Annotated in this window: 54 protein-coding genes and 1 riboswitch (1 of these 55 running past the window's edge); of the genes, 38 read left to right on the top strand and 16 right to left on the bottom strand. The window is 72.9% G+C overall.

Annotation, left to right across the window (positions count from 1 at the left end):
- Positions 1-518: the 5' portion of a hypothetical protein gene (locus AC156L_RS42370; RefSeq protein ID WP_330879058.1), read on the bottom strand. Its footprint begins 490 nt before the window's first position; only the first 518 of its 1008 coding nucleotides appear in the window; it begins with the start codon at positions 516-518; the stop codon falls past the left edge of the window.
- A 181-nt stretch (positions 519-699) separates the two neighbouring features.
- Between AC156L_RS42370 and AC156L_RS42365 the strand changes: the two genes are divergently transcribed.
- Entirely contained in the window at positions 700-1776 is a 1077-nt protein-coding gene (locus tag AC156L_RS42365; protein WP_330879057.1) for an ATP-dependent DNA ligase, read from the top strand.
- A 791-nt stretch (positions 1777-2567) separates the two neighbouring features.
- Here AC156L_RS42365 and AC156L_RS42360 read toward each other — a convergent pair.
- The 3 genes from AC156L_RS42360 to AC156L_RS42350 all read right to left on the bottom strand — a co-directional run bounded on the left by AC156L_RS42360 (position 2568) and on the right by AC156L_RS42350 (position 4089).
- Positions 2568-2873 carry a hypothetical protein gene (locus AC156L_RS42360; RefSeq protein ID WP_330879056.1) on the bottom strand — a complete coding sequence of 102 codons (306 nt, stop codon included), beginning with the start codon at positions 2871-2873 and terminating at the stop codon, positions 2568-2570.
- The gene (locus tag AC156L_RS42355; RefSeq protein WP_330879064.1) at positions 2857-3072 is read right to left on the bottom strand and encodes a DUF397 domain-containing protein; all 216 of its coding nucleotides are present in this window, start codon (positions 3070-3072) and stop codon (positions 2857-2859) included. The genes AC156L_RS42360 and AC156L_RS42355 overlap by 17 nt, the downstream gene beginning before the upstream one ends.
- 144 nt (positions 3073-3216) lie before the next feature.
- A complete protein-coding gene (locus AC156L_RS42350) occupies positions 3217-4089 on the bottom strand; it encodes a helix-turn-helix domain-containing protein (protein WP_330879055.1) in 873 nt (290 codons plus the stop codon).
- A gap of 231 nt (positions 4090-4320) precedes the next feature.
- Between AC156L_RS42350 and AC156L_RS42345 the strand changes: the two genes are divergently transcribed.
- From AC156L_RS42345 to AC156L_RS42335, 3 genes are all read left to right on the top strand, one after another.
- Positions 4321-5157, top strand: coding sequence for an SAM-dependent methyltransferase (locus AC156L_RS42345; protein WP_330879054.1), 837 nt, complete (start codon positions 4321-4323; stop codon positions 5155-5157).
- A gap of 153 nt (positions 5158-5310) precedes the next feature.
- A complete protein-coding gene (locus AC156L_RS42340; protein WP_330879053.1) occupies positions 5311-5874 on the top strand; it encodes a TetR/AcrR family transcriptional regulator in 564 nt (187 codons plus the stop codon).
- A 380-nt stretch (positions 5875-6254) separates the two neighbouring features.
- On the top strand, positions 6255-6689 hold the full coding sequence (locus AC156L_RS42335) for a zinc-binding dehydrogenase (protein WP_330879052.1): 435 nt from the start codon (positions 6255-6257) through the stop codon (positions 6687-6689).
- A 226-nt stretch (positions 6690-6915) separates the two neighbouring features.
- Here AC156L_RS42335 and AC156L_RS42330 read toward each other — a convergent pair whose 3' ends face one another.
- Positions 6916-7377 carry a MarR family winged helix-turn-helix transcriptional regulator gene (locus AC156L_RS42330; protein WP_330879051.1) on the bottom strand — a complete coding sequence of 154 codons (462 nt, stop codon included), beginning with the start codon at positions 7375-7377 and terminating at the stop codon, positions 6916-6918.
- A 66-nt stretch (positions 7378-7443) separates the two neighbouring features.
- Here AC156L_RS42330 and AC156L_RS42325 point away from each other — a divergent pair, with 66 nt between their 5' ends.
- Positions 7444-7953, top strand: a complete 510-nt coding sequence (locus tag AC156L_RS42325) for a carboxymuconolactone decarboxylase family protein (protein ID WP_484407846.1) — start codon at positions 7444-7446, stop codon at positions 7951-7953.
- On the opposite strand, the gene AC156L_RS42320 is transcribed toward AC156L_RS42325, so the two are convergent.
- Entirely contained in the window at positions 7950-8537 is a 588-nt protein-coding gene (locus AC156L_RS42320; protein WP_330879049.1) for an SRPBCC family protein, read from the bottom strand. The genes AC156L_RS42325 and AC156L_RS42320 overlap by 4 nt on opposite strands.
- Before the next feature lie 72 nt (positions 8538-8609).
- Here AC156L_RS42320 and AC156L_RS42315 point away from each other — a divergent pair, with 72 nt between their 5' ends.
- The 9 genes from AC156L_RS42315 to AC156L_RS42275 all read left to right on the top strand — a co-directional run bounded on the left by AC156L_RS42315 (position 8610) and on the right by AC156L_RS42275 (position 18915).
- Positions 8610-9785 carry a BtrH N-terminal domain-containing protein gene (locus AC156L_RS42315; RefSeq protein WP_330879048.1) on the top strand — a complete coding sequence of 392 codons (1176 nt, stop codon included), beginning with the start codon at positions 8610-8612 and terminating at the stop codon, positions 9783-9785.
- A gap of 9 nt (positions 9786-9794) precedes the next feature.
- On the top strand, positions 9795-10460 hold the full coding sequence (locus tag AC156L_RS42310) for a TetR/AcrR family transcriptional regulator (RefSeq protein WP_330879047.1): 666 nt from the start codon (positions 9795-9797) through the stop codon (positions 10458-10460).
- Positions 10461-10562: 102 nt separating this feature from the next.
- The gene (locus tag AC156L_RS42305; protein ID WP_330879046.1) at positions 10563-11525 is read left to right on the top strand and encodes a LysR family transcriptional regulator; all 963 of its coding nucleotides are present in this window, start codon (positions 10563-10565) and stop codon (positions 11523-11525) included.
- A 90-nt stretch (positions 11526-11615) separates the two neighbouring features.
- A complete protein-coding gene (locus tag AC156L_RS42300; protein WP_330879045.1) occupies positions 11616-12122 on the top strand; it encodes a (2Fe-2S)-binding protein in 507 nt (168 codons plus the stop codon).
- Positions 12119-13114 carry an FAD binding domain-containing protein gene (locus tag AC156L_RS42295; protein ID WP_330879044.1) on the top strand — a complete coding sequence of 332 codons (996 nt, stop codon included), beginning with the start codon at positions 12119-12121 and terminating at the stop codon, positions 13112-13114. The genes AC156L_RS42300 and AC156L_RS42295 overlap by 4 nt, the downstream gene beginning before the upstream one ends.
- A complete protein-coding gene (locus AC156L_RS42290; RefSeq protein ID WP_330879043.1) occupies positions 13111-15408 on the top strand; it encodes a xanthine dehydrogenase family protein molybdopterin-binding subunit in 2298 nt (765 codons plus the stop codon). Before AC156L_RS42295 ends, AC156L_RS42290 begins: the two co-directional genes overlap by 4 nt.
- Positions 15409-15613: 205 nt before the next feature.
- A complete protein-coding gene (locus AC156L_RS42285; protein WP_414720035.1) occupies positions 15614-17023 on the top strand; it encodes an MFS transporter in 1410 nt (469 codons plus the stop codon).
- Between the two features lie 31 nt (positions 17024-17054).
- The gene (locus AC156L_RS42280; protein WP_330879042.1) at positions 17055-17861 is read left to right on the top strand and encodes a dienelactone hydrolase family protein; all 807 of its coding nucleotides are present in this window, start codon (positions 17055-17057) and stop codon (positions 17859-17861) included.
- 76 nt (positions 17862-17937) lie between these two features.
- Positions 17938-18915 (top strand): hypothetical protein, encoded by a 978-nt coding sequence (locus AC156L_RS42275; RefSeq protein ID WP_330879041.1) that lies wholly within the window; start codon positions 17938-17940, stop codon positions 18913-18915.
- Here AC156L_RS42275 and AC156L_RS42270 read toward each other — a convergent pair.
- Entirely contained in the window at positions 18901-19350 is a 450-nt protein-coding gene (locus tag AC156L_RS42270) for a MarR family winged helix-turn-helix transcriptional regulator (protein WP_330879040.1), read from the bottom strand. The two genes, AC156L_RS42275 and AC156L_RS42270, sit on opposite strands and share 15 nt — an antisense overlap.
- A 59-nt stretch (positions 19351-19409) precedes the next feature.
- Between AC156L_RS42270 and AC156L_RS42265 the strand changes: the two genes are divergently transcribed.
- Together AC156L_RS42265 and AC156L_RS42260 are read left to right on the top strand one after the other, a co-directional pair.
- On the top strand, positions 19410-21185 hold the full coding sequence (locus AC156L_RS42265; protein ID WP_330879039.1) for an ABC transporter ATP-binding protein: 1776 nt from the start codon (positions 19410-19412) through the stop codon (positions 21183-21185).
- Between the two features lie 48 nt (positions 21186-21233).
- Positions 21234-21995, top strand: a complete 762-nt coding sequence (locus AC156L_RS42260; RefSeq protein ID WP_330879038.1) for an SDR family NAD(P)-dependent oxidoreductase — start codon at positions 21234-21236, stop codon at positions 21993-21995.
- Here AC156L_RS42260 and AC156L_RS42255 read toward each other — a convergent pair.
- Entirely contained in the window at positions 21985-22620 is a 636-nt protein-coding gene (locus tag AC156L_RS42255; protein WP_330879037.1) for a GntR family transcriptional regulator, read from the bottom strand. The genes AC156L_RS42260 and AC156L_RS42255 overlap by 11 nt on opposite strands.
- Positions 22621-22694: 74 nt before the next feature.
- Between AC156L_RS42255 and AC156L_RS42250 the strand changes: the two genes are divergently transcribed.
- From AC156L_RS42250 to AC156L_RS42235, 4 genes are read left to right on the top strand one after another with little or no spacing between them, the layout of a single operon-like run.
- A complete protein-coding gene (locus tag AC156L_RS42250; RefSeq protein ID WP_330879036.1) occupies positions 22695-23642 on the top strand; it encodes a DMT family transporter in 948 nt (315 codons plus the stop codon).
- On the top strand, positions 23639-25093 hold the full coding sequence (locus AC156L_RS42245; RefSeq protein WP_330879035.1) for a S8 family serine peptidase: 1455 nt from the start codon (positions 23639-23641) through the stop codon (positions 25091-25093). The genes AC156L_RS42250 and AC156L_RS42245 overlap by 4 nt, the downstream gene beginning before the upstream one ends.
- Positions 25090-25392 (top strand): hypothetical protein, encoded by a 303-nt coding sequence (locus tag AC156L_RS42240; RefSeq protein ID WP_330879034.1) that lies wholly within the window; start codon positions 25090-25092, stop codon positions 25390-25392. Before AC156L_RS42245 ends, AC156L_RS42240 begins: the two co-directional genes overlap by 4 nt.
- A gap of 2 nt (positions 25393-25394) precedes the next feature.
- Complete coding sequence (locus AC156L_RS42235; RefSeq protein ID WP_330879033.1) at positions 25395-26474, top strand: M14 family metallopeptidase; 1080 nt, start codon at positions 25395-25397, stop codon at positions 26472-26474.
- Here AC156L_RS42235 and helR read toward each other — a convergent pair.
- Positions 26471-28660: an RNA polymerase recycling motor ATPase HelR gene (gene helR, locus AC156L_RS42230; protein ID WP_330879032.1), complete on the bottom strand. Its 2190-nt coding sequence runs from the start codon at positions 28658-28660 to the stop codon at positions 26471-26473. The two genes, AC156L_RS42235 and helR, sit on opposite strands and share 4 nt — an antisense overlap.
- Before the next feature lie 488 nt (positions 28661-29148).
- Between helR and AC156L_RS42225 the strand changes: the two genes are divergently transcribed.
- Positions 29149-30069, top strand: coding sequence for an ABC transporter substrate-binding protein (locus AC156L_RS42225; protein WP_330879031.1), 921 nt, complete (start codon positions 29149-29151; stop codon positions 30067-30069).
- Here the strand turns inward: AC156L_RS42225 and AC156L_RS42220 are convergent.
- The gene (locus tag AC156L_RS42220; RefSeq protein ID WP_330879030.1) at positions 30020-30556 is read right to left on the bottom strand and encodes a hypothetical protein; all 537 of its coding nucleotides are present in this window, start codon (positions 30554-30556) and stop codon (positions 30020-30022) included. The genes AC156L_RS42225 and AC156L_RS42220 overlap by 50 nt on opposite strands.
- Before the next feature lie 119 nt (positions 30557-30675).
- Between AC156L_RS42220 and AC156L_RS42215 the strand changes: the two genes are divergently transcribed.
- From AC156L_RS42215 to AC156L_RS42195, 5 genes are all read left to right on the top strand, one after another.
- Positions 30676-31443, top strand: a complete 768-nt coding sequence (locus AC156L_RS42215) for a dioxygenase family protein (protein WP_330879029.1) — start codon at positions 30676-30678, stop codon at positions 31441-31443.
- Positions 31444-31484: 41 nt separating this feature from the next.
- A complete protein-coding gene (locus AC156L_RS42210) occupies positions 31485-31946 on the top strand; it encodes a MarR family winged helix-turn-helix transcriptional regulator (RefSeq protein ID WP_330879028.1) in 462 nt (153 codons plus the stop codon).
- 401 nt (positions 31947-32347) lie between these two features.
- Positions 32348-33691, top strand: a complete 1344-nt coding sequence (locus tag AC156L_RS42205; protein WP_330879027.1) for an aminotransferase class V-fold PLP-dependent enzyme — start codon at positions 32348-32350, stop codon at positions 33689-33691.
- Positions 33692-33908: 217 nt separating this feature from the next.
- The gene (locus AC156L_RS42200) at positions 33909-34577 is read left to right on the top strand and encodes a DUF4097 family beta strand repeat-containing protein (RefSeq protein ID WP_330879026.1); all 669 of its coding nucleotides are present in this window, start codon (positions 33909-33911) and stop codon (positions 34575-34577) included.
- A gap of 23 nt (positions 34578-34600) precedes the next feature.
- Positions 34601-36877 carry a S9 family peptidase gene (locus AC156L_RS42195; protein WP_330879025.1) on the top strand — a complete coding sequence of 759 codons (2277 nt, stop codon included), beginning with the start codon at positions 34601-34603 and terminating at the stop codon, positions 36875-36877.
- A gap of 9 nt (positions 36878-36886) precedes the next feature.
- On the opposite strand, the gene AC156L_RS42190 is transcribed toward AC156L_RS42195, so the two are convergent.
- Positions 36887-37543: a response regulator transcription factor gene (locus AC156L_RS42190; protein ID WP_330879024.1), complete on the bottom strand. Its 657-nt coding sequence runs from the start codon at positions 37541-37543 to the stop codon at positions 36887-36889.
- The gene (locus AC156L_RS42185; RefSeq protein ID WP_330879023.1) at positions 37537-38718 is read right to left on the bottom strand and encodes a sensor histidine kinase; all 1182 of its coding nucleotides are present in this window, start codon (positions 38716-38718) and stop codon (positions 37537-37539) included. Before AC156L_RS42185 ends, AC156L_RS42190 begins: the two co-directional genes overlap by 7 nt.
- A gap of 172 nt (positions 38719-38890) precedes the next feature.
- Between AC156L_RS42185 and AC156L_RS42180 the strand changes: the two genes are divergently transcribed.
- The 7 genes from AC156L_RS42180 to AC156L_RS42150 all read left to right on the top strand — a co-directional run bounded on the left by AC156L_RS42180 (position 38891) and on the right by AC156L_RS42150 (position 45475).
- Positions 38891-40240 carry a hypothetical protein gene (locus tag AC156L_RS42180; protein ID WP_414720034.1) on the top strand — a complete coding sequence of 450 codons (1350 nt, stop codon included), beginning with the start codon at positions 38891-38893 and terminating at the stop codon, positions 40238-40240.
- Positions 40237-40647: a FixH family protein gene (locus tag AC156L_RS42175; protein ID WP_330879021.1), complete on the top strand. Its 411-nt coding sequence runs from the start codon at positions 40237-40239 to the stop codon at positions 40645-40647. The genes AC156L_RS42180 and AC156L_RS42175 overlap by 4 nt, the downstream gene beginning before the upstream one ends.
- 12 nt (positions 40648-40659) lie before the next feature.
- Positions 40660-41787, top strand: a complete 1128-nt coding sequence (locus AC156L_RS42170; RefSeq protein ID WP_330879020.1) for a hypothetical protein — start codon at positions 40660-40662, stop codon at positions 41785-41787.
- Positions 41788-41791: 4 nt separating this feature from the next.
- A complete protein-coding gene (locus AC156L_RS42165) occupies positions 41792-42316 on the top strand; it encodes a hypothetical protein (RefSeq protein WP_330879019.1) in 525 nt (174 codons plus the stop codon).
- Between the two features lie 122 nt (positions 42317-42438).
- Entirely contained in the window at positions 42439-43539 is a 1101-nt protein-coding gene (locus tag AC156L_RS42160; RefSeq protein ID WP_414720036.1) for a glycoside hydrolase family 3 N-terminal domain-containing protein, read from the top strand.
- Entirely contained in the window at positions 43533-44507 is a 975-nt protein-coding gene (locus AC156L_RS42155; protein ID WP_330879017.1) for an aminoglycoside phosphotransferase family protein, read from the top strand. Before AC156L_RS42160 ends, AC156L_RS42155 begins: the two co-directional genes overlap by 7 nt.
- Positions 44508-44524: 17 nt before the next feature.
- Positions 44525-45475 (top strand): DNA polymerase domain-containing protein, encoded by a 951-nt coding sequence (locus AC156L_RS42150; RefSeq protein ID WP_330879016.1) that lies wholly within the window; start codon positions 44525-44527, stop codon positions 45473-45475.
- 4 nt (positions 45476-45479) lie between these two features.
- Here the strand turns inward: AC156L_RS42150 and AC156L_RS42145 are convergent, their stop codons facing one another.
- Together AC156L_RS42145 and AC156L_RS42140 are read right to left on the bottom strand one after the other, a co-directional pair.
- The gene (locus AC156L_RS42145) at positions 45480-46493 is read right to left on the bottom strand and encodes a DUF4037 domain-containing protein (protein ID WP_330879014.1); all 1014 of its coding nucleotides are present in this window, start codon (positions 46491-46493) and stop codon (positions 45480-45482) included.
- 261 nt (positions 46494-46754) lie between these two features.
- The gene (locus AC156L_RS42140; RefSeq protein WP_330879013.1) at positions 46755-47210 is read right to left on the bottom strand and encodes a carboxymuconolactone decarboxylase family protein; all 456 of its coding nucleotides are present in this window, start codon (positions 47208-47210) and stop codon (positions 46755-46757) included.
- A 46-nt stretch (positions 47211-47256) separates the two neighbouring features.
- On the opposite strand from AC156L_RS42140, the gene pdxR reads away from it, so the two are divergent.
- From pdxR to AC156L_RS42125, 3 genes are all read left to right on the top strand, one after another.
- Positions 47257-48621: a MocR-like pyridoxine biosynthesis transcription factor PdxR gene (pdxR, locus tag AC156L_RS42135; protein ID WP_330879012.1), complete on the top strand. Its 1365-nt coding sequence runs from the start codon at positions 47257-47259 to the stop codon at positions 48619-48621.
- Positions 48622-48642: 21 nt separating this feature from the next.
- A complete protein-coding gene (ligD, locus tag AC156L_RS42130; RefSeq protein WP_330879011.1) occupies positions 48643-49611 on the top strand; it encodes a non-homologous end-joining DNA ligase in 969 nt (322 codons plus the stop codon).
- A 109-nt stretch (positions 49612-49720) separates the two neighbouring features.
- Positions 49721-51091, top strand: a complete 1371-nt coding sequence (locus AC156L_RS42125; RefSeq protein ID WP_330879010.1) for a DUF6351 family protein — start codon at positions 49721-49723, stop codon at positions 51089-51091.
- Position 51092: 1 nt separating this feature from the next.
- Here the strand turns inward: AC156L_RS42125 and AC156L_RS42120 are convergent, their stop codons facing one another.
- Together AC156L_RS42120 and metH are read right to left on the bottom strand one after the other, a co-directional pair.
- Positions 51093-51653: an antibiotic biosynthesis monooxygenase gene (locus AC156L_RS42120; protein ID WP_330879009.1), complete on the bottom strand. Its 561-nt coding sequence runs from the start codon at positions 51651-51653 to the stop codon at positions 51093-51095.
- 124 nt (positions 51654-51777) lie between these two features.
- A complete protein-coding gene (gene metH, locus AC156L_RS42115; protein ID WP_414720033.1) occupies positions 51778-55374 on the bottom strand; it encodes a methionine synthase in 3597 nt (1198 codons plus the stop codon).
- Between the two features lie 16 nt (positions 55375-55390).
- A riboswitch (S-adenosyl-L-homocysteine riboswitch) is annotated at positions 55391-55469 on the bottom strand.
- A gap of 37 nt (positions 55470-55506) precedes the next feature.
- Here metH and rnhA point away from each other — a divergent pair.
- A complete protein-coding gene (gene rnhA / locus AC156L_RS42110; protein ID WP_330879008.1) occupies positions 55507-55992 on the top strand; it encodes a ribonuclease HI in 486 nt (161 codons plus the stop codon).
- A 42-nt stretch (positions 55993-56034) separates the two neighbouring features.
- The gene (locus AC156L_RS42105; RefSeq protein WP_330879007.1) at positions 56035-56880 is read left to right on the top strand and encodes an alpha/beta fold hydrolase; all 846 of its coding nucleotides are present in this window, start codon (positions 56035-56037) and stop codon (positions 56878-56880) included.
- The last annotated feature ends 245 nt before the right edge of the window (positions 56881-57125 follow it).

Below are 57125 nucleotides of genomic sequence, written 5' to 3'. Positions count from 1 at the left end.
AACGGGCCCGTGGGCCGCGCGGGCAGCGGGGCCACCGGCGCTCCGACGGGCGCGTAGGCGGTCGGGTCGGGCGCGGGCGGCGTGAAGACGGTCGGGGCGGGCGGTGCGGGCGGAACGAAGGCGGTCGGGGCCTGTGCGGGCAGCGGGAGGACGCCGTCGCCGTGGCGGGGCAGGCTCAGCACGACCTCCAGGCCCCTCGCGCCGCGCTGGACGGTGGCCGTGCAGCCGGGACGGCCGCCCTGGGCGATCACCTGCGTGACGAGCGGGGCGTAGCGCCGGGACATCAGGTGGGTCAGCTCCCCGACGCGCTTCCCGTCCAGCCGGACCTCGATGCCGCGTTCGCCGCGGTACTTGCCGGAGCTGATGGTGCACCACGCGAGTTCGACGGCGACGTGCCGCTGTTGACCGTCGGTCACGGTGTAGCGGGCCAGCGCGAGCTGGTGGTGCTCCTCACGGGTGACCGTGACGGACACCTCGGCGTCCAACTTCACCAGTCCCGTCGCCGAATTCTCGATCACCGTGCACTCCAGACGCTCAACGGACGTTCGTATGCCTGACCATCGGCGGCGCGCGCAGGTCGTTACCGTCCGCTACGAACGGGTCACGGTTCCCCTGACCGGGTAACGGACGGGCGGGGCAGCCCGATCGGCGCGTCGCTTCCAGGCGGTGCGGTCGCGGGTGTCGACCTACTCTCCACTCGTGGACCTGCCCGTGATGCCGCCGGTGAAGCCGATGCTCGCGCGATCCGTTCCCGAGGTGCCCGAGGCACCGGGGATGTCGTACGAGCCGAAGTGGGACGGGTTCCGCTGCGTGGTGTTCCGCGACGGCGACGAGGTCGAACTCGGCTCGCGCAACGACCGGCCGTTGACCCGCTACTTCCCCGAACTGGTCGACCTGCTGTCGACGGTGCTGCCGCGGCGGTGCGTGGTGGACGGCGAGATCGTCGTGGTGACGGGCGCCGGGCTCGACTTCGACTCGCTCCAGCTCCGCCTGCACCCCGCCGCGTCCCGCGTGCGCAAGCTCGCCGAGGAGACACCCGCGAGCTTCGTCGCGTTCGACCTGCTCGCATTGGGGGACCGGGACCTGACCGGGTTGCCGTTCTCGGAGCGGCGGGCCCTGCTGGCGGACGTCGTGGACGGGGACCTGGCGCGGGTGCACCTGACGCCGCTGACGACCGATCCGGTGGTGGCGCGGGACTGGTTCACGCGGTTCGAGGGGGCCGGGTTCGACGGGGTCGTGGCGAAGCCCGACGCGCCCTACGAGCAGGACAGGCGGGTGATGTGGAAGGTCAAGCACGAGCGGACCGCGGACTGCGTGCTGGCCGGGTTCCGGTGGCACAAGGACGGGGTGGGGGTCGGCTCGCTGCTGCTGGGGTTGTTCGACGAGGACGGGGTGCTGCACCACGTGGGGGTGGCCAGCAGTTTCACGGCTGCTCGGCGGAGGGAACTGGTGGAGGAGTTGGAGCCGTTGCGGAGGGACGCCCTGGAGGGGCATCCGTGGCGCGGGTGGGCTGAGGCAGGCGCGTCCGGGGCGGCGTCCGGGCGGGTTCCCGGTGGGCAGAGCCGGTGGAGTGCGGGGAAGGACCTGTCCTGGGAGCCGTTGCGGCCCGAGTGGGTCGCCGAGGTTCGGTACGAGAACGTGGCCGGGGGGCGGTTCCGGCACATGAGCCGGTTGGTGCGGTTCCGGTGGGACCGGGAGCCCGCGTCCTGTACCTACGGGCAGTTGGAGGTTGTGGCCCCGGCTGAGTTGGGGAGGTTGTTCGGGGGGTCTGGGTGAGGGGTGTTGTGGCCCCTGTTGCGAATTCCGGCTTTGAGGGCGGCTTCCGGCGTGGGAGCGGTGGTGGCTGCGGCTTCCAGCGTGCTGTGGCCGATTTGACTTGGGGGCCCCTCATCCGACCCTTGATCGGGCTTGGGGGCAGGTGGTGAAGCCCTGCCCGATCACTAGTTCAAGGGTCAAATCCCCAAGTAAAATCGGCCACGTCCCGTGGCCGGTCGGCCCGAGTTCGCAGTGGGTCAAGCCCGTGTTCGCAGCAGGTCAACCCGTGTTGGTGGCCGGTCAGCCCGAGTTCGCGGTGGGTCGGCCCGTTGTGTCGATCCTGGGGCGATCGGCCAATTGTTCCCGCTGCGTCGTGCCCCTGTCTTCGCCTTGTTCCCTGTCTCGCCTTGTTCCCTGTTTCACCGGTGGCTCTGCCCTGGTGTGCTCTGCTCTGGCGTGCTCTGCGTTGGTGGGAGATGTGCGGCGCCGGCGGGCGTTGTGCCCACCAACCCACCGGCGCCGCGGGGAGCAGGTCTTGTGCGGCCTCGGGTCGAGCGAACCCCTCAGTCGCTCGACCTGCGGCCTTCTCTCGCGGCGTGAGTCGCGAGTGCTCCTACGGCCGGGCTGTTGCCGCTGGTCTGCCCCAGGCTGCTGGGCGGACCGCTGAGGGGCGGGTTCGGCCGTGGTGTTCTGGTCTGGTCAAGCAGACCGTGGCTCGTGCTTGGCGTAGTTCGGCGGCGTTGACCACGCAGGTCTCGACCGCTCTTCCGTTCCTCACACCGTCCGACACGGGTGCTATCCCAGCAGATCGGTCAGGCGATCCTGTCGTCCGGGAGCTCCAACAGCTCGTCCAGGACAGAACACGCAGGTCCGCGCCGTCGCCAGGAGAACCTGGCCGGGGCGAGGACGTTCTGCTCGTCCGCGGGCATCCGGGTCGCGACGGCGTCGTCCTCGGTGTGCAGGCGGACCACGTCGATCACGTTGTCGTGCGCCCGGACGCCGACCACGGCGGCCAGCTCGCCGCGCGCGTCGGTCGGGTGCAGGAACTGGAAGCCGCGCGCGATGAGTTCGCGCAGGCGGACCTCAGCCCGCTCGGTGGTGTCAACTGGTGAAGTCATCGAATTCGCCGTCCTTGGCGCCTGCCAGGAATGCCGTGATCTCGGCACGGGTGTAGACCAGCGCTGGTCCGTCGGGGAAGCGCGAGTTGCGCATGGCGATGTCGCCGCCGGCCAGTGCCGCCACCTCGACGCAGTTCCCGACGGCGCCGCTGTAGCTGCTCTTCGTCCACGTCGTACCGGCGAGCTGCGCCGCCGGCATGCCGTTGCGGATCTCGTTCTCCACGACACCACCCTCAGAAGCCTCAGAGGTGCATCTGCACGTGCATCTGGCTGAGCAGAGAACGTAGCACCCAGTTTCGCACGGGTAAATGCACGTGCAGATGCGAGGGGTAGCCCGATCGGGTTAAATTTCCGCGCGCACCTTTGCCAGCATCTGGCGGGTGCGGTCGGGGGTCAGAGCGTCTACGGTCAGCCGGTCGAACACGCGGCTGTAGAGCTCCACCTCGTCACGTTTGTCCAGGTAGAGGGCACCGGCGAGGTGTTCGATGTAGACCAGGTCCGGCAGCTCCGGCTCACCGAACCGGAGCATGGTGAACGGCCCCTCCGCTGCGTAACCGCTGAGCTGGTAGGGCACCACCTGAAGAGTGATCTGCGCCTGTTTGGTGAGGTCCAGCAGATGGTCCAGTTGGGCGAGCATGATGTCGCGTCCGCCGATGGGGCGGTGCAGCACGGACTCGTCGACGACCGCCCACAGCCGCGGCGCACCGGGCCTGTTGAGGATCCTCTGGCGGTTCATCCTGAGGCGGACGCGGCGCTCGACGTCCTGCCCCGCGGAGTCCGGTCTGCCGTGGCTCGCGATGGCGCGCGCGTAGTCCTCGGTCTGCATCAGGCCGGGGACGAACTGGAGCTCGTAGGTGAGGATGCGGGTGGCCGCCTCCTCCAGTCCGACGTAGTCCTGGAACCAGTCCGGCATGAGGTCGTTGAACCGGTGCCACCAGCCCGGTTGGTTGGACCGCTTGACCATCTCCAGGAACGTCTCGCGGTCGGCCTGGTCCGTGACGCCGTACATCGTGAGGAGGTCGGCGACGTCGCGCTCCTTGAGACCGACCCGGCCGAGCTCCAATCTGCTGATCTTCGATTCGGAACCCCGAATCGAATATCCGGCGTCCGCGCGGGAGATCTCGGCGGCCTCGCGCAGCCGCCGCAACTGGGCCCCGAGGACGATCCGCAGAGCGGTAGGTCCACCGGACGAGGCAGCGGGATCAACCGTGGTCATAACCGTCCTCCTGCGATTCCCGGCACCTGCGTCCACCCGTGACAGCCGGTCCACCCGAACAGCGGTTGCGCTCAGCGAAGGCCTCGAAGCCCGGTAACCGAACGTACACCGCCTGTCCCCAAGGTCAACTTCGTGCCTGATGCTCGCACTTCGAGCCCATATGCTTACGCTAGGTGCACTGTGATCCGGTGCACACACTCCCCCGGAAAACAACGCTCTGTGAGGCCCCAGATGCCTGGTAGCCCGTCCCCGTCGGACGTTGCCGCACCCGTCTACATCGACACGACCAAGGCGAGCATCGCCAGGGTCTACGACGCCTTCCTCTACGGGAAGGACAACTACGAGATCGACCGCGAGGTCCTCCGGCGCGTGCAGCGGGTGGCACCGGAGGCGGCGACGCTGGCGTGGGACAACAGGGCGTTCCTGATCAGGGCGAGCCGGTTCATCGCGAGCCAGACGGGCATCACGCAGTTCCTCGACCTCGGCTCCGGGCTGCCGACGGCGGAGAACACCCACCAGGTCGTGCAGCGGCTCCAGCCCGACGCGACGGTCGTCTACGTCGACAACGACCCGGTGGTGCTGGCGCACGGGCGGGCGCTGCTGGAGGAGAACGACCAGACGCACTTCACCGCGGAGGACATCTTCGAGCCGGAGAAGATCCTGGAGAACGAGGTCGTGCGCAAGCACATCGACTTCGACAAGCCGGTCGCCCTCTTCCAGATGGGCACGCTGCACCACTACGACGGCGAGCGCTCCCCCGCCGACATCATGAAGGCCTACGTCGACGCGCTGCCGTCGGGTTCCTACGTCGGGCTGTCGCACTTCTACGACCCGCAGACCGAGGAGCACAGCGAGCTGGCCCGGCGCATGGAGGAGACCTTCCTGCACAGCCCGATGGGCACCGGCGTGTTCCGCAAGCGGGACGAGATCCTGGCGATGTTCCCCGGCCTCGACCTGATCGACCCCGGTCTGACGCTGTGCGCCGAGTGGTGGCCGGACGGCCCGCAGATCAAGCCGCTCGACCAGGTGTCGTACTGCATCGTCGGCGCGGTCGGCCGCAAGCCCTAAGCACAGCGCCACCGCGCGTGGGCCACACGATCGGGTGACATTTGCCGCCGTTCGGCCTCACGTGGGTGTCCTTGGACGGGTGGGGGCACCCGCGTGACCGGCCACTTCCCCGGTGACTTGACCGGCAACGGTTGTAAGTGTGCACTCACATACATGTCGCTCACCGAGACACCCCGCTCCACCGCCGACGCCCGTCGCACGACGGTCGTCGCCAAGGCGGTGGCGGTCTTCGGCCGCGGCGGCTACCACGCCACGCCGGTCACGGACGTCGCGAACGCCGCCGGGATCTCCCAGGCGTACGTGCTCCGGCTGTTCGGCGGCAAGCTCGGCCTGTTCACCGCCGCGCTCGACCGCTGCTACCTGCTGATCCGCGAGGCCCTCACCGCGGGCGCGGAGCAGGTGCCGGACGGCACGCCCGCCGAGGTGCTGGAGGCGATGGGCGACGCGTACGCGGGGCTCATCGCCGACCGCGACCTGCTGATGCTCCAGATCCACGCGCAGAGCGCGTCGGACGTCCCGGAGATCCGCGACGCGGTGCGGCGCGGCTACGCGTCCGTGGTCGAGCACGCCAAGGAGCTGTCCGGCGGCGGCGACGCCGAGGTGCAGCGGTTCATCGCCCTGGGCCAGCTCTGCCACCTGATCGTCGCCGCCGACCTGGGCGCGGTCGACGCGAACTGGGCCAGGGTCCTGACGGCCGGGATGCGCCACCCCTCCTGACCCCCGACACCGTGCCCCACCCGCGTTCCTGCACGCCCGCAGAAGTATGTGACCACTCACAAACATGAGCAGCACGCCATGGCGCGAACCATCGAGACCGTCCTCCCCGGCGTCGTGGAGCCGACCGGTCACCGCCGTCGGCGCGGGCGTGTCGCCCTCACTGGTGGGCGGGCGCCTCGCCGCGCTGACCAAGACCGAGCCCTGGCGAGCCACGTGGTGCTGGACGCCGCCGACCTGGTGCCGGTCCCCGACGGCGTCGGCTCCACGCTCGTCCAACTCGCCCGGCACGCCGGTATCCGGGTGATCGGCACCGCGTCGCCACGCCACCACGACACCGTGACGGCTGGGCGCACCACCGGACCCCCGACCTCCCGGCACGGGTGCGGGCGCTCGCACCGAACGGGGTCGACGCGGTGTTCGACCACGTCGGCGGTCCCGGCGTGGTCGACTCGTTCCGACTCCTGGCGAAGGGCGGGACGCTCGTGTCCTACGGCAGCGCCTCCCCCCGCGACGACGGCGGGTCGAAGCGGCTCCCCGTGCTCAAGCTGATCGGCAGGCTGCCGTGGTGGAACCACCTCCCCAACGGCCGCAACGCCACTTCTACAACATCTGGGCGGGCGTACGCCGCACGGCGGCGTTCCGCTCCAGGCCGGCCCGAGGACCTGGGCCGCGTGTTCGACCTGCTCGCAGCCGGCACGGTGACCGCACAGGTCGCCGCGACGTTCCCGCTGACCGAGGCCGCGGCGGCGCTCACGCTCGCCGAGTCCGGCACGGTGGCCGGGAAGGTCGTGCTCGTCCCCGCCACCGACGCCTGACGCCGTGCCCGCGGAATCCACAGTGGACCCACCCAGCCGTGACCGGTTCCGCTCGGGGGACGCGCCCCGCGCCCTCTCCGATCGGGCAGGTGGTCACCCCCTGCCCTTCACCCCGGTCGAAGGGCCGGATCCAGGGGCCCCGAGCACAACCGGCCACACCCACGACGCGAACGACCGGACCGCCTTCCACGTACCAACCGCGCGGTGGCCGACCGCACCAGCTCGATCACCCGCCGAACCACCCGGCGACGTCCAACCGGAACCCGTCCGCGGGCACCACCGCGCGCAACCCGCCTTCCAGGTCCCGCAACCGCCGCTCCCCCAGCACCTCCGCCCACTCCCCCCGCAACCGGTCGAAGATCTCCGCCGACCGCTCCAGCGCGTCGATCCCGTGCGGCGTCAGGCGGACCAGCTTCCGCCGGGCGTCCACGGGGTCGTCGACGCGTTCGGCGTACCCCAGGACCTCCAGCCGGTCCACCGTCTTCCCGGCCGCCTGCTTGGAGATCCCGAGCCGTCGCCCCACGTCGCTGGCGGTGGCGCCACCGACGCCGATGGCCTGCATGGCGAAGCCGTGGGCGGGCCGGACGTCCGGGTGCCCCACCAGCGCCAACTCGGCGTGCAGGCGGTCGATGAGCGAGCGGAAGCCCGCGAACAGCAGCAGCGGCAGCTCGAACCCCGGCTCAGCCATTGCAAAACTCGACAACCAGGTTTACGGTTTGGTCAACCACGTTGTCGATTCTAGGGGAAGTGCGCCATGTTCACCGACCACACCACCGACACCGCGCCACCGGCCGCGCGCAAGACCATGACCGCGATCGAGACCAGGGTCGGGCGACTGCCCCCCGCGGTGGCCAGGATGGCCGAGTCACCGGAGCTGCTCGACGGTTTCCTCAGGAGCAGCGGACTGTTCGACGCGTCCACACTGGACCCGGTCGCGCGCGAGGTCGTCGTCATGACGATGGCGACCCGCAACCCCTGCCACGTCTGCGTCGCGGTGCACACGGCGAAGCTGCGCGCGCTGGACGCCGACGAGGACCTGGTGGTGGCGCTGACCGGGGGCGGACCGCTGCCGGACGAGAGGCTCGACGCGCTCCGGACGTTCACGCTGGAGGTCCTGCGCACCGGGGGCGAGGTGGACGACGACACGCTCACCGCGTTCCTGCGCAACGGTCACACGCGCCGCAACGCGCTGGAGGTGGTGCTGGGCATCGGCGCCTACACGATGTCCACGCTGGCGAACAGGATGACCCGCGCCCCGCTCTAGCGCGCCGCCCACAGCGCCGTCCAGCGGGCCTCCAGCTCGGCGAACGCCTCGTCGTCCAGACCGTAGGTGCTCAGCACGGCCATGGCCGACGGCGCGTCCACCAGGACGAGCAGGCCCTCGCCCCAGGCGTCGACGGTGACGCCGACCTGGTTGGCGGACCGGAACCACGGTTCCCCGTCGAGGTCGACGGTCTCCAGCAGCGTCGTCGCCGGGCCGTCGCCGGAGAAGTACAGGGTCCGCCGCTCCGCACCGGGCTGCCGCTCCACGGCGAACCGCAACTGCTGGAGGAACGTCGTCCACCCCTCGGTGACGAGGTCGTGGAAGGCGTCCGCGTCGTCCCCGCGCGGCGCGCGGTCCAGCACGACCGCGGTGCCCTCGCCCGACGGGGTCAGCCGGAAGCGGTCGCCGCCGCTCAGCGCGAGGACGTGACCGTCCTCGACGACGTCGGTGAAGTAGATCTGCTCGACCTCGGCGTCGAGGCCGTCGTAGTCCCACCCGTGCCACCGGCGGACCACCTCCTCGTCCCGCAACGCCTTCCACACGGTGTCGAGCGGCGCGGCGACGGTGACTTCGAGTCCGGACACGGCTGACCTCCACGGAGACGGCTAATCAGGTCCACAATGCCAGTTCCACGGCTACCGGAGGAGCGGAACGGGATGACGGGCTGGACGTTGCGCGGTGGGACCGACCCGGACTCGGCGAACCTGGCCGCACTGCTGGCGCACCGGGGGTTCGAGGGGCTGTCCGAGGCCCTGCTGTTCGGGATCGGCGGCGGGATCGGGGCCGGGTACATCCTGTTCCAGTTCTCCCACGACGGCGGCCGCGTCGTGGGGGTGGGCTTCGACAACACGTGGCAGTACCTCGGCAGGCGGGTCGACCGGACCGTGGAGCGGCTGGGGATCGCCGTCGACCGGCACCGGACCGCGGGCGGCGCCGGGGCGGCCAAGCGGCTGACCGCGGAGCTGGAGCGGGGCAGGCCGTGCCTGGTGTGGCCGGACCGGTACCACGTGGGCTACTGGCACCTGCCCGAGGCTCTGGACGGGTTCGGCGGTCACTCGATCGTGGTCTACGGCGAGAGCGGCGGCCGGGTGCTGGTGGACGACCGGAACCTGGCGCCGCTCACCGTCGACCGCGCCGACCTCGACCGGGCGCGGGCGCGGGTGGGCACGTTCCGCAACGCGCTGCTGGTCGTCGACGACGAACCGCGCGAGGTGGACGTCCGGAACGCCGTCCGGGCCGGGCTGGCCGACGTCGTGGAGCACCTCGGCAGGCCGTCGGACTCCTTCGGGCTGCCCGCGTGGCGCAAGTGGGGCCGGATGATGACCGACGAGCGCGCCGCGAAGGCGTGGCCGAGGGTGTTCGCCGACGGGGTGGGGCTGACGGGCGCGCTGCTGAGCGTGTGGGAGGGCGTCGAACCGGCCGGGATGACCGGCGGGAACCTGCGACCGCTGTTCGCGGACTTCCTGGACGAGGCGGCGGCGCTGCTGGACGTCCCCGCGCTCGCCGACGAGGCGGTGCGCTGGCGCGGCATCGCGGAGCGGTGGCACGAGCTGGCGGAGGTGGCGCTGCCCGCGGACGTGCCCGTCCTCGCCCGGCTGCGGGAGCTGACCGCCGCGGTGGCGAACGGGGTCGCGCGCGGCGACGAGGGCGCGGAGGACCGCGCGACCGCCGCGGCGGAGCTGTGGGAGCTGCGGGCCGCCCACACCGCCGAGCCGCCGTTCGACGGTGCCGCGACGGGAGAGGTCTTCCGCCGCACGGGCGCTGCGCTGCTGGGCCTGCACGCTGCCGAAACGGCCGCGATCTCGGCCCTCGCGGAGGTGAGGGTCGGTTAACCTGCCCCGGTGGAGTGCACACCGACGTTCCTGCGGGCCCGCAGGCCAGAGCACAAGCAGCAGCGCTACGACGCGATCCGCGCCGCCGCTCGCGCGCTGGCCGTCGAGCGCGGCGTCCGGTCGGTCAGCCTCGGTGACATCGCCGCGGCGGTGGGTGTGCACAAGTCGGCGATCCTGCGGTACTTCGAGACGCGCGAGGAGATCTACCTCAGCCTCGGGGCCGACGCGTGGAGCGAGTGGAACCGGGCGGTGCACGCGGAACTCGACGGCGTGGTGGACGGGTCGCCGCGGCTGGTCGCGGACGTCCTGTCGCGCACCCTCGCGGAACGGCCGCTGCTCTGCGACCTGCTGACCCAGGCCCCGCTGACCCTCGAACGGCACGTGTCCACGAGCGCGCTGCGGTCGTTCAAGGTGGAGCTGCTGGAGGCGGCCGAGTCCCTGGCCGAGCTGGTGGGCCGGGTGGTGCCGGAGGTCGGGCCCGAGCGCGGGTTCGACGTCATCGGCGCGCTGGCCTGCTTCGCGGCGTCGCTGTGGCAGGTCTCGCACCCGTCGGAGGAGCTGGCCGCGCTCTACGCCGCGGAACCGGAGCTGGCACGCGGGTGCCCCGACTTCGTGCCCGCCGTCCACCGCTTCACCCTGGTGTTCATCACGGGCCTGATCGCGACCGAGGACTAGCGCCGCACCGAATGGCAAAAACGGTGAAAGGCCGTGCGCGGCGGCGGGTGGTGCCGATGCGCGGTGGTGCCTACGGGTGATCGCTCGATCACTCCGAGCAGCATGGCGCTGAGCCGTTCGGCCGCGTGCCACCGGGTGCGGCTCCCCCGCCGGGCTACCCTGGCCGAGGAGCGCATGGAGGTGGTGGTGGACGTCGACCTGCGGAAACTCCGGTACTTCGTCGCGGTCGCCGAGGAGTTGAACTTCCGCCGCGCCGCCGAGTCGTTGCACGTCGCGCACCAGGTGCTGTCCCGCCAGATCAGTGCGCTGGAGGGCGAGCTGAAGGCCCGGCTGTTCCTGCGCGACAAGCGCGGCACCGAGCTGACCCCGGCGGGCGCGCAGCTGCTGACCGACGCCAGACCGCTGCTCGCGAACGCCGACGCGCTGCGCCGCAGGGTGGGCAGGGTGGCGCGCGGGGCCGACCGGTTCACCGTGGGGTTCGTGCCGGGGCTGGTCGTGTCGGCGGCGATCCGCGTGCTGGCGTCGCGGCACCCCTCCCTCACCGTCGACGTGGTGCGCACCGGCCCGCACGACCAGACCGACGTGGTCCACGACGGGCGGGTGGACGTGAGCTTCGTGCGGCTGCCCGTGGACCAGCGCGGGCTGCACCTGCGGCCCCTGTTCACCGAACCGCGCGCGGTCGTGCTGCCGGTGGGCCACCGCCTGGCGGGGGCGACGTCCGTCGGCATCGCCGACCTCGCCGACGAGCACCTGGTGCAGGACCCGGACTCGGTGCCGCAATGGCGTGACACCGCCGCGGAACGGCGCACCGGGCGGCGGTCCGCCGCGCCTGCCGTGCGCACGGTGGAGGAGGAGCTGGACCAGGTCGCCGCGGGAGCCGGGGTGCTGGTGCTGCCGCTGTCGGTCGCGGGCTTCCACACCCGCCGCGACCTCACGTCCGTGCCGGTCTACGACATCGGCCCGTCGCACGTCTGCCTGGCGTGGGACGCCTCCCGGCGGAGCCCGCTGGTCCACGAGTTCGCGGCCATCGCCGAGGAGCACCACCGGGCGCGCCAGGCCACCTGAGACGATAAGAGGACACTGGCCTGTTGTTAAGTGGACGCCGTTCTATTAACGTGGCACCCAAGTGGGGTACGCCATGAACGGAGCTGCAACGTGGTCGAGATCCGAATGCGGGTCAACGGCGTGACCGAGAAGGTCGACCTGTCACCGCAGGTCAGCCTGCTCGACGCGCTGCGTGGGGAACTGGGGTTGACCGGTACCAAGAAGGGGTGCGACCAAGGCGCCTGCGGCGCCTGCACGGTGCTGGTGGACGGGGAGCGGATCAACTCCTGCCTCGCCCTGGCCGTCCAGTACGACGACCGCGACATCACCACCGTCGAGGGTCTGGCCGACGGGGGCGAGGCGCACCCGCTCCAGAGGGCGTTCATCCGCAACGACGGCCTCCAGTGCGGCTACTGCACCTCGGGGCAGCTGTGCTCGGCCGTCGGGATGCTCAGCGAGCACGCGGCAGGCGCGCCGAGCGCCGTGACCGAGCACCTGTGCGACACCGACGTGGTCCTGTCGGACGACGAGATCCGGGAGCGCATGAGCGGCAACCTGTGCCGCTGCGGCGCCTACAACGGCATCGTCGCGTCCATCAGGGAGGTGGCGGCGCCGTGAAGACCTTCGCCTACCTGAGCGCGCCGGACGTGCCGAGCGCCGTCCGCGCGATCTCCACCGAGCCGGGGGCGAAGTTCCTCGGCGGCGGGACCAACCTGGTCGACCTGATGCGCGAGGGCGTCGAGGCGCCGGACACGGTCATCGACATCACCCGCCTGCCGCTGACCGGGATCGAGGAGCTGCCCGACGGTGGCGTGCGGATCGGCGCGCTGGTCCGCAACAGCCACCTCGCGGCGAACCAGCTCATCCGGAGCCGCTACCCGGTGCTGTCCCAGGCGCTCCTGACCGGCGCGTCCGCGCAGCTGCGCAACATGGCGACGGTCGGCGGCAACCTGTTGCAGCGCACCAGGTGCCTCTACTTCTACGACGGCGCGGCGGCGTGCAACAAGCGCGAGCCGGGCAGCGGGTGCGACGCGATCGGCGGCTTCAACCGGGGCAACGCGATCCTGGGCGCCTCGGAGAGCTGCATCGCCACCCACCCGTCGGACATGGCCGTCGCGCTGGTGGCGCTGGACGCGGTCGTCGAGGTCGAGAGCGTGCGCGGCACGCGCCGGATCCCGCTGGTGGACTTCCACCAGCTCCCCGGCACGACGCCGCAGGTGGAGACCGCGCTGGCGGCCGACGAGCTGATCACCGCCGTCGAGCTGCCGCCGCTGCCGCTGGCCGCGACCTCGCGCTACCGCAAGGTCCGCGACCGCGCGTCGTACGCGTTCGCGCTGGTGTCCGTCGCCGCGGCGCTGGAGGTCGAGGGCGGTGTCGTGACCGGCGTGCGGATCGCGCTCGGCGGCGTGGCCACGAAGCCCTGGCGCGCCCACGAGGCCGAGCGGGTCCTGCTCGGCGCACCGGCCACCGACGAGTCGTTCCAGCGCGCGGCCGAGGCCGAGCTGGCGCCCGCTGTCGCCAGGTCTCAGAACGAGTTCAAGATCGAGCTGTCGCGGCGGGCGATCGTCGCCACGCTCCGCAGGCTGCTGACCGAGGGAGGCGCGGCGTGACGCAGGTCCAGAACCCGCCGGTCGTCGGAACCACGTCGACCGGCAAGTACGTCGGCCGGGCGATCGACCGCGTCGACGGGGCCGTGAAGACCGACGGCAGCGCCACGTTCGCCGCCGAGGTCCCGTACGCGAACCTCGCGCACGCCGTGCTCGTGCACTCGACGGTCAGCCGCGGCCGGATCACCGCCATCGACACGACCGCCGCCACCGCGCTCGACGGCGTGATCTCGGTGATCACCCACGAGAACGCCGTGCCCATGCGGCCTCCCGCGAAGGTGAGCCCGGTCGACATCGACTCGATGGCGCCGGGAACGATGGTCAACTACCTCAACACCGACGAGGTGTCGTGGAACGGCCAGCCGATCGCGGTCGTCGTCGCCGAGACGCTGCACGCCGCGCACGAGGCGGCCTCGCTGGTCCGCGCCACCTACGACGTCCAACCGTCCACGGTGGACTTCAAGGCCGAGGCGCCGAACGCGGAACCCCAGCCGAGCAGCCTGATCCTGCCGTCGGGCGGGAGCAAGGGCGACGCCGAGGCCGCGCTGGCCGCCGCGCCCGTGTCGGTCGACCTCCGGTTCACCACGCCGATGCACCACCACAACGCCATCGAGCCGCACGCCACCACGGCCGCGTGGGACGGCGACAGGCTGACGGTGCACGACGCCTCGCAGAGCGTCGTGTGGATCCGCAAGCACCTGGCGCACAAGTTCTCCGTGCCCGCGGAGGGCATCCGCGTGATCGCCCCGTTCGTCGGCGGTGGGTTCGGCGGCAAGGCCAACGTGTGGGCGGGCACGATCCTGACCGTGCTGGCCGCGCGGATGACCGGTCGGCCGGTGCGGATGCTGCTCACCAGGGAGGGCGTCTACCGGACGGTCGGGGGGCGCACGCCCACGATCCAGCGGGTGGCCCTCGGGGCGCGCCCCGACGGGCACCTGACCTCGTTGATCCACACGAGCGTGTCCCAGCTGGGCAGGGTCGGCGGCATGGCGGAGCCCGTCACGTCGCAGTCGAGCCACCTGTACGCGGCGGACAACATCCTGCTGAAGCAGGACGTCGTGAAGCTGGACCAGATCGCGAACACGTCGATGCGGGCCCCCGGTGAGGCGATCGGCACGTACGCGATCGAGGTCGCGATCGACGAGTTGGCCTCCGAGCTGGGCATGGACCCGATCGCGCTGCGGATGCGCAACGAGCCGGAGACGGACCCGATGCACGGGCGGAAGTTCTCGCACCGGATGCTGCGCGAGGCCTACGCGCGCGGGGCGGAGCGGTTCGGCTGGGCCGACCGGGCTCCCGTTCCGGGCGCGACGCGGGACGGGCGCTGGCTGGTGGGCACGGGTGTCGCCACGGCCTACCACCCGTCGTTCCAGCTGCGCGCCAACGTGACCGTGCGCGTGTCGGTCGACGGCGGGGTGCTGGTGCGGTGCGGGTTCCAGGAGATGGGCATGGGTGGAGCCACCGCCCAGGCCCAGATCGCGGCGGACGCGCTGGGGGTGCCGTTCGAGTCGGTGCGGGTGGAGTACGGCGACACCGCGCTGCCGTTGGCCCCCATGGCAGGCGGGTCGGCGCAGACGGCCAGCGTCGCGACCAGCCTGCTCGCGGCCTGCGAGAAGCTGAAGAAGTCCGTGCTGGAGCTGGCGGGGAAGTCCCCGGAGTCGCCGCTGCGCGGGGCTCGGCTCGCGGACCTGTCGGCTCGCGACGGCGGGCTGTTCCACGGCGGCAGCGGTGAGACCTACGCGTCGATCCTGGCTCGGGCCGGGGTTCCCTCCGTCGACGAGGCGATCGGGTCGGAGACGAAGCTCGGGAACCTCGTCGGGAACGTGAAGTTCATGTCGAAGTTCATGATGGACCGGCGGCGGTGGGTGAAGGCGGCGTGCGGCGCGCAGTTCTGCGAGGTGCGCGTGGACGTCGACACCGGCGAGGTCCGGGTGTCGCGGTGGCTCGGGGTGTTCGACGTGGGCACCGTGATCAACGCGAAGACCGCCACCAGCCAGCTGCGCGGCGGCATCGTGATGGGCATCGGCGCCGCGCTGTCCGAGGAGTCGCTGGTGGACCCGCGGTCCGGGCGGATCATGAACCCGAGCCTGGCCGAGTACCACCTGCCGGTGCACGCCGACGTGCCGACCATCGACGTCGAGTACCTGGACGTGCCGGACCCGACCATGCCGCTGGGCCTGCTCGGGATCGGCGAGGTCAGCATCACCGGCGTCGCCGGAGCCATCGCGAACGCCGTGCACCACGCCACCGGCAAGCGGGTGCGCGACCTGCCGATCACGCTGGACAAGCTGCTCTGACGGCTCGTACCGGATCGGGAACCGTTGCCCGCCAACGGTTCCCGATCCGGCGTGCCGCGGGACGGACGCCGGTCCGCGGGCCGCGCCGGACCCCGTGGTCCACGTGGTCGCGCCGGTGTGCGCGGCACCCCGGCGGTGCCGAACGCTTCGGGAGCGCCGCGTCACACCACCGCGAACCAACTTGTTGGTCGGTTAGCCTGGATCCGTGACAGGACAAGCAGTCGACGTCCACCGCCCCTCCACACCCCTCGCCACCCGGTCCCCCACGACCGTGGTGGCGGTCCTCGCCTCCGGCGGGCTGGCGGCGTCGCTGATGCAGACGATCGTCATCCCGCTGGTCCCCGAGTTCCCCCGGCTCCTGCGCGCGTCCCCGGTCGACACCTCGTGGGTGATCACCGCGACGCTGCTCGCCGCCGCCGTCATCACCCCGGTCAGCGGGCGTCTCGGCGACCTCTACGGCAAGCGCCGGATGCTGGTGGTCAGCCTGGTGACGCTCGCCGCGGGCTCGGTGATCTCCGCGCTGGCCGAGTCGGTGTGGCCGATGGTCGCGGGCCGGGTGCTCCAGGGCTGCGCGATGGGCGTGGTGCCGCTGGGCATCAGCATCATGCGCGACCAGCTCCCGCCGTCACGGGTCGGCGCGGCCATGGGGCTGATGAGCGCGACGCTCGGCGTCGGCGGCGCGATCGGCCTGCCGCTGTCCGCGGTGGTCGCCCAGCACACCCACTGGCACGTGCTGTTCTGGGGCTCAGCCGTCCTCGGCCTGGTGTGCGCCACCCTGGTCAGGACGCTCATCCCGGAGAGCCCGCGAGCGCCGAGGGCCCGGTTCGACCTGCTCGGCGCGGTGTGGCTGTCGGTCGGCCTCACGGCCCTGCTGCTGGCCACGATCAAGGGCGGGGGCTGGGGGTGGACCGGCGTCCCGACGCTCGCGCTGTTCGGCACCGCGGCGGTCCTGCTGCCGCTGTGGGCCCGCTACCAGCTTCGGACCACCGATCCCCTGGTGGACCTGCGGGTGTCGGCCCGCCGCCCGGTGCTGCTGACCAACCTGTCCGGCGTCCTCATCGGGTTCGCCATGTACGCCTCCTCGCTGCTGTTCCCGCAGCTCCTCCAGGCTCCGGTGGAGACCGGGCAGGGCCTCGGGCTGTCGATGGTCGGCGCGGGTCTGGCGGTCGCGCCGCTGGGCGTGGTGATGATGCTGCTGTCGCCGTTCTCCGCCCGGATCTCCGACCGGTTCGGCGCGCGGACGACGCTGCTGGTCGGGGTGGCGGTCATCGCGGTGGGCAACGGGATGGCGGTCGTGCTGACCTCGGCGGTCTGGCAGGTCGTGGTCGCCTCGGCGATCATCGGCGGCGGCATCGGCATCGCCTTCTCCGCGATGCCCGCGCTGATCATGGGGTCGGTGCCGCTCGGCGAGACGGCGTCGGCCAACGGCGTGAACACCCTGATGCGCTCCATCGGCACGTCCACGGCCAGCGCGGTGCTCGCGACCGTGCTGGCGAACACCGCCACGGCCACCGGCCCGTCGCGCTTCGGCTTCCACGTGTGCTTCATCGCCGCCGCGGGCGCGGCGCTCCTGGGGCTCGCCGTTGCCGCGTTCATCCCGAAGGGCACGGCATGATCGACGGATCCCGACCACCAGGAGGAGCAGCATGACCGACACCGCGCCCGTCTCGGACCTGCGGGGCTGGAAGCACCGACCGTTCACCGCGGCGGGCATCACCCACGACTGCTTCGAGAAGGGCGAGGGCCCGGGGGTGGTGGTGCTGCCCGAGATCCCCGGCATCCACCCCGAGGTGCTGGGCTTCGCCGACCACCTCGTCGACCAGGGGTTCACCGTGGTCCTGGTGTCGCTCTACGGCGTGCCCGGCAAGGAGGTCTCGACGGGCTACGGGCTGTCGTCGATGGCGAAGGTCTGCGTGTCGAAGGAGTTCCGCGCGCTCGCCACCAACGCGCACCGCCCCGTCACCGACTACCTGCGCGCGGTGTCCCGCGACCTGGCCGCCCGCACGCCCGGCAAGGGCGTCGGCGTGATCGGCATGTGCTTCTCCGGCGGCTTCGCGCTCGCCGCGGCCGTGGACGACGTCGTGCTCGCCCCGGTGATGAGCCAGCCGTCGGTGCCGTTCCCGTTCGGCGCCGCCCGCAAGCGCGACCTCGGGCTCTCGCCCGCCGAGGCCGACCGGATCGTCGCCCGCACGAGGGACGAGGGCCTGTGCGTGCTCGGGATGCGGTTCAGCGAGGACTTCATGGTCCCCGGTGAGCGCTTCCAGCACCTGCGGGAGCGGCTCGGCGACGCGTTCGAGGTGATCGAGCTGGACTCCGGGCCGGGCAACGGGGGCGGCTTCACGACGAAGGCCCACTCGGTGGTCACCGGTGAGGTGCGCGACCGGCCGGGCCACCCGGCGCTGGGCGCGCGGAACCGGGTCGTGGAGTTCTTCCGCGAACGCCTCACGGCGTGAGCCTGCACTGCTGGTGAACACGTCGGCGTTCGACGCGTGCCGGCGCGGGCCGACGCGCCGGCGGTAGGTTCGGCCGGTGCGCGTGGGAGAAGCCAGGGCGGCCGCCGCCGCGTGGGTGCGGGAGCAGGGGGCCACGGCGTACCTCACCGGGTCGGTGGTCGGGATGCCGGACGACGCGGAGCTGCCCGTCGGGTCCGACGTCGACGTGTGCGTGGTCGTGGACGAGGCGGGGCCCAAGCCGGGCAAGTTCCTGTTCCGCGGTGCCCTGCTGGAGGTCACCCCCGTGACGTGGCGGGAGGTTCGGGACGCGCTCGGTTCCTACCACGTGGCGGGCGGGCTGCGGACGGACACGGTCATCGCCGACCCGACGGGTGGGCTGCGACCGCTCCAGGCGGTGGTGGCGCGGCACTTCGACGACCCGGTGTGGGTGCGGCGGCGCTGCGAGGAGGCCGCGTCCCGCGTGGAGCGGGGACTTCGGGGCGTCGACCCGGCGGCGCCCTGGCCGCGGCGGGTGATGTCGTGGCTGTTCCCCACGGGCGTGACGACCCACGTGCTGCTGGTGGCGGCCCGGCGCAACCCGACCGTCCGCCTCCGCTACCTCAGGGCCCGGCCGCTGGCGGGCGACCTCTACCCGGACCTGCTGGCGCAGCTGGGGTGCGCCGACTGGACCCCCGACCAGACCCGGCACCACCTCGCCGCGCTGGCGACGACGTTCGACCGGACGGTCCCGGTGGCCCGCACCCCCTTCCCGTACAGCAGCGACATCACGGCGGCGGCCCGGCCGATCGCGATCGACGGCGGCCACGCGCTGGTCGACGCGGGCGACCACCGCGAGGCGGCCTTCTGGATCGCCGTGACGTTCGCCCGCTGCCACACGATCCTGGCCGCCGACGCACCGGACCTGCACCGCGCCCTGGCCCCGGCGTTCGACGCCGTGCTCGCCGACCTCGGCGTCACCGGCGGCGCGGACCTCGCAGCGCGGGCCCGGCGGACCCTCGACTCGCTGCCCGCGGTGCGGGCGCGGGCCGAGGAGCTGGTGTCAGCGACCGGGTGACCCCTCGGCCGCCGCGTCGATCTTCTCCAGCAGTTCCCGCAACTGCGCCTGCTGCTCCTCCGACAGGGGCGCGAACAGCGACGCGGCGGCCTCCGCCCGCGCCTCCCGGAACGCCTCGCGGGTCCGCGCGCCGCGCTCGGTCAGCTCCAGCAGCACCGACCGGCGGTTGGCCGGGTCGACGCGGCGACGCACCAGGTCGGCGTCCTCCAGCGCGTCGACCAGCGGCGTGACGGCGCGCGGGACGACGTGGAGGCGGTCGGCGAGGTCGACCATGCGCGGGGGCGTGTCGCCGTAGCGGGCGATGACCTCCAGGGCACGGGACTGGGCCAGGGTGAAGCCGAGCGGGGTGAGGCGTTCACCGTAGGCGCGGCGGATGCGACGGGCCTGCCTGAGGAACAGCTCACCCAGCCCACCTGCGGTTTCTTCCGTGTGCACGAGTCGAGAATAACAGAGGCACTTTCATTGTTACCATAGGTAAGAGTTACCCCACGGAGGTGTCCTTGCCGACCACCACACCCGAGCACCCGGTCCGCGTCCGGCGGATCCTGGGCCTGTTCCGGCCCTACCGACTGCGCCTCGGCGTCGTCGCCCTGTTCGTCCTGCTGTCGTCGCTCGTGGCGGTGGCGTCGCCGTTCCTGCTGCGCGAGATCCTCGACGTGGCGATCCCGCAGGGGCGCGTCGGGCTGCTGACGCTGCTCGCGGGCGGCCTGATCGCCGTCGCCGTCGCGACCAGCGTGTTCAACGTGATCCAGACCTACGTGTCGACCGCCGTGGGCCAGGACGTGATGCACGACCTGCGCACGAACGTCTACGACCACCTCCAGCGCATGTCGCTGGCCTTCTTCACCAAGACCCGCACCGGCGAGGTCCAGTCGCGCATCGCCAACGACATCGGCGGGATGCAGTCGACCGTCACGTCCACCGCGACCTCGCTGGTGTCGAACGTGACCACGGTCGTCGCGACCGTCGTCGCCATGACCGCCCTCGACTGGCGGCTCACGATCGTGTCCCTCGCGCTGCTCCCGCTGTTCGTGTGGATCAGCCGCCGGGTGGGCACCGAGCGCAAGAAGATCACCGGCGAGCGGCAGCGGCAGCTCGCCACCATGTCCACGAACGTCCAGGAGTCGCTGTCGGTCAGCGGCGTCCTGCTCGGTCACACCATGGGCCGCACGGACTCGCTGACCACGTCGTTCGCCGAGGAGTCGGCGAAGCTGACGAAGCTGGAGGTCCGCGCGAGCATGGCGGGCCGCTGGCGGATGTCGACCGTCGGCATCGTCATGGCGGCCATGCCCGCGCTGATCTACTGGGCGGCGGGCGCGAGCGGCGCGCTGGGCGTGCCGATCGCGTCGCTGGGCACGCTGGTCGCGTTCGTGTCGTTGCAGCAGACCCTGTTCCGCCCGGCCGTGTCGCTGATCCAGACGGGCGTGGAGCTCCAGAGCTCCCTCGCCCTGTTCCAGCGGATCTTCGAGTACCTCGACCTGCCGGTCGACATCGAGCCCCCGGCGAAGCCGGTGCCGCTCGGTGTCGTCCGCGGGGAGGTGCGCTTCGAGAACGTGTCGTTCTCCTACTCCGACGAGCACCGCACCCTGTCCGACATCGACGTCGTCGTGCCGCCGGGCACCAGCCTGGCCGTCGTGGGCGAGACGGGTTCGGGCAAGACGACGCTGAGCTACCTCGTGCCGCGCCTGTACGACGTGACCGCGGGGAAGGTGACCATCGACGGCGTCGACGTGCGCGACCTGGACTTCACGACCCTGGCCGAGGCGGTCGGCGTGGTGTCGCAGGAGACGTACCTGTTCCACGCGTCCATCGCGGACAACCTGCGCTTCGCCAAGCCGGACGCCACCGACGAGGAACTGGTGGCCGCCGCGCGGGCCGCGCAGATCCACCAGCACATCAGCGGACTGCCCGACGGCTACGACACCCTCGTCGGCGAGCGCGGCTACCGGTTCTCCGGCGGCGAGAAGCAGCGGCTGGCCATCGCCCGCACGATCCTGCGCAACCCGCCGATCCTGGTGCTGGACGAGGCGACCAGCGCGCTGGACAACCAGACCGAACTGGCCGTGCAGGAGGCCATCGACGCGCTGTCGGCGGGCCGCACCACGATCACCATCGCGCACCGCCTGTCCACGATCCGCGACGCCGACCAGATCCTGGTGCTCGACCGGGGCCGGATCGCCGAGCGCGGCACCCACGACGAACTGCTCGACCTCGGCGGTGAGTACGCCGCGCTGGTCCGCCGCGACGGCACCCTCGAACCCGCCGCCTAGGCGGGGGTCGTCGTGCACCGGTGATCGGCGTGGTCGAAGATCGGTGCCATGAGCACCGTCCTGATCACCGGTTCGGCAGACGGCCTGGGCCTGATGGCCGCGAAGCTCCTGGTCGACGAGGGTCACGAGGTCGTCCTGCACGGGAGGGACCCGCGACGCGCGGAGGACGCGCTGGCCGCCGCCCCCGGAGCGGCGGGCGCGCTGCACGGCGACCTGTCGACCATCGCCGGGACCACGTCGCTCGCCGAGCAGGCCGACGCGCACGGCCGGTTCGACGCCGTGATCCACAACGCGGGCGTGTACCGGCTGCCCGAGCGCGTGGGGACGGTGGACGGCCTGTCGACGGTGTTCGCCGTGAACGTGCTCGCGCCGTACCTGCTCACCGCGCTGGTGCGCCGCCCGGAGCGGCTGGTGTACCTGTCGTCCGGGATGCACCTGAACGGCGACCCGGACCTGGGCGACCTCCAGTGGACGCGCAAGCCGTGGAACGCCTCCCAGGCGTACTCGGACTCGAAGCTGCTCGTCGTGGCGCTCGCGTTCGCCGTCGCGCGGCGCTGGGCCGACGTGCGGTCCAACGCCGTCGACCCCGGCTGGGTGGCGACCAGGATGGGCGGCCCCGGCGCACCGGACGACCTCGCGCAGGGCCCGGAGACCCAGGCGCGCCTGGCCGTGCACTCCCCCGCGAGCGGCGGCTACTACTACCACCAGATGCTGGGCGAGACCCATCCCGCCGCGTCGGACATCGAGGTGCAGGAGGGCCTGCTGGCCGTCTGCCGCGAGATCACCGGCGTGGAGCTGCCTACGTCGTGAGCCTGCCGAGCGCCAGGTCGAGGTGGGCGCGCACGGCCGCGCAGGCGCGGTCGACGTCGCCGGAGCGGATGTCCTCCAGCAGCGCGCGGTGCGACGCGGCGAGGTCCTGCGGGCCGGGGTACCAGCGGTGCAGCTGCGCCAGGCAGAGCTGCATCTCCTCCTGCACCGCCGGGTAGATCCGGCTGAGCCGGGGGCTGCCCGCCGCGTCGACGAGAGCGGTGTGGAACGCCGTGTGCGCCTCGACCCGGTCGCCCCACGCGGCGGTGTCCGGCAGCGCCTCCATGGCGGCCAGGCTCCGCTCGGCGGCGTCGAGCGGCAGGCCGTTCTCCACGATCTCGCGCACCGCCAGGAGTTCCAGCGGTGTGCGGACGAAGAACAGGTCGCGCACGTCCGCCTCGGTCAGCACCGGCACGGTCAGCGAACGACCGCCGGACGACCGCACCAGGTGACGGCTGACGAGCACCTGGAGCGCGGACCGCACGGTCGGCCGGGCCACGCCGAACGCGCTCGCGAGCCCGGCCTCGGTCAGCGCCTCGCCCGGCCGCAGCTCCCCGCTGAGGATCCGCTCGCGCACCTCGGCCACCAGGGCGTCCCGCGTGCTCGTGGTCCGCAACGTCAGGCTCACCCGCCCAGCCTATCAGCCGGACCGGTTTCGGATATACGGTATAACCGTATGACTGAGCAGGAGAGGTGGGTGTCGTGGCTCGCACCGCCGCACTGGGCGCAGCCGCCGGAGGAGCCCTGCTGTGGGGCACCATCGGTCCGGTCGCGACCGTCTTCACCAGCGCCGAACTGCTCCCGGCTGGCGGTGCCCGGCTGGCGGTCGGCGCGCTGGCCCTGCTGGCGCTGGGCGGTCGCCCGTTCACCCGCGCGTGGCGGCGGAGGGACGTGGGCCCGCTGCTCGCGGGTGCCGTCGGCCTGGCGGGCTTCCAGCTCTCGTACTTCGCGGCCGTCGACGCGGGCGGCGTCGCCGTGAGCACCGCGGTCGCCATCGGCCTCGCCCCCGTGCTCACCGGGCTGTGGACGGCGGTCGTCGACCGCCGCCTCCCCTCCCGCTGGTGGCTCGCGGGCACCGCCCTGGCCGCGGTCGGCCTGTGCCTGCTCACGGTCGCGGGCGGCGAGGCGGTCACGCTCTCCCCCACCGGCCTCGCACTGTCCACAGTGGCCGCCGCCTGCTTCAGCACCCAGGCGCTGGCGATCAGGAGGCTGACGGACCACCACCGCGGCACCACCGCGCTGGCCGCCCTCTTCACCGCCGCCGCGCTGCTGCTCCTGCCGGTCACCCTCGCCACCGCTACCCCGACCCTGCTCTCCGGCCGGGCCGCGGTGAGCCTGCTGTACCTGGGGATCGTCGCCGCGGGCATCGCCTACTGGCTCTTCGCCCACGGCATCCGCCACCTCGGCGCCCCCGCGGCCGTCACCGTCAGCCTGCTCGAACCGGCGGGTGCCGCCGCCATCGCCGCAGTGGTCCTGCACGAGCCCGTCGGCCCCGCGCAGTGGCTGGGCATCGCCCTCGTCTGCGGCGCGATCGTCCTGACCGCCCTGTCCGACTTCCACCCGAATGCCGTGCCGGATCACCTTGATGACGATCGCCACCCCGCGCACTCTGGATCGGCGGTGCGGCGCGGGAGGAGGGGACTGTCGTGATCCGGGAGTACTTCGTTCGGGGTGAGCGCAGGACGGTGGACGAGGTCGACGACGTGGTGGCGGTGCGGGTGGACGGCCCGGTCGTCGCGGAGGCGCTGACCGAAGACGACGAGCTGACCCCGTTCCGGGAGGCGCGGTGGGTGTTCGTGCCCGCCTCGGCGGCGCTCGTGCTGGAGAGCGCGCAGGACGCGGGCCGCCTCGTGCGGCGGCCGAGCGGGCGGCTCGGGATCGTGACGCGGCGGCTGACCGTGCAGTTGAGCGAGGACCTGTCGCGGGAGGCGGCGGAGCAGGCACTCGCCCGGCGCGGGCTGACCCTCGTGCGGCGGCTGGGGTTCGCGCCGAACCTGTTCGAGGTCGACACGACCGAGCACGCGGACTCGCTGGCGGCGTCGGTGGAGCTGAACGCCGACCCGCTGGTCGCGCTGGCCGAACCCAGCCTCGTCGAGCACGTGCCGCAGCGGACCGCGCCGGGCGACCCGCGCTTCGGCGAGCAGTGGCAGTGGGCGAACACCGGGCAGGGCGGAGGTGCGGGCGGAGCCGACGTCCGGGCGCTGGCCGCGTGGGGGACGACGCGCGGCGCGGGCATCCGGGTCGCGGTCATCGACAACGGCTTCAACGCGGAGCACGAGGACCTCAAGGCCGGTGTCCACGCGGCGTCCGGGTTCTTCAGCCGGACGGGCGCGTTCGTGCGCGGTGTCACCGGGATGCCGAAGAACGACCACGGCACGTTCTGCGCGGGCATCGTGGGGGCGCGGCAGAACAACGAGCTGGGCGGCAGCGGTGCGGCGCCGGAGGCCGACCTGCTGCTGATCGCCTGCCTCGGCGACCAGGTCGGCACGCAGACGACGCTGGCCCGCGCGGTCGGCTACGCGGCCGACCCGTCGACCGAGGGCGGTGCGGCCGAGGAGGGCGCGGACGTGCTGGTGTCGAGCCTCGGGCCCAACGGCGCGGACTGGGACCTGACGGCGACCCTGTCCCTGGCGCTGGAGTTCGCGGCGTCGAGGGGGCGCGGCGGACGAGGACTGGCGATCTTCTGGGCCGCCAGCAACGGCCGGGACGTCGACGTGCTCAAGGACGAGGTCGTGTCGCACGCGGACGTGATCGCCGTCGTCCGCTCGACGCGCCGGGACCTGGAGGACAACGCCGCGCGCGGGCCGGAGGTCGAGCTGATCGCGCCGGGCGTGGACGTGGTGAGCACGACCGGCGGCGGCGGGTACGGCACGAGCACCGGCACCAGCTTCGCGGCTCCGTGCGCGGCGGGCTGCGCGGCGCTGGCGCTGGCGGTGAACCCGGAGCTGACCCGCGACGAGCTGCGGAAGGTGATGCGGGACAGCGCGGACAAGATCGGCGGTGTCGCCTACGACGCGGACGGCCACCACGACGACTACGGCTTCGGGCGCGTCAACGCCGCGCGGGCCGTGGAGCTGGCGGCGGCGGTGGTGCGGCCGTGAGCCCCGACGAGCCGGTGTTCCGCGTCCGCGTCGAGGCCGCGTCGCTCGACGACCTGCGCTCGGTCGTGGACGAGCTGGACGCGGACGTCGGCTGCCGGGGCGTGGCGCGGGCCGAGGGCGACGGCTTCGCGGTGGACGTCTACCTCCCGGGGTCGCGGCTGGCCACGAGCCGCTCGGCGACGCTGACGGTGGTGGAGAACCAGACCGAGGTCGGCCTCGCGCGGCAGGCCGAGGTGGGGCGGGGCAACCGCTTCGCGGTTCGGGGTGAGGTGCCGCGCGGGCTGGGTCGCAAGGAGTAGCGGTGGCGTACCTGAACCCGGCGGAGGTCGAGTCGGCGCTGGAGAACCTGGCCGCCGCCTACCCCGGAGCCTGCGAGCTGATCACGTGCCCGAACCCGACCCACGAGGGCCGCACGACCAGCGTGCTGCGCGTCGGCACGCGGTCCGGTGTGGACGGTGTCCTGCTGCTGGGCGGCGTGCACGCCAGGGAGTGGGTGCCGCCGGACGCGCTGGTGTCGCTGGCGGCGGACCTCCTCGAAGCGCACCAGCTCGGCACCGGCCTGGTCTACGGCGGGCAGCGCTACACCGCCGACGAGGTCCGCCGGGTCGTCGAGGACACCGCGCTCTACGTCTTCCCGTGCGTGAACCCGGACGGCCGCGCGCACAGCCAGACCGCGGACCCGCTGTGGCGCAAGAACCGCCGTCCCCACCCGGACGGCGGCGGGTGCGTCGGCGTGGACGTCAACCGCAACTTCGACTTCCTCTGGGACCACCGGGCCAGGTTCGCCGCGGACTCCGGTGTGCGCACGTCCGCGAACCCGTGCGACCGGCAGGTGTACCGCGGCCCGTCGGCGGCCTCCGAGCCGGAGACGCGCAACGTGGTGCGGCTGCTGGACTCCCGGCCCGACGTCCGCGTGCTCGTGGACGTCCACAGCGCCGTGCCGGTCATCCTGCACGCGTGGGGCAGCGACCGGAACCAGTCGACGCGGCCCGAGCAGACGTTCCTCGACGCGCGCTTCGACGGCGTGCGGGGACGGCCGAACGACACCGGGTACGGCGAGTACATCACGCCCACCGACCTCGGCACCGTCACCGCGCTGGCCCGGCGGATGCGCGACGCGGTCAAGGCCGTGCGCGGTGACGACTACCCCGTCGAGCAGGCGTACGGCCTCTACCCGACGTCGGGCGCGAGCGACGACCACGCCTACGGCCGCCACGTCGCCGACCCGACGCGGAGCAAGGTGTTCGGCTTCACGATCGAGTGCGGCCACACCTTCCAGCCGACGTGGGCGGAGGCGGAGGAGGTGGTCCGCGAGGTCTCCTCCGCCGTGCTGGCCCTGGCGCTGGCCCTCCCCGCCGCGCTGTCGGGCACCGACCGCTAGTCCCCCACCCCGGCGGGCACCCCGACCTCGACCAGCCCGCGCAGGAACGACGGCAGCGGGTCCCGGTGCAGGACGCCGAGGCGCTGGGTGGCGCGGGTGAGGGCGACGTACAGCTCGGCCGCGCCGCGCGGGCCGTCGGTGAAGATCCGCTCCGGTTCCACGACCAGGACGGCGTCGAACTCCAGGCCCTTCGTCTCCGACGCCGGGACCGCGCCCGGCACGCCCGGAGGCCCGATCACGACGCTGGTGCCCTCGCGACCGGCCTCGTCCCGCACGAACTCCTCGACGGCGGCGAGCAGCCCGTCGTCGGTGACCAGCCGGGACCACGGCCGGACGCCGCACGCGCGGACCGACTCCGGCGGCTGGGCCTCCGGCGCGAACTCGGCCAGCACCCCGGCGGCGACGGTCATGATCTCCGCCGGGGTGCGGTAGTTCACCGTCAGCGACCGGTAGACCCAGCGGCCGGGCACGTAGGGCTCCAGCACCGCGTCCCACGACCTCGCGCCCGCCTCGGACCGGCGCTGGGCGAGGTCGCCGACCACCGTGAAGGACCGGCCGGGACAGCGCCTCATCAGCACCCGCCAGTCCATTTCGGACAGCTCCTGGGCCTCGTCGACCACGACGTGCCGGTAGGTCCAGTCCCGGTCCGCCGCGGCGCGCTCGACGAGTTCCCGCGTGTCGTGCTCGACGAAGCGGTCGGCCAGGTCCTCGGCGAACAGCAGGTCCGTGGCGTACAGGTGGTCCTCGTCGTCCATCGAGTCCTGGCGGCCGACGAGGCCGTCGAGCACGGCGGTGGCGTGCCTGGCCTCGGCCTGCCGGGCGCGCTCGGCGGTCCGGTCGACGGGCTCGTGCGGGCCGAGCAGGTCGACCAGCTCGTCGAGCAGCGGCACGTCCGACACCGTCCAGGCGTCGCCGTCGACGCGCGCCAGCGCCGGGTCCGCGCCCGCGGCGCTCAGCCTCCCGGGCGAGGTGTACAGCGACGCCAGCAGCTCCGCGGGCGTCAGCACGGGCCACAGTTCGGTGAGCGCGGCGGCGAACCCCTCGTCCTCCGCCAGCTCCTTGCGCAGGTCCGCCCGCATCCGCTCCCACGACGCGCGGTCGTCGCGGGTCAGCCAGCCCTTGCCGATCCGACCGATCGCCCGCTCGGTGAGCGCGTACGTGACGACCTCCTCGAACACCGCGCGGGCCTCGTTGTGCGGCAGGCCGCTCGCCCGCGCCTCCTCCCTGGCCCACTGCGCGGTCTCGGCGTCGATCCGCCCCGTCACGCCCCCCAGCTCGACCGGGATCGGCCGTTCCGGCAGGCGCTGCCGGTCGGCGACGGCCGCCACCAGCACGTCCAGGACCTTGGGGGAACCCTTGAGGCGCGCGACGTCCGGCGCGTCCTCGGCGGTCACGTGCAGGCCGGGCACGAGGTCGCCGGTGGTCGTGAACACCACGTCGGACTCGCCGAGCGACGGCAGGACCCGGCTGATGTGGTTCAGGAACGCCGGGTTGGGGCCGAGCACGAGCACGCCGTGGCGCTCCATCCGCTCCCGCTGGGTGTAGAGCAGGTAGGCGACCCGGTGCAGCGCCACCACGGTCTTGCCGGTGCCGGGCCCGCCCTCGATCACCAGCACGCCGGGGTGGTCGAGCCGGATGATCTCGTCCTGCTCGGCCTGGATCGTGGCCACGATGTCGCGCATGCCCTCGCCGCGCGGCGCGTTGACCGCCGCGAGCAGCGCCGCGTCCCCCCGCTCGGCGCCGTCGGGGCGGCCGAGCACCTCGTCGGTGAAGTCGACCACCCGGCGCCCGCGCGTGTGGAACTGGCGGCGGCGGCGCAGGCCCTCGGGGGTCGCGCCGGTCGCCGTGTAGAACGGCCTCGCGGCGGGCGCGCGCCAGTCCAGCAGCACCGGCTCGTAGTCGTTCCCCTCGTCGAAGAGACCGATCCGGCCGATGTAGGAGCGGTCGCCGGACAGGGCGTCCAGCCTGCCGAAGCACAGCCCGTTGGCGCCGAAGTCCAGCCGCTTCGCCTCCCTGGCCGACGCGCGCACCCGGTCGTCGCGCTCCATGGGCGTTCCACCGGTCCCCCGCAGCGCCGCCTCGTACTCGCGCTTCACCCGTGCGCGCTCGGCGTCGAGCCGCGCGTACAGCCCGGCCACGTACCCGCGCTCGGACCGCAGTTCCTCGTCGTACCCCTGATCGGACACAGGTCCCCCACCACGTTGGACGGAATTCTCGTTCGGCGATCCCGCACGGGTCACGCGGACACCGCCCGCTGTGCCGCGGTGACCGCGTCGGCGGGCGGCGCCCCGACGTCGCCCCTCGACCCGTACGTCGACGACAGCACTCGCACTCGTGGCTCCATTTCCGCGGGTTCCGGCTTCGGCCGGTGATTCTGCGGCACGACGGGGGTCTTGCCACAAGCCCCTGGGTGCGCTATATGTTCAAGTGGGAAGGAGCGGGTGTCCCCCCTTCCCGACTCCCCTCGGTCCTTCCTGAACCGTCCGCTGTGGTCAGAACCGGCGGACCGGTCGAGGTCGTCCGTGCAGGCGGGATCGATCCACGGCGACGTCCACCTCCACGCCGCCCCCGTCCCTCCCCCTCCGGTCCGCTTCGTTCCTCTTCGTCCTCATCGTCATGGTGGTGTGCGTCCTGCTGCGGCGCCGGAACCCGCCGCCGTGACTACATTGCGGCCATGCGGATCCTGTCGCTGTTGCCCGCCGCCACGGACCTCGTCGTCGAACTCGGCCACCTGTCGGACCTGGTCGGCCGCACCCACGAGTGCGACTGGCCGGTGGAGGTGGGAGCGGTGCCGGTCGTCACGGCCGCTTCGTTCGACCCGAACACGCTGTCCAGCAGGGAGATCTCCGACGCGGTCGGGGGGAGTCACCGCGGTTCGTCGCTCTACGCCCTCGACACCGATCTGGTCGCCGCGCTCGCGCCCGACGTGGTGCTGACGCAGGACCTGTGCGACGTCTGCGCGGTCTCCTACGAGCGCGTGTCGGACGCCGTGCGGGTGTTGGAGGGCGACACGCGGGTGATCAGCCTCGAACCCCGCACGCTGGACGAGGTGCTCGACTGCCTGCGGGTGGTGGGGGACGCGGTGGGCAGTCCGGACGTGGCCGTCGAGCGGATCGCGGCCCTTCGGGAGCGGTTGGCCGCCGTGGAGGCGGCGGTGCGGGGGCGGGAACGGCCGCGGGTGGTGGCGATCGAGTGGTTGGACCCGCTGTGGCCCGCGGGGCACTGGGTGCCGGAGCAGATCACCGCCGCGGGCGGGACGCCGTTGCTGGCCGCACCCGGTGAGCACACCGGGCCGATGACCTGGCGGCAGGTGCGGGACGCGGAACCCGACGTGGTGCTGCTGCTCCCCTGCGGGCTGGCGCCGGAGCGGACCGTGGCCGAACTCGGGGTGCTGACGGCGTTGCCGGGGTGGTCGGAACTGCCGGACGTGTGGGTGCTGGACGGGCCCGCCTGCTTCAACCGGCCCGGTCCGCGCGTGGTGCGCGGGGCCGAGGTCCTCGCGCACGTGCTGCACGGCGTGGGCGGGGTCGAGCCGTCCGAGGCGTTCAGGCTCGGCGGAACAGCCGGGCCACGGGACGTTCCGCCTCGTCGCTGACCACGCGGTACTTCCCCCGCGCCGACAGCAGCACCGACGCGTCGAACGTGAACTCCGGGTCGTCGACGGGACCCGCGGCGAGCAGCCAGCCGCCGGGCTTGAGGCAGCGCGCGGCGTTGGTGCCGACCGGGCCGGCGTGCAGCGAGAGCAGCAGGTCCCACGTCGCGACCGGCAGCGCGCCGAACACCCGGTCGTACTCGCCGCCGAGGAACCGGATGCGCGGTTCGCCCTGGTAGGTCTTGTGCTGGTCGGCGAGCCGGATCGCGGAGGCCGGGTCCGCGAAGGCGGTCCTGGTGCGCTGGTCGGTGTCCACGTAGGTCACGTCGGGCCAGGTGTAGGACGGCGTCACGTCGAGCGAGCTGACCGGGTAGAGCACGCGCCGCGCCCCCGTGTGGGCGGCGACCACCGCGTACAGGCCGGTGCGGTCCACCGCGGAGTCGAGGTGGTCGGTGAACGTGCGGGTGGACGGCGTGGCGCGGCGTGACACGGAGAACTCCTGGTGCGTCGGGGATCGCGGGCAGCGTAGTCGGACCGCAGGTTGTTCACATTCAAACCACCGCGTACAGTGGGCCACATAGTTTAAGCTTCAACCAAATGGAGCCCGCGATGACCCGCATGCCGTCCCTCTACCTGTCCCACGGCGCGCCGCCCCTGGCGGACGACCCCATCTGGCCGGGGGAACTCGCCGCGTGGTCGGCGGACCTGCCCGAGCCGACGGCGATCCTGATGGTCTCCGCGCACTGGGAGGAGGCGCCGCTGACGGTCAGCGCCACGACCACCGTCCCGCTGGTCTACGACTTCTACGGCTTCCCCGAGCACTACTACCGCGTGGAGTACGCCGCCCCCGGAGCGCCGGAGCTCGCCGAGCGCGTGCGCAAGCTGCTGCGCACCCCGGCCACGCCGGTGCGCCAGGACGAGACCCGCGGCCTCGACCACGGCGCCTACGTGCCGCTGGTGGAGATGTTCCCGGACGCCGACGTGCCCGTCCTCCAGGTGTCGATGCCGACGCTCGACCCGGCCGAGCTGATGCTCATCGGCCGCAAGCTGGCGCCGCTGCGCGACGAGGGCGTGCTGATCATCGGCAGCGGGTTCTTCACCCACAACCTCCGCGCGCTCAGCTCGACCGGCCGGGTCACGAGCGTGATGGCCGAGTTCGACGACTGGGGCAGGCGCGCGCTGGAGGCGCACGACCTGGACGCGCTGCTCGACTTCGAGCACAAGGCGCCCGCGTGGCGGCTGGCGCACCCGCGCACCGAGCACTTCGCGCCGCTCTTCGTCGCGCTGGGCGCCGGGGCCGACGACATCGCGTCGCAGCGGACCGTCATCGACGGCTTCTGGATGGGCCTGGCGAAGCGGTCGATCCAACTGGGCTGACCAGCCTGTTCGAATTTGAACGACAAGGGTAGGATCGGCCCATGGCGGAACCGAAGTGGCTCGACGCGCGCGAACTGGCGGCCTGGGAGGGCTACCTGGAGGTCAGCACGTTCCTCAACCGCCGCGTCGAGCAGCAGCTGAAGGACGACGCGGGCCTGTCGCACCCGCAGTACGAGGTGCTGGCCCGCCTGTCCGCCGCGCCCGGCGGCGAACTCCGGATGACCGAGCTGGCGGGCGCCGCGCTGACGTCGAAGAGCGGCCTGACCTACCAGGTCGCGCAGCTGGAGAAGTCGGGTCTCGTCCGCCGCCGCTCCTGCGAGTCCGACGAGCGCGGCATCATCGCCTGCCTGACCGAGGCCGGGTGGCAGAAGCTCCGCGAGTCGGCCCCCGGTCACGCCGCCCTCGTCCGCGACCTGTTCCTGGACGGCTTGACCCGCAAGCAGTTCACCGCCTTCGCCGAGGGCGTCGAGGCGATCCGCAAGCGCCTGCGGGCGGACGGCTGACCCGGCGGCGAACGATCCCGGCCAGCGGGCGCGGGCGACCGCAGTCGTCCGCACGGCACCGGAGAAGCCTTCCGGCGCGGATGTGGCCGAATGGGCGGCAATCAGTGGACGAACGCACACCGATCGGCTTTCGCGACCCCGGACGACGTTGTCCCGACGACTTCCGCACTCCTCTGACAACAAGCGCAGAACAGCCGTCCCACATTCTTGCGGTCATTCGTTATTCCCCGAAACGACATCGGGACAACAGATGTGGGCCTGGTAACACCGAGTGCGTCTTACCTGGTCCGGACCTGTGCGCGGTGTATGTTCCCTGAACGCTCTTCCACGGTTGTCGAAGGCGTATTCCCATTCGGCGAATTGTTGCCGGCCCACACGTCATCTCACCGCGGGGAGCAAAGATGACCTCACGCCACACCGACCACGTGCTCACAGCCCGGAATCCAGGGGAGCCCGCCGAATTCCTGGCGAGCCACCCCGGCTACGAGCTGACCCGCGGTCTCGACCGGTTGCGTCGCACGGAGTACTCCTACCTCGACGAGCAGAACCACCTGTACCTGGACTTCGCGGGCTCGGGTCTCGCGGCGGCGTCCCAGCACGAGGCCCACCAGCGCCGGGTGCGCGGCATCCTGCCCGGCAGCCCGAGCACGACCGCGCCCGCGATCGACCACGCCCGCCACGCCGTGCTCCGCCACCTGAACGCGTCGCCGCACGAGTACACCGTCGTGTTCACCGCGAACGCCTCGGCGGCGGCCAGGCTCGTCGGTGAGCGGTACCCGTTCGGCAGGCACGGCAGGCTCGTCCTGACCTCCGACAACCACGAGTCGGTCAGCGGCGTGCGCGAGTTCGCGGCGACGACCACCGTGATCGCGACCCAGCGCCCCGACCTGCGCGTCTCCACCAGCACGGTCATCGCCGCGCTCGGCCGCAAGCGCCCCGACCGCAGGCGCGGCCTGTTCGCGTTCCCGGCGCAGAGCGGGTTCACCGGCGTGCAGCACCCGCTGGGCTGGATCGACATCGCCCGCGAGCGCGGCTACGACGTCCTGCTCGACGCGGCGGCGTACCTGCCGACGAACACCCTCGACCTGAGCATGGTGCGCCCGGACTTCGTCACGGTGAGCTGGTACAAGGTGTTCGGCTACCCGACCGGCGTCGGCTGCCTGGTCGTGCGCCGCGACGCCCTGTCCCGCCTCGGGTCCGCGCTGGAGGACAGCAGCCTCAACTTCCTGTCCATCCCGGACGTCGAGGTGGGACTGTCCCTGCTGGCGGACACCGGTGTCGAGCTGATCTCCCGCCGCGTCCGCTACCTGACCGGCTGGTTCCTCGACCGCCTCACCACGCTGCGCCACGGCAACGGCACCCCCGTGGCCCGCGTGTACGGGCCGACCACGACGGTGGCCAGGGGCGGCATCGTGAGCTTCAACCTGCTGGACCCGACGGGCCGGGTGCTCGACGTCCGCACGGTCGCCGAGGAGGCCACGTCGGCGGGCATCTCGTTGCGCGCGGGCGGTTCCGGCACGCCCGGCGCGGGCACGAACGCCGCCGAGCTCTGCCCGAGGTCGCTGCGGGCGCTGCTCCGGCACGGGACGCGGCACGTCGGCGAGTCGCTCGACGTGGCGGGTCTGCCCAGCGGCGGCACCGTGCGGGTGTCGTTCGGGGCGCCGTCGGCGGTGCGGGACGTGGAGCGCTTCATCGCGTTCGTGGAACGGCACTTCGAGGACCGGCTCGCGGACGAGCCCGCGTGACCGGAGGGGGCGGCCCCTACCGCCCCCTCAGTGCGTTCACCGCCATTCCATTGCAACGAAATCAATCGATCGTTGCGTTAAATTCAGGACCGTTGCAATGATTTCACGCCATCTAACTGCATAAATACTGATCAAGCGCAACAAAGTCTTTGCCGTATCCACGAACGCAACGTAGCTTTTCCAGTGTCGGAAACAACGAGCACTGGAGCTGAGCGCGATGCGCACCTTCACCACCCCCACCCCCATCTCCACCGTCCTGGACATCCCCGCCGGACTCGTCCGGTTCATCGCCGCCGACCGGACCGACACCACCGTCGAGGTCCGGCCCGCGGACGCGGGCAGGTCCCGCGACGTCGAGGCCGCCGAGGGGACCGCGGTCGACTACCGCGACGGCGTCCTGCGCGTCCAGACCCCCACGACCAACCAGCTCCTCGGTCCCTCCGGGGCCGTCGAGGTCACCGTCCAGCTCCCCGCGGGCTCGCACGTCGAGGCCAAGGCCGCCAGCGCCGAGGTCCGGGGGGTCGGACGGCTCGGCGAGGTCGCCTTCGACGGCGCCCACGGCGCGGTCAAGCTCGACGAGGCCGCGGGCGTCCGCCTCACCACCCACGCGGGCGACGTCTCCATCGGCCGCCTCACCGGCTCCGCCGAGATCAGCACCGGCAAGGGCGACATCCGCATCGCCGAGGCCGTGCGCGGCACCGTCGTGCTGCGCACCCAGGCCGGTGACGTCGCGGTCGACGCCGCCACCGGCGTCTCCGCCTCGCTGGACGCGGGCACCACCTACGGGCGGGTCCACAACGCGCTCACCAGCAGCGGGAACGCGGGCGACCGGCTCGACGTCCACGCCACCACCTCCTACGGCGACATCACCGCCCGCAGCCTCTGACCAGCACGGGGAGGACGAGAACGATGAGCACCACCCAGGACTACCAGGCCGCGGAACAGCTCCTCCGGCGTCCCGCCCGCCCCGGCGAACTCGTCGTCGGCGACCGGGTCAGACCGCGCTGGATCGACGGGGGCGCCCGGTTCTGGTACTCGGTGAGCACCGGCGCCGGCAGGCGGTTCGTGCTGGTCGACCCCGCCGCGGGCACCCGTGCGCCCGCGTTCGACCACGCTCGGCTGGCCACCGCGCTGGCCACCGCCTCCGGGCAGCCGGTCGACCCGGACGCCCTGCCGTTCGCGGCGATCGAGCTGAACGGCGACGCCGTGGAGTTCGCCGCGTTCGGCGAGCACTGGCGCTGCGACCCGGAGGGCCGCACCTGCGAGCGGGCCGAGTTCACGCCGCCGGGCAGCCCGCTGGACGTGCCGTCGCCCGACGGGAGGACCGCCGTGTCGCAGCGCGGGCACGACCTGTGGGCGCGCTCGCTGTCCGACGGCCGCGAGTGGGCGCTGACCACCGACGGCGCGGACGCCCACCGGTACGGCCCCGGCCCGGACTCCACGAGCAACGGCACCCTGCTGCGCAAGATCGGCCTGCCGCACCTGCCGCCCGCGGTGGCCTGGTCGCCCGACTCGACGAGGGTGCTGGCGCACCGGACCGACGAGCGCCGTGTCCGGCTGACCCACCTGGTGCAGGCCAGGCCCGCCGACGGCGGCGCCCCGGTGCTGCACGCCCAGCGGTACGCCTACGCCGGGGACGAGGACGTGCCGCTGGCCGAACTGGTCGTGCTCGACGTCGCGAGCGGCACGGTGGTCCGCGCGCGGACCGAGCCGCTGGTCATGACGAGCGCGTCGCCGATCTCGACCGGGTGGGCGTGGTGGGCCCCGGACGGCTCGGCGGTCTACTTCCTCGACCGGCCCCGCGACCCGCGCACGCTCTCCCTGCGCAGGCTGGACCCGGTCACCGGCGAGGTCACCACCGTGCTGGAGGAGACCGGGCCCACCCGCGTCGAGCCCAACCAGTGGCTGTACGAGCCTCCGATCGTGCGGGTGCTGGCCGACGAGGTGCTGTGGTACTCGCAGCGCGACGGCTGGGGCCACCTGTACCGGTACGACCTGCGCACCGGCGAGCTGCTCGGCCGGGTCACGACCGGTGAGTGGGCGGTGCGGCAGGTGCTGCACGTCGACGAGGCCGAGCGGGTGGTCCACTTCACCGCCTCCGGGCTGGTCGAGGAGGACCCGTACCGGCGCACGGTGTGCCGGGTCGGTCTGGACGGCACCGGTTTCGCCGTGGTCACCGACGACGGGCTGGACCACGTCGTCACCGTGTCGCCGGACGGGAGCACCTTCCTCGACTCCGCGTCCACTGTGGACACCCCACCGGTGGCGGCGCTCCGCGACTGGTCGGGGCGGGTGCTGGTCGAGCTGGAGCGGGCCGACGTCGGCAAGCTCACCGCCACCGGCTGGACGCCCCCGGAGCGGTTCCGCGTCAAGGCGGCCGACGGGGTGACCGACGTCCACGGCGTGCTGCACCGGCCGCGCGGGTTCGACCCGTCCCGGAGCTACCCGGTGGTGGACAGCCTCTACCCCGGCCCGCAGGTCACCAGGGTCTCGCCCAGCTTCGACCCCGGTGCGACGGGCCTCGACGCCGAACCGCTCGCGGCGCTGGGCTTCGTGGTGGTGGCGCTGGACGGGCGGGGCACGCCGGGGCGGAGCAAGGCCTTCCACGACGCCTCCGCCGGCAGGCTGGGCGACGCGGGCGGCCTGGTCGACCACGTCGCGGCACTGCGGCAGCTCGCGGAGACCCGGCCGTGGATGGACCTGGACCGGGTGGGCGCGTTCGGCCACTCCGGGGGCGGTTTCGCCGCGGTGCGGGCGATGCTGGACCACCCCGACGTGTACCGGACCGGCGTCGCCCTCTCCGGCTGGCACGACGCCCGCTGCTTCAACCCCGGTTTCGTGGAGACCTACGACGGCGTGGACGTCCCCGAGGTGTGGGCGCGTTCCTCGAACACGGACCTCGCGGACCGGTTGGCGGGCCCGCTGCTGCTCGTGCACGGCGAACTCGACGACCAGGTCCACCCGGACCACTCGCTGCGGCTGGCGGACCGGCTCGTCGCCGCCGACAAGGACTTCGAGCTGCTCGTCGTGCCGGGGGCCGAGCACACGTTCATCGACTGCCTGGCCTACGTCCGCAAGCGCTGCTGGGACTTCCTGGTGCGCGAGCTGATGGGCGTGCGCCCACCGGCCTACCGCCCGGCCCCCATCGGCATCGACCCCGAGGCGCTGGGAGAGATGTTCTCCTGACGCAGGACGCTAGACCCCTCGGGGCACCAGCCCGTTGAGGTGGGCGTAGACCACGGCGTGGACCCGGTCGCGCAGACCGAGCTTCGCGAGGATGCGGGACACGTGGGTCTTCACCGTCTCGTCGCCCACGTGCAGCTCGGCCGCGATCTCCGCGTTCGTGCGCGCCTCCGCGACCAGCAGCAGCACCTCCCGCTCCCGCGCGGTCAACTGCTCCAGCCCCGGCGCGGTCGCGGCGGGCGCGATGCTGCGGGCGAAGCGGGCCACCAGGCGCTGGGTGACGGACGGGTCGATGAGCGCGTCGCCGCGGGCCGCCACGCGGATCGCGCTGATCAGCTCCTCCGGCGGCAGGCTCTTCAGCAGGAACCCGCTGGCACCCGCGCTGAGGGCCCGGTAGACGTACTCGTCGCTGTCGTAGGTGGTGAGCACGACGACCTTCGTGCGGTTGTCGGGCGCGGCGAGGATGGCCTCGGTGGCGCTCAGGCCGTCGAGCTTCGGCATCCGGACGTCGAGCACGGCCACGTCGGGGCGGAGGCGGGCGACCTCGGCGACGGCGGCGCGGCCGTCCGCGACCTCGGCGACGCAGTCGAGGTCCGGCTGGGTGTCGAGGATGGCCCGCATGCCCGAGCGGAGCATGGCGTGGTCGTCGGCGAGCAGGACGCTCAGCATGGTGGGGCGGTCTCCAGGGGGAAGGCTACGGCGGTGCGCCACGTGCGCCCGTCGGGGTCCAGCCCGCACGTGGTGACGCCGTGGAACAGGCGGGCCCGGTTGCGGATGCCCTCCAGCCCGCGGCGGTGCCCCTCGGCGCGGGCGCCGACCAGGGCGGGCACGCGGTTGGTGGTGGTCAGCGCGAGGGAATCCTCCCGGAACGCCAGTTCCACGTCCACACCCGACGGGTCGCCGTGGCGCAGGGCGTTGGTCAGCATCTCCTGCACGATGCGGTACAGCGTGATGCCGAGCGACTCCGGCAGCGCGCGGGGCACGCCGGACGTGGTGAGCCTGGCGGGTATCCCGGCGGCGCGCACGCCCTCGAACAGCTCGTCGAGGTTGTCCAGGCCCGGCTGCCGCGCGCTGTCGGTGTTGTCGCCGTGCAGCAGGTCGAGCAGGTGCCGCAGGTCGATCATCGCGGCCCGGCTGGCGGTCTCGACGGCGCTCAACGACGTGGCGAGCGGCGCGTTCCCCTTGTCCAGCCCCAACCTCGCGGCGCCCGCGTGCAGGTTGATGGCGCTCACGTGGTGCGCGATGACGTCGTGCAGGTCGCGGGCGATGGCGCTGCGCTCGGCCGCTATGGCCCGCGCCAGCGCCTCCTCGGCGTCGCGCCTCTCGCGCTCCGAGCGCTGGTCCAGCTCGGCGATGTGCGCCCGCCGCTTGATCGTGTAGCGGCCGACCAGCCACGGCAGGAGCGACCCGCTGACCACCTCGAACGGCAGCGCCTTCAGGTCGCCCGCGCCGTCGTGGACGGCGAAGTGGGTGGCGACCAGGCCCAGTGCCATCGTGGCGAGGGTGGCGAACGCTGGCGCGCCCACCAGCCAGGCGCCCGCCCGGTAGGCGGCGATCATCATGCCCGCGTCGTTGCCGCAGAACTTCAGGGGCCGCTCCAGCACCAGGGGTATCAGGATGTACACGCCGGTGTGCGCCACGGCCACGACCCCGGACAGGCGGGCGGGGCCCGCGAGCGCCAGGTCCACCACGACGATCAGCAGCAGCCCCACCACGGCCATCCCGGAGAACGGCAGGGGTGCCTTGATGACGTACACGTAGGCGTCGGCGAACAGGCACACCAGCGCCACGAGCAGCGACTGCCGGGTCAGCGACACCCTCGGGTCGTCAGTGCGCCTCCACATCCCCCTCACAGCGTCGATCCTCCGCCCCCGCGCGCCGCCGCGAGTCCCCCGCCAGGGGGATCCACGGTCCCCCCGGGGGCTCGGGTCCCTCTCGCGGGGGAGGCGGGTTCACCCCCGACCGTGACGATCCCACCGCCCGCGATCCCTAGGTTCGACGGCGATGGGGGCGATGATGAGAGCGATACTGGTGATCTTGTGCGCGGTCGGCTTCGCCTGGGGCGGAACGGTTCCGGCGCTCGCGGACGGCGCGCCGGGAGCAGGCGACATCCAGGTCGCGCAGACCATGGGCGACCGCGAGCTGACGGTGGTGCTCCGGCGGGTCGAGCCGGTGCCCGGCCCGGTGCACGTGGACGTGGTGACGCACGTCGGCAGCCCGGCGGGTGACTTGAGGCTGAGGTTGAGCCGCGACGGCACGGCGGTCAGCGAGACGACCGTGCGGCTGACGGCGGAACCCGGCTTCCACACCGGCACGCTGCGGGTGGACGGGCCGGGGCCGTGGGAACTGGCGCTCGACGACGGGCAGCGGGTCGCCACGATCCCGTTCGTGGTGCCCGCGCGGGTGATGTCACCGCCGCAGAACGCGGCCTACGGCGGGTTCGTCGCGGCGGGCGCGCTGATGCTGGTGACGCTCGTGGTGGCGCTGCGCCGCGGCGGCGTCGCCGCGTTCGCGCCCGCGGCGGGTGTGGTCGCGGCGCTGGCCGTGGCGGTCACGGCGGCGCTGCTGTCGTCGTCCGTGCCACCGCCACCCGCTCCGGGCAGCGACCTCGACCCGACGGTGGACAACGTCACCGACCCCTACGCCAACGCGCGGGCCGCCGCGGTGGACCACTCGCGCCCGCCGGTGAACCTGGTCGCCACGGCCGTGGGCGACGACCTCCGGCTGGCCCTGACCGACGGGTCGACCGGACGGCCGGTGGACGACCTGCTGGTGCACGACAACGCGCTGGCCCACCTGGGCGTGGTGTCGCCGAGCGGGAAGCTGTGGCACCTGCACCCGGTGCGGGTCGGGCCGGGCGACTACCGGGCGAAGCTGGTCGCGCCCGAGCCTGGCCGGTACGCGGTGGCCGTCGAGATCGCCCGCCGGGGCGGCGGCAGGCAGCTGCTGCGCACCACGGCCGCGCTGACCGCCTCGGGCACGGCGGTGCCCGCCACCGAGGACGTCGACCTGGACCGGAGGATCGCCGCGGCGGGCTCGCCGAGCACGGTCACCGCCCGGTTCGGTGCCGACGACCTCCAGCCGTGGCTGGGGATGCTCGGCCACATGGTCGTGGTCGGGCCGGTGACCGGGGAGGTCGCGGACGCGCCGGTGTGGGCGCACGTGCACGCCATGACCCCGCCGGCACCGGGGATGCCGGACGAACCGGACGAGAGCGTCGCCGCGTTCGGGCCGGACGTGCCGTTCACCTACACCTTCCCGCTGCCCGGCCGGTACCTCGTGTGGGTGCAGGCCGAGCGCGGCTACGCGGTGCGCACGGTGCCCGCGGTGGTCGACGTCCCGGCGGCCGGGGGTGCGGCTCGATGAGCAGGCGCACGGTCGTCGCGAGCGCGGTGCTGGCGGTGGTGGTCGCGCTGGTGGCGCTGGTGGTCCGCTCGACGGCGGGTGGCGGCGCGACCACCGCGTCCGCCTCCGGTGAGCGGTACACCGTCCGGCTCTCGGTGGAGGACCCGCGCACCGGCCCGAACTCGCTGGGGTTCGAGGTCACCGACCGGTCCGGGGCGCCGGTCCTGCCGGACGAGGTCACCGTCGAACCGGTGATGCCGCAGATGGGGCACGCGCTGGCCCCCGTCACCGCACTACCCGAGGGGCGCGGCCGGTTCCGCGCCCCCGCCGCGGACCTGCCGATGGCCGGTCCGTGGCAGATCACCGTCTCGCTGCACGACGCGAGCGGTGTCGACCACGTCGTTCTTCCGTTGCTGGTGAAGGGATAAGGGGAACCGAACATGGATCTCACCGCGTCGGGGGCCTCCGTGGCCACGACGACCAAGGCCGTGCCGCGCGGGATGACCGCGGCGAGCTTCGTGCTGGGCGGCACCGTGCTGTCGCTGACCGGGCTGACCTGGGACATCCAGTGGCACAACGACGTCGGGCCGGACACGTTCTTCACGCTGCCGCACCTGCTGCTGTACTCGGGCAGCGCGTTCTCCGGCATCGCGAGCCTCGTGGTCGTGCTGGTGACGACGGCCGCGCAGCGCTCGGGCAAGGCGGTGGACCCGATGGTCGGCGGCCGGGCGGTCGCGGTGCTCGGCCGCGCGTTCGCCGCGCCCGTCGGCTACCTGATCTCCGGCATCGGCGCCGCGTCGTTCCTGCTCTACGGCCTGTGGGACCAGTGGTGGCACGGCCTGTACGGGTTCGACGCGACGATCGCGTCGCCGCCGCACATCGGGCTGCTGCTGTCGATCACGATCACGATGGTCGGCGCGGTCATGGTGTTCGCCGTGGCCAGGTCGCGGACCTGGGGCCTGGCGTCGGCGCTGGTCTCGCTGGCGGTGCTGCTGACGTTCAGCACGGTGACCGCGATCGGCCTGTCGGAGATCGACGCCGGGCCGGTGAACACCGTGACGGTGGGCCTGTCGTTCCTGTGCGTGCTCATCGTCGTGATGGGTGCCCGCCTGCTCGACCGTCCGGGCGGGGCGCTCGGCGTCGCGCTCGCGGTGGCCGTGCTCCAGGGCGTGTTCTGGTGGTTCTCGCCGTGGGCGACCGAGGCCTACGCGAACGCGATCGGCCTGCCCATGCGCGACTACGTCGACGGCGTGCCCGCGCTGCCCGCGCTGATGCCGATGAGCCTGCCGCTGGTCGCGGTCCTGGTCGAGGGGCTGCTGGCCCTCGGACGCCGCGACGGCCGGTCGCTGAGGGTGTTCGGGCTGGTCGCGGGCGCGATCGGCGGCCTGCTGGTGGCGGCCGCGGCGCCCGTGCAGAACAACTGGCTGTACGGCAACGGGTTCCCCCCGACCGCGGGGATCGTCGGCACCGCGGTGGCCGGTCTGGTGTTCGGCGCGCTGGGCGGCCTGCTCGGCGTGCGCTTCGGCGGGATGCTGCGGCACCTCGCCCCGGTTCGGGAAGGGCGGTAGCGGCATGAGGAGGACCGTGGTGGCGCTGCTCGGCGTCGTCGGGCTGCTGTTCGGCACGGCGGGCACGGCGCTCGCGTACGAGCCGGTGAACGTCGTGCACACCGAGCGGGTGCAGGCCGGGCCGTACTCGCTGACCGTCGGGTTCAGCACGTGGCCGGTGAAGGCGCTCCAGTCGCTGGACTTCACGTTCGTGCCGGACGGCGGGATCGAGGGCAGGAGCGGCACGCTGTCGGTGTCCAGGCCCGACGGGAAGAGGGCGGGCAGGCCGGACCCGCTGGTGCGGCACCCGCGCAAGCTGGAGGTGTGGGGCCTGGACATCACGGCGCTGCCGGACCCCGGTGACTGGACGTTGGCGTTCGCCGTCGACGGCCCCGACGGACCGGGCACCGGTCGGCTGGTGCTGCCCGTCCAGGAGCAGCCCGGTCCCCCGATGGGGTTGAGTTGGGCGATCAGCACCGTGCCGCTGTTCGGCCTGGTAGCGCTCATCGTGATCGCGTGGCGCAGGACGCGCGAGGACACCTCGGTTTAGTGCTGGGCGGTCTCCTGGGGAACACTGGTGGCGCCCACCCGTCCGGCGGATACCCAGGAGGCCGACCCCCCGTGCGACGCAGGAACATCGCGACGACGCTGGCGGCGCTGGCCCTCGGGGCGATGCTCGCCGCCACCTTCCACCAGGAGGTGGCGCCGAGGCTCGGCCTCCCCGACGTCGCGGCGCCCGCCGGGTCGCGGGACGGCGGGCAGGCCCAGGCGGCGGCCCCGACGGACCCGTGCGCCCCGGTCATCGCTGGCCTGTCGACCCGGCAGCAGCTCGCGCAGCTGCTCCAGGTGGGGGTGAAGCCGGAGAACTCCGAGGACGCGGTGGCGATCGTCACGGCCGAGCAGGTCGGTGGCATCTTCATCGGCGGCGACGCGCCCGGTCTGCTCACCGGGGGCGCGCTGGCGCTGGTCAGGGCCGTGTCGAAGCTGCCGATCACGGTGTCGGTGGACGACGAGGGCGGTCGCGTGCAGCGGATCGACGCCATGGACGGCCCGCTGCCCAGCGCCCGCGCCATGGTCGCCGCGAACTCCCCCGAGCAGGTCCGCGAGCTGGCCAAGACGCGCGGCGGGCAGCTGCGGGCCAGGGGCGTGACGATGGACCTGGCCCCGGTCGTGGACACCAGCGCGCAGGCCGACGACACGGTCATCGGCGACCGGTCCTGGAGCGCGGACCCGGCCGTCGCCCGCGCGTACGCCGCGGCGTTCGCCGCCGGGCTGCGGGACGCCGGGGTCCAACCCGTGCTCAAGCACTTCCCCGGCCACGGCAACGCGAGCGGCGACTCCCACCAGGGTCTGGTCGCCACGCCGCCGCTGGCCGAGCTGAAGACCAACGACCTGGTGCCCTACCAGGACATCCAGTCCTACGGTCCGATCGCCGTGATGGTCGGCCACCTCGACGTGCCCGGCCTGACCGACGGCACGCCCGCCACCCTGAGCCCGGCCGCCTACCAGCTGCTGCGCACGGAGTACGCGTTCGACGGGGTGGTCATGACCGACGACCTCGGCGCGATGAAGGCCGTCACGAACCTGGTCGACCTGCCCGAGGCCGTGCGGCAGGCGCTGGCCGCGGGTGCGGACGTGGCGCTGTGGTCGAACGGCGGCCGGGTCGGCGAGGTGCTGGACGGGCTGGAGCAGGCCCTCGGCAACGGCGGTCTCGCCAAGGAGCGGGTGTCCGACTCGCTGCACCGCGTGCTGAGGTCCAAGGGCGCGTGCTGACCCGCCTCGACGCCCACCGCGCGGCGGCCACGACGCTGACCGGGCTCGACGACGGGGAGCTGGCGGCGCTGCTGGAGGGCGCCACCCCGCTGGGGACGGGCATCGGCGGCACGGCGGCGGCGCTGGACGTCGACGGCGTGCGGGTGTTCGTGAAGAGGGTGCCGCTCACGGACCTGGAGCTGCGGCCGGAGAACGTGCGGTCCACGGCGAACCTGTTCGGGCTGCCGACGTTCTTCCAGTACGGCGTCGGGTCGGCGGGGTTCGGCGCGTGGCGGGAACTGGCCGTCCACGAGAAGACCACGGCGTGGGTGCTGGGCGGCGAGCACGCCGGGTTCCCGCTGCTGCACCACTGGCGGGTGCTGCCCGGCTCGACGCCGCGGGAGGACGACGACGACCTGGAGCGCACCACCGCCTACTGGGGAGGGTCGGCCGGGGTGCGCGCCCGCCTCGAAGCGCTGCGCGACTCGTCGGCGCACCTGGTGCTGTTCCTGGAGTTCCTGCCGCGGACCGTGCACGAGTGGCTGCTGGAGCGGGTCGCCGACGGCGGGCTGGACGCGGCGATCCCGCTGGTGCACCGCGAACTCCTCGCGACCGCGGACTTCCTGCGCTCGCGCGGGGTGCTGCACTTCGACGCGCACTTCAACAACCTCCTGACCGACGGGGAGCGCCTCTACTTCGCCGACTTCGGGCTCGCCATCAGCTCCGACTTCGACCTCTCCCCCGCCGAGCGGGACTTCTTCGCCGCGCACCGCGACTACGACCGCCACTACGTGGTGTCGCACCTGCTCGGCTGGTTCGACCGCAACCTGGACCCGGTGCCCGAACCGGCGGCGGTGCTCGCGCGGCGCTACCGCGCGGTCGCGGACGCGATCGCCCCGTACTACCGGCAGTTGCGGGGCCCCGACCGCGACACCCGCTACCCGAGCGCCGCGCTGGAGCGGGCGTGGGAGTTGCCGGAGGGCCCGTAGCCGGGGAAGGTGTGGCGATGGGAACCTCGGAGGAGCGGGACGGCGTCGCGCTGACCAACCTGGACCAGCCGTTGTTCGACGGGTCCGAGGCGACCAAGCGCGACCTGGTCGACTACCTGGACGCGGTGTCGGACAGGATCGTCCCGGTGCTGGCCGACCGGCCGCTGTCGGTGGTGCGCGTGCGGCCCGGCCAGGCGCCGTTCATGCAGAAGAACCTGCCGAAGTACACCCCGGAGTGGGTGCGCAGGCAGCCGATCTGGGCCGAGGCGTCGAAGCGGGAGATCTCCTACGGCGTGTGCGACGACCGGCGGACGCTGCTGTGGTTCGCGAACCAGCGGGCGGTCGAGTACCACCCGACGCTGTACCCGCGCGACCGGTGGAACCACCCGACGCACCTGGTGCTGGACCTGGACCCGCCGCAGGAGGACGCGTTCCACCTGGCCGTCCGGGCCGCGCACCTCGTGCGGCGGGCGCTCGCCGACTCCGGGCTGGAGGGCGCGGTGAAGACCAGCGGTGCCAAGGGCGTGCACGTGTTCGTGCCGATCGTGGACACGCCCGCGGACGACGTGGCCGCCGCGTGCCGCGCGCTCGCGGCGCGCGCCGAACGGCTGGACCCCGACGTGGCGACGACGGCGTTCATCGTGGACGACCGCGGCGGCAGGGTGTTCCTCGACTCGACCCGCGCGGGCGGCGCCACGGTCGCCGCGGCGTACAGCCCCCGGCTGCGGCCCGGCGCCCCGGTGTCGTTCCCGGTGTCCTGGGACGACCTGGACCGCGTGTCGCCCGCCGACTTCACCCTGAAGACCGCCGCCGGGCTGCTCGGCGACCGCGACCCGTGGGCGGAGTCCATGCCCGAGCCGCTGGCGCTGCCCTCGGACCTGGTCGCCGAGGGCCACACCATCCCCGTCGCCCGCGTGCAGGCGATGCACGAGGGCAAGCGCCGAGCCAAGGCCCGGCGCGGGGAGTAGCGCCTCAGCGCGCCAGCACGTCGGTGTTGTCGACGTGCTGGTCCACCGAGCCCCGCCACGACAGCGCCGCGACCTCCGGGTCGGAGAGGGTGGCGCGCAGGGCGTTCGCGAACCGCTCGGCGTGCAGCACCTGGAACGGCCGGTCGTGGTACGGGCGGGTGGTCGGGTCGACCGGCTCGGTGAGGCCGAGCGCGTTGTGCCGCGCCGCGACCGCCTCGTACGCGCGGGCGAGGTGCCGTTCGCGGTCGCGCCAGCCGGTCGCGGTCACCACCGCCAGCAGGTCCGGCGCTCCCGCGAGACCGGCGTACTGGCTGCCCGCCCACTTGCCGTACAGCGGGTAACGGCGGGCCATGAGCAGGCACAGCCGCATCAGGTCGCGCACCAGCCTGGCCGCCACGACGGCGGAGCCCAGCTCGTCGCCGACCTCGCCGCACCGCCCGACGAACGCCTCCTCCTGCGAGAGCCGCCGCCACTGGCACGCCAGCACGTACCGCCACACCTCGTCCGGGTACCAGCTCAGCCGGGCCCGCGCCACGCGCAGCTCGCCCAGCCCGTCGTGGAAGACCGCGCCCGCGGTGGCCTCGGCCAGCGCCTGGGTGGGCGTGCCCAGCCAGGAGGCGGTGTCGACCGGCCCTCGGGGGTCGAACCCCAGGTGCTCCTCGGCCCAGGCGCTGAACGACAGCACGTCCACGCGGTGGCGCACCGGCCCGTCCGTGGCCTCCATGACCCCGATCGGCCCGTCGCCCGCGAAGTGCGTGGGGTAGCCGAGGAACGTCTTGGGCAGGTGCTCCGACAGCATCCGGCTGATCTCGGCCTCGTCCGCCGTGACGAACAGCTGGAGCCGAGGCCCCCACTCGTGGTCGGCCGACCGGGCCGTGTCGAACCCGAACACCTCCGACCCCTGCCCGATCCGCGCGGACCCGTGCGGCACCGGCCCGAAGTGCTCGTGCAGCAGCGGCCGCACGGCCTCGTCGTAGAACCGGCGCGACAGCTCCAGCCCCGGCACGAAGTCCGTCACCCGGACACCGCCGCGCACGCGGTCCTCGACGCCCGGCGCTCGCGCGCGGGCCTGCTGAACGACACGGTGTTCTCCCCCCGGAGCCGCGGACGCGGCAGCCGCAGTCTGCCGCATCCGCGAACCCCCGCACCACCGCGTCGGCCCGGCCGGACGCGGACGAGGTGCACCCCCTGCACCAGCGACCCGAGGGCCGTGCCGGGCGGCCACGCCGAGGTGTCCCGGCCAGGCCGCGAACAGCGCGGCGCAGGCCGCCCTGCCGACTCAGGAGGGCAGCGGCGCGTGGCTGGGCACGGCCAGCCTGTTCCACGTGTTGATGGTGATGATCGCCCACACCAGCGCCTGGTACTGGGGTTCGGTGAACACGGCCGTCGCGCGGTCGTAGACGTCGTCCGGGACGTCCTGGGTCACCGAGAGCCGGGTGACGGCCTCGGTGAGTTCGAGCGCGGCGCGCTCCTGCTCGGTGAACAGCTCGGTCTCGCGCCACGCGCTGAGCACGTAGAGCCTGCGCGGCTCCTCGCCGCCCTTGACCGCGTCCCTCGTGTGCATGTCGAGGCAGAAGGCGCACCCGTTGAGCTGGGACGCCCTGATCTTGACCAGTTCGAGGAGCGACTTGTCGAGCCCGTGCTCGCGCGCGGCGCGGACGACCTCGCCTTCGAGTGCGATCATGGCCTTGTACGGTCCGGCCAGGCCGGGACTCATCTGGATTCGTTTCGACACGCCTCCGACGGTAGTCCGAACTGGCACACGCGTATGGTCCAGTTCCATGCCGGAAACGTGGTCCAGTTCGGTGGACGCCCACCTGAACTGGACGCCGGGCACGGGCAGCACCGGCCTGGCCGACGCGATCAGGGCCGCCATCCGCGACGGACGCTGGCGGGCGGGGGTCGTGGTCCCCTCGACGCGGGCGCTGGCCCACGACCTCGGGCTCGCGCGCGGCACCGTGACCAGGGTGTACGCCGACCTCGCCGCCGAGGGGTACCTGACCACGAGCCAGGGCGCGCCGACCCGCGTGGCGACGGCGGGCGCGGAGCCGAAGACCGGCCCGCCCGCCGCCGGGCGCGCCCGCGCTCCCCGCTGGTCGCTCGAACCCGGCCGCCCCGACCCGTCCACGTTCCCCCGCGACCAGTGGCTGGCCGCGACCAAGCGTGTCGTGCAGCACGCCCCGAACAGCGCGTTCGACTACGGCGACCCCGCCGGGGCGCTGCCCCTGCGGGAGACGCTGGCGGCCTACCTCGGCCGGGCCAGGGGCGTGCGAGCCGACCCGTCGCGGATCGTCGTCTGCTCGGGCTTCTCGCACGCCATCACCGTGCTGAGCCGCGCCCTGCGCGACCTCGGCCACGGGGAGATGGCTTTCGAGGACCCGTCGTACCCCCTGTTCCGCGAGCTGGCCTCGGCCGGTGGCCAGCGCGTGGTCGGCGTCCCCGTCGACGACGACGGCCTGCGGGTGGCCGAACTCCGGAGCCCGACGGCCGTCGTCACCCCCGCGCACCACTTCCCGCTGGGCGTCACCCTCGCGCCCGCCCGCCGCACGGCGCTGGTCCGCTCCGGCGCGGTCGTCGTCGAGGACGACTACGACGGCGAGTTCCGCTTCGACCGCCAGCAGGTCGGCGCGCTCCAGGCGCTGGCGCCGGAGCAGGTCGTCTACGCGGGCACGGCGGGCAAGACCCTGTCCCCGTCCCTCCGCCTCGGCTGGATGGTCCTCCCGCGCTCCCTGGTCGACCCGGTGCTGGCGGCGGTCGTCGCGAGCGGCGCCCAACCACCGACGCTGAACCAGCTCGTGCTGGCCGACCTCATCTCCTCCGGCGCCTACGACCGCCACGTCCGCCGCTGCCGCCTCGACTACCGGTCCCGCCGCGACCGCCTGGTCGCCGCCCTCCCGCCCCACCTGGAGGTCCGCGGCATCTCGGCGGGCCTGCACCTGGTCGTGCCGCTGTCCCTCGACGCCGAGGCGGACCTGCCCGCGGTGGCCGCCCGCCACTCGCTGGGCGTCGAACCCCTGAGCCCGCTGTGGATCGACCGGTCGGCCCGGCGCGGCGGCGTCGTCGTCGGCTACGGCGCGTCGTCCAAGCCCGCGTTCGGCGGCGCGCTGGCGGCGCTGCTGGCCGTTCTGCACGAGCTGACCGGCTGATTCCGGGTTACGTTGACCCGCATGGCTGGCAAGAGCGGGTCTCCGGCGGTGGAACTGGACGCGGGCGGCCGGACCGTGCGGATCTCCAACCCGGACCGCGTCTACTTCTCCGCGCGCGGGGAGACGAAGCTCGACCTCGCCCGGTACTACCTGGCCGTCGGCGACGGCGTCGTGCGCGCGCTGCGGGAGCGGCCGTGCATGACGCACCGGTTCCCCGACGGCGTCGACGGGGAGAAGGTGCACCAGAAGCGGCTGCCGCACGGGGCGCCGCCGTGGGTGGAGACGGTGCGGGTGGAGTTCCCGCGCTACCACCGGCACGCGGACGAGCTGTGCGTGACGCACGTGGCGGACGTGGTGTGGTCGGTGCAGATGTCGGCGGTGGAGTTCCACCCGTGGAACTCGCGGCGGGCGGACACCGAGAAGCCCGACGAGTGGCGCATCGACCTCGACCCGATGCCGGACTGCGGCTTCGCGACCGTCAAGCGGGTCGCGCACGTGGCGCACGAGGTGCTGGACGAGCTGGGCGCGGTGGGCTGGCCGAAGACGTCCGGCGGCAACGGGCTGCACGTGTACGTGCGGATCCGGCCGGACTGGGGGTTCGCCGACGTGCGGCGGGCCGCGCTGGCGTTCGCCCGCGAGGTCGAGCGGCGGGCACCCGCCGACGTGACGACGACGTGGTGGCGCAAGGACCGCGACCCGTCGAAGCTGTTCGTGGACTACAACCAGAACGCCCGCGACCACACGATCGCCGCCGCGTACTCGGTGCGCGGCAACCCCGAGGGCACGGTGTCCACCCCGATCACGTGGGACGAGGTGGACGACGTGGACCCGCGGGAGTTCACCATCGCCACGGTGCCCGCCCGGTTCGCCTCGCTCGGCGACCCGCACGAGGGCATCGACGACGCGGTGTTCTCGCTGGCCCCGTTGCTGGAGTGGGCCGAGCGCGACGAGCGGGAGGGCGCTGCCGACCCCGGCGGCGCCGACGGCTGACGTCAGGCGAACCCCAAGTTTTGCCGCGAGCCGTGGACCCCGGCGGTCGCGGGAGCCGACCATGTCCCGGCGGCGCGACGAGGCGCCCGAGTCACGAGGAGGTCCTCCTGTGCGAGCCGTACTGGCCGGATCACTGGGCGTCGCGCTGGCCCTTGGTCTCACCCCACCCGCCTCCGCGGCGACCGGTCCGGAGGTCGTCGCGTGCCCGACGGCGCTTCCCGCGGACACCACGTGCTACGGCGGCCAGGACGTCAACGGCGCGTACTACACGATCGCGAAACCCAAGGCGTGGAACGGTTCCCTCGTCGTGCACTCGCACGGCGGCCCCGACCTCGGCGCTCCCGCGCCCACCCGCACGGCCGACGACCTGACCCGCTGGTCGGTCGTGGTCCGCGAGGGCTACCTGTGGGCCGGGTCGTCCTACCGGCGCGGCGGCTACGGCACGCGCATGGCCGTGGCCGACACGGAGAACCTGCGCGAGCTCGTCGTCGCGAAGTTCGGCGAGCCGCGCACGACGTTGCTGCACGGCCAGTCGTGGGGCGGCAACGTGGCCGCGAAGACCGCCGAGGTCCACCCCGGCTCCTACGACGCCGTGCTGCTCACCAGCGGAGTCCTCGCGGGAGGGTCGCGCGGCTACGACTACCGCGTCGACCTGCGCGTGGTCTACCAGTACTACTGCGGCAACCACCCCAGGCCGACCGAGCCGCGGTACCCGCTGTGGCAGGGGCTGCGCCCGGACTCCACGATGACCGGCACGGGCCTGCGGGCGCGGCTGGAGGAGTGCACCGGCATCACGTCGGCCACCCGGACCCCGGTGCAGCAGCGGAACCTGGACGACATCCTCGCGGTCACGCGCATCTCCGAGGGCGCGCTGGCGTCGCACCTGAACTTCGCCACGTTCACGTTCCGCGACATCGTCCACAACCGACTGGGCGGCCGGAACCCGTTCAGCAACAAGGGCGTCCGCTACTCCGGGTCCCACGACGACGCCGCGCTGAACGCGGGCGTGGAGCGCTTCTCCGCCGACCCGTCGGCCGCGCGCGACCTGTCCTACGACAGCGACATCACCGGCACGATCTCCGTGCCGGTGCTCACGGTGCACGCCATCGGCGACCCGACGGCGTTCGTGGAGCACGAGGCGGCGTTCCGCGCGTCCCTGGGGTGGCGGCCGAACCTGGTGCAGACGTTCACGACGGAGACCGAGCACAGCGCGTTGAGCGACTCCGAGTACGCGAGCGCCCTGGAAGCCCTGGTGACGTGGGAGCGCACCGGCCGCAAGCCCACCCCGGCGTCGGTCGCCGCGTCCTGCCCGGCCAACGACGTGAAGTACGGCACGGGCTGCTTCTTCGACCCCGCCTACACCCCCGCGTCCTACGCGTCCCGCGTCAACGCCCGGCCCGGCGGCACCCGCTGGCCCGCGCTGACGCCGCTCCAGTCGTTCCTGTGGGAGCGGCAGGGCGTCCGGGGCATCGCCCCGTGACTCAGCCGCGCAGCCACCACTCCAGCCTGCGGGTGACCCACGGCAGGAGGACGTAGGTCATCACCGGCGTCAGCACCAGCGTCGTGATCATCACCCGCGGCACCACGTTCAGGTCGGCGATCACCTTCCCGAGGGTGAGGGTGGCGAGCAGGTTCAACGGGAAGAACACGATCCAGATGATCGTGGCCTGCTTCCACCTCGGCGGCGCCGACGCCGTGTGCTCGACCAGCTCGCGCTCCACCGGCGGGTCGAACCACCCCTCGATCCCGGTCCGCCGCTCGGTCCGCGTGTGCTCGACCAGGCCCTGCGCGGTGTGCAGCCACCAGCGGCGCTGCGGCGACTCCTCCCACGCCGCCAGCGCCGCGGGGCTCGCGAACCGGTAGAGCATGTGCCACTCCCCCGACCCCTGCCCCGTGCGCACCCAACCACCGCCCAGGTAGCCGTCGAACGTCTGCGCCATCGAGATGCCCGCCTGCACCCAGGCGTGCATCTCGGTCTGGTGCGCGGGGTCGGCCTGCCGGGTGATCGCCACCGTCACCGGGCTGCCGGGAGTACCGGTCATGCGGGTCAGCGTGCCGGCAGGACCCCGGTTCCACCCGCTGCGCCACCCCCGCCACGACCACCGTCACCCGGACGCGGGCCGACGTCCCGCACCCGCCGCGGAACGTCGGCCCGGCCCTGCCGACTCACCTGGGCTCGTAGGCCAGGTTGGGGCGCAGCCAGCGTTCGACCTCGGCGACCGGCATCCCGCGCCGCACCGCGTAGTCCTCGATCTGGTCCTTCCCCAGCCGCCCCACGGTGAAGTACCGCGACGCCTCGTGGGCGAAGATCAGCCCGCTCACGCTCGCCGCGGGCGTCATGGCGTAGGACGTGGTCAGGCCCATCCCCAGCGACTCGGCGTCGAGCAGGTCGAACAGCTCCACCTTCTCGCTGTGGTCCGGCGAGGCCGGGTACCCCAGCGCGGGCCGGATGCCGCGGAAGCGCTCGGCGTGCAGGTCGGCCAGCTCCGGCCGGGCGTCCGGCTCGAACCAGTTCCGCCGCGCCTCCAGGTGGATGTACTCGGCGAACGCCTCGGCCAGCCGGTCGGCCAGCGCCTTGACCATGATGGCCCGGTAGTCGTCCTGCCGGGCCTCGTAGGAGGCCGCCAGCGCCTCCGCCCCGTGGATCGCCACGGCGAAGCCGCCGATGTGGTCGCCCTCGGGCGCGATGTAGTCGGACAGGCACCGGTTCGGGCGGCTCAGCGGCTTCACGGTCTGCTGCCGGAGCATCGGGAAGCTCGGGCCGCCCTCCAGGACGATGTCGTCCCCGGAGGAGTGCGCGGGCCAGTACCCGTACGCGCCACGGGCCTGGAACGACCCGTCGGCGATGATCTGGTCGAGCAGCTCGTTGGCGTCGTCGAACAGCTCCCGCGCCACCGGCTGCTCCAGGATCGCCGGGTACTTGCCCTTCAGCTCCCACGCCAGGAACAGGAACTGCCAGTCGACCATGTCGCGCAACGCCGCCAGGTCCGGTTCCACCAGGCGCAGGCCGGTGAACGCGGGCACGGGCAGCTCGCCGAACTCGACCACCTCGCGGTTCGCGCGGGCCTCGGCCAGCGACAGCATCGGCTGCCGCTTCTTGCTCTCGTGCTGCTCCCGCAGGGTCTGCTGGTCCGCGCGGTTGCTCACCGCGAGCGCTTCGGCGCGGTCGTGGTCGAGCAGGTCCGAGACGACGCCGACGACACGGGACGCGTCGAGCACGTGCACGGTGGTCTGCTCGTAGGCCGGGGCGATGCGGACGGCGGTGTGCTGGCGGGACGTGGTCGCACCGCCGATGAGCAGCGGCAGCTTCAGGCCGCGGCGCTCCATCTCCTTGGCGACGGTGACCATCTCGTCCAGCGACGGCGTGATCAACCCGGACAGCCCCACCGCGTCGGCGTTCTCGGCGACGGCGGTGTCCAGGATGACGGACGCGGGCACCATCACGCCGAGGTCGATGACCTCGTAGTTGTTGCAGCCCAGCACGACGCCGACGATGTTCTTGCCGATGTCGTGGACGTCGCCCTTCACCGTCGCGAGCACGACCTTGCCCTGCCCGCGGCTGACCTCCGCCCGGCCCTCCTGGCGGGCCAACTCCTTCTCGGCCTCCATGAACGGCTCCAGGTACGCGACGGAGCGCTTCATCACGCGCGCGCTCTTCACCACCTGCGGCAGGAACATCTTCCCGGCGCCGAACAGGTCGCCGACGATCTTCATGCCGTCCATCAGCGGGCCCTCGATCACCTGGAGCGGCCGGTCCATGATCAGCCGGGCCTCCTCGGTGTCGGCCTCGATGAAGTCGACGATGCCGTGCACCAGCGCGTGCGCGAGCCGCTCCTCCACCGGGGCCTCGCGCCAGGCCAGGTCGACGACCCGCTTGGTGCCCGCCCCCTTGACGTTCTCGGCGAACGACACCAGCCGGTCCGTCGCGTCCTCGCGGCGGTCGAACAGCACGTCCTCGACCAGCTCCAGCAGGTCCGGCGGGATGTCCTGGTAGACCGCGAGCTGACCGGCGTTGACGATGCCCATGTCCAGCCCGGCCCGCACGGCGTGGAACAGGAACGCCGAGTGCATGGCCTCGCGCACGACGTCGTTGCCGCGGAAGGAGAACGACAGGTTCGAGATGCCGCCGCTGATGTGCGCGCCCGGACACCGCTGCTTGATCAGCGGCAACGCGTCGATGAACGCCTTGGCGTACCCGTTGTGCTCGGCGATGCCGGTCGCGACCGCGAGGACGTTCGGGTCGAACACGATGTCCTCGGCCGGGAACCCGGCCTGCCGCGTCAGCAGGTCGTAGGCGCGGCCGCAGATGGCCACCTTGCGCTCGGTCGTGTCGGCCTGGCCCTGCTCGTCGAACGCCATCACGACGACACCGGCGCCGTAGTCGCGGATCCGCCGGGCCTGCTCCAGGAACGGCTCCTCGCCCTCCTTGAGGCTGATCGAGTTCACGACCCCCTTGCCCTGCACGCACTTCAGGCCCGCTTCGAGCACGCTCCACCGCGAGCTGTCGATCATCACGGGGATGCGCGCGACCTCGGGCTCGGTCGCGATGAGGTTGAGGAACGTGGTCATCGCCTGCTCGCTGTCGAGCAGGTCGGCGTCCATGTTGACGTCCAGCAGGTTCGCGCCGCCGCGCACCTGCTCCAGCGCCACGTCCACGGCGGCCTGGTGGTTGTCGCCCTCGATGAGGCGGCGGAACTTCGCCGAGCCGGTCACGTTCGTGCGCTCGCCGATCATCACGAACCCGGTGTCCGGGCCGATCGAGAACGGTTCGAGGCCGCTGAACCGGGTGCGCGCCCGCGCGGGCGGCACGACGCGCGGCGCCAGACCGGAGACCGCCCGCGCGATCTTCTCGATGTGCGCGGGGGTGGTGCCGCAGCAGCCACCGGCGATGTTGACCATGCCCTGCTCGGCGAAGTCCTCGAGCAGCGCGGCGGTCTCGTCCGGGGTCTGGTCGTAGCCGCCGAACGCGTTGGGCAGGCCGGCGTTGGGGTGGCAGGCCGTGTAGGTGTCGGCGAACCGGGCCAGCTCGGTGACGTGCGGTCGCATCTCCTCGGCGCCCAGCGAGCAGTTCACGCCGACCACCAGCGGCTTCGCGTGCTCGACCGCGCTCCAGAACGCCTCGACCGTCTGGCCGGACAGCGTGCGCCCGGAGAGGTCGACGATCGTCACCGAGATCCACAGCGGCAGGTCGGGCGCGACCTCGCGGGCCGCGGCGATGGCCGCCTTGGCGTTGAGGGTGTCGAAGACGGTCTCGACCAGCAGCAGGTCGACGCCGCCCTCGACGAGCCCGGAGATCTGCTCCGCGTAGGTGTCGCGCACCTGGTCGAACGACACGGCGCGGTAGGCCGGGTCCTCCACCCTCGGTGACAGCGACAGGGTCACGTTCAGCGGGCCGATCGACCCGGCGACGAACCGGCCGCCGAACTCGTCGGCGGCCTGGCGGGCGAGCCGCGCGCCCTCCACGTTCATGTCCCGCACCAGGCCCTGGAGGCCGTAGTCGGCCTGGCCGATGCTGGTCGCGGTGAACGTGTTGGTCGTCGTGATGTCCGCGCCCGCGGCGAGGTACTGCCGGTGGACGTCGAGGATGACGTCCGGGCGGGTCAGGTTCAGCAGGTCGGGGTCGCCGGTCACGTCGTGCGTGTGGTTCTGGAACCGGTCCGCCTTGTAATCGGCCTCGGTGAGCCCGGCGCCCTGGAGCATGGTGCCCCACGCGCCGTCGAGCACCGCGATCCGACGATCCAGCAGGTCACGCAGTTCGCTCACGGGCAGCCTCCACGGTGGTGTGGAGGCGCCCTTGCTTCACCGGAGGACGGGCCGAGCGTGGCGGACCGTGGTCCGTTGCAGCGCCTCTCGACCCTGACCCGAGATTACCGGAACCGGCGGTAGATTGCGGCGGTGGACCAGATCGTGGACATCTACACCGACGGCGCCTGCTGGACGAACCCCGGACCCGGTGGTTGGGGTGCCGTGCTGCGCTACGGCGAGCACGAGAAGGAGCTGTGCGGCGGCGAGGCGACGGAGACCACGAACAACCGGATGGAGCTGACCGCGCCCATCCGCGCGCTGGACCACCTCACGCGGCCGGTGACCGTGCGGTTGTTCACCGACAGCACGTACGTGCGCAACGGCATCACCGCGTGGATCCCCAAGTGGAAGGCCAACGGCTGGCTGACCGCGGCCAAGCAGCCGGTGAAGAACGCCGACCTGTGGGTGCTGCTGGAGAAGGCCGTGGAGCGGCACACCGTCGAGTGGCGGTGGGTCAAGGGCCACGCGGGCGACCCCGGCAACGAGCACGCCGACCGCCTCGCGCTGCGCGGTCTGGAGGAGGCCCTGCGCGCGGCGGGCCACGACCCGGCGACGTACCGGTCGGCGGTCGGGTAAACCGCTTGGCCCGGCCGCGGCGGCGCTGCGATGATCCCGGCCGTGGCCGCCCTCCCCGCACGTGACGGAACGACCCTCGCCTACGCCGAGGTCGGCGACGGCCCGCCGCTGGTGTGCCTGCCGGGCGGCCCGATGCAGGACGCGGCCTACCTCGGTGGCCTGGGCGGCCTGTCCGCGCGGCACCGGCTCGTCCTGCTCGACCCGCGCGGCACCGGCGGCTCCGGCACGCCCGCCGACCCCGCGTCCTACCGCTGCGACCGACAGGTGGACGACGTCGAGGCGCTGCGCGAGCACCTCGGTCCGGAGCGGATCGACCTGCTCGCCCACTCCGCGGGCGCGAACCTCGCCGTCCTGTACGCGACCGCCCACCCGGACCGGGTGAGCAGGCTCGTCCTCGTCACGCCGAGCACGTTCGCCGTCGGCCTCACCACCACCGCCGACCACCGCCGCGAGGTGCTGCGGCGGCGCGCGGACGACCCGGGGCACGCGGGCGTCTCGGCCGCTTTCGAGGCCATCGTCGCCGGTGAGGGCTCGGACTGGGACGCGCTGGTCCCGTTCACCTACGGCCGCTGGGACGCCGCGGCCAGGGCGCACCACGCCGCCCAGGCCGGCCACCGCAACACCGAGGCCGCCGCCGCGTTCGGCGCGGAGGGCGCCTACGCCCCGGAGACGACGCGCGCCGCCCTCGCCGCGTTCACGGCACCGGTGCTGCTGCTGGCGGGCGACCTCGACATGTCCGTCCCGCCGCAGGTCGTGGCCGCGTTCGCGGACCTGTTCCCGACGAGCGCCCTGCACGTCCAGTCCGGCGCGGGCCACTTCCCGTGGCTCGACGACCCGGCGAGGTTCACCGCGACCGTCACGGCGTTCCTAGCCGAGCGGCCTGCGTGACCAGGTAGTTGCGCCTACTGGGTCCGCCCGTCTATTCGGGTGAACGAGGTATCCACCGCCACTGATCACTGACTTGCCTCCTGTGGACGTCGCCCGTCTAGAGGGGAATCGCACATGGGTCCGTTGCTCGCCCGTGGCCGCACAACCGCACCAGGCGGTGCACGATGACGCCCTTCAGCCAGCACGCGGAGGCCAGCGAGCACAGCTCGATCCTCCAAGCGGGTGGCGACATCGTTCAGAACATC

This window comes from Umezawaea sp., assembly GCF_057122925.1.
The sequence above is the reverse complement of the archived record's forward strand: the minus strand, read 5'-3'. Positions and strand labels throughout refer to the sequence as shown.

Excerpts from the sequence above, each read along its gene's own strand:
- AC156L_RS42305 (WP_330879046.1), top strand. The coding sequence starts at position 10,563 with ATGGCGCTGAGCCGTTCGGCCGCGTGCCACCGGGTGCGGCTCCCCCGC.
- AC156L_RS42160 (WP_414720036.1), top strand. The coding sequence starts at position 42,439 with ATGCTCGCCGCCACCTTCCACCAGGAGGTGGCGCCGAGGCTCGGCCTC.
- AC156L_RS42345 (WP_330879054.1), top strand. The coding sequence starts at position 4,321 with ATGCCTGGTAGCCCGTCCCCGTCGGACGTTGCCGCACCCGTCTACATC.
- AC156L_RS42200 (WP_330879026.1), top strand. The coding sequence starts at position 33,909 with ATGCGCACCTTCACCACCCCCACCCCCATCTCCACCGTCCTGGACATC.
- AC156L_RS42225 (WP_330879031.1), top strand. The coding sequence starts at position 29,149 with ATGCGGATCCTGTCGCTGTTGCCCGCCGCCACGGACCTCGTCGTCGAA.
- AC156L_RS42210 (WP_330879028.1), top strand. The coding sequence starts at position 31,485 with ATGGCGGAACCGAAGTGGCTCGACGCGCGCGAACTGGCGGCCTGGGAG.
- AC156L_RS42190 (WP_330879024.1), bottom strand. The coding sequence starts at position 37,543 with ATGCTGAGCGTCCTGCTCGCCGACGACCACGCCATGCTCCGCTCGGGC.
- AC156L_RS42340 (WP_330879053.1), top strand. The coding sequence starts at position 5,311 with ATGTCGCTCACCGAGACACCCCGCTCCACCGCCGACGCCCGTCGCACG.
- AC156L_RS42170 (WP_330879020.1), top strand. The coding sequence starts at position 40,660 with ATGGATCTCACCGCGTCGGGGGCCTCCGTGGCCACGACGACCAAGGCC.
- AC156L_RS42350 (WP_330879055.1), bottom strand. The coding sequence starts at position 4,089 with ATGACCACGGTTGATCCCGCTGCCTCGTCCGGTGGACCTACCGCTCTG.
- AC156L_RS42360 (WP_330879056.1), bottom strand. The coding sequence starts at position 2,873 with ATGACTTCACCAGTTGACACCACCGAGCGGGCTGAGGTCCGCCTGCGC.
- AC156L_RS42325 (WP_484407846.1), top strand. The coding sequence starts at position 7,444 with ATGTTCACCGACCACACCACCGACACCGCGCCACCGGCCGCGCGCAAG.
- AC156L_RS42205 (WP_330879027.1), top strand. The coding sequence starts at position 32,348 with ATGACCTCACGCCACACCGACCACGTGCTCACAGCCCGGAATCCAGGG.
- AC156L_RS42280 (WP_330879042.1), top strand. The coding sequence starts at position 17,055 with ATGACCGACACCGCGCCCGTCTCGGACCTGCGGGGCTGGAAGCACCGA.
- AC156L_RS42215 (WP_330879029.1), top strand. The coding sequence starts at position 30,676 with ATGACCCGCATGCCGTCCCTCTACCTGTCCCACGGCGCGCCGCCCCTG.
- AC156L_RS42355 (WP_330879064.1), bottom strand. The coding sequence starts at position 3,072 with ATGCCGGCGGCGCAGCTCGCCGGTACGACGTGGACGAAGAGCAGCTAC.
- AC156L_RS42165 (WP_330879019.1), top strand. The coding sequence starts at position 41,792 with ATGAGGAGGACCGTGGTGGCGCTGCTCGGCGTCGTCGGGCTGCTGTTC.
- pdxR (WP_330879012.1), top strand. The coding sequence starts at position 47,257 with ATGCCGGAAACGTGGTCCAGTTCGGTGGACGCCCACCTGAACTGGACG.
- AC156L_RS42195 (WP_330879025.1), top strand. The coding sequence starts at position 34,601 with ATGAGCACCACCCAGGACTACCAGGCCGCGGAACAGCTCCTCCGGCGT.
- AC156L_RS42260 (WP_330879038.1), top strand. The coding sequence starts at position 21,234 with ATGAGCACCGTCCTGATCACCGGTTCGGCAGACGGCCTGGGCCTGATG.
- AC156L_RS42175 (WP_330879021.1), top strand. The coding sequence starts at position 40,237 with ATGAGCAGGCGCACGGTCGTCGCGAGCGCGGTGCTGGCGGTGGTGGTC.
- AC156L_RS42180 (WP_414720034.1), top strand. The coding sequence starts at position 38,891 with ATGAGAGCGATACTGGTGATCTTGTGCGCGGTCGGCTTCGCCTGGGGC.
- ligD (WP_330879011.1), top strand. The coding sequence starts at position 48,643 with ATGGCTGGCAAGAGCGGGTCTCCGGCGGTGGAACTGGACGCGGGCGGC.
- AC156L_RS42330 (WP_330879051.1), bottom strand. The coding sequence starts at position 7,377 with ATGGCTGAGCCGGGGTTCGAGCTGCCGCTGCTGCTGTTCGCGGGCTTC.
- AC156L_RS42315 (WP_330879048.1), top strand. The coding sequence starts at position 8,610 with ATGACGGGCTGGACGTTGCGCGGTGGGACCGACCCGGACTCGGCGAAC.
- AC156L_RS42185 (WP_330879023.1), bottom strand. The coding sequence starts at position 38,718 with ATGTGGAGGCGCACTGACGACCCGAGGGTGTCGCTGACCCGGCAGTCG.
- AC156L_RS42150 (WP_330879016.1), top strand. The coding sequence starts at position 44,525 with ATGGGAACCTCGGAGGAGCGGGACGGCGTCGCGCTGACCAACCTGGAC.
- AC156L_RS42120 (WP_330879009.1), bottom strand. The coding sequence starts at position 51,653 with ATGACCGGTACTCCCGGCAGCCCGGTGACGGTGGCGATCACCCGGCAG.